At 30.9% G+C, this 57,671-nt stretch carries 60 protein-coding genes (2 of these 60 only partly in view); 47 read left to right on the top strand and 13 right to left on the bottom strand.

Translation table 11 applies throughout. The annotated features are described in order from the left end of the window. The 47 genes from B5E79_RS00680 to B5E79_RS00445 form a co-directional block, all read left to right on the top strand. Positions 1-427, top strand: the 3' end of a protein-coding gene (locus B5E79_RS00680; protein WP_087244066.1) for a 1-deoxy-D-xylulose-5-phosphate reductoisomerase. It extends 725 nt beyond the left edge of the window; the window shows 427 of its 1,152 coding nt (coding positions 726-1,152); its start codon lies beyond the left edge, outside the window; it ends in the stop codon at positions 425-427. Continuing rightward, entirely contained in the window at positions 428-1,510 is a 1,083-nt protein-coding gene (locus B5E79_RS00675) for a M50 family metallopeptidase (RefSeq protein WP_087244065.1), read from the top strand. 40 nt (positions 1,511-1,550) lie between these two features. Further along, positions 1,551-5,873, top strand: coding sequence for a PolC-type DNA polymerase III (locus B5E79_RS00670; RefSeq protein WP_087296603.1), 4,323 nt, complete (start codon positions 1,551-1,553; stop codon positions 5,871-5,873). A 112-nt stretch (positions 5,874-5,985) separates the two neighbouring features. Beyond that, the gene (locus tag B5E79_RS00665) at positions 5,986-6,447 is read left to right on the top strand and encodes a ribosome maturation factor RimP (RefSeq protein WP_087296602.1); all 462 of its coding nucleotides are present in this window, start codon (positions 5,986-5,988) and stop codon (positions 6,445-6,447) included. A 15-nt stretch (positions 6,448-6,462) separates the two neighbouring features. Then, the gene (nusA, locus tag B5E79_RS00660; RefSeq protein ID WP_087296601.1) at positions 6,463-7,824 is read left to right on the top strand and encodes a transcription termination factor NusA; all 1,362 of its coding nucleotides are present in this window, start codon (positions 6,463-6,465) and stop codon (positions 7,822-7,824) included. A 12-nt stretch (positions 7,825-7,836) separates the two neighbouring features. Beyond that, positions 7,837-8,091 (top strand): RNase P modulator RnpM, encoded by a 255-nt coding sequence (rnpM, locus tag B5E79_RS00655; RefSeq protein ID WP_087244061.1) that lies wholly within the window; start codon positions 7,837-7,839, stop codon positions 8,089-8,091. Next, the gene (locus tag B5E79_RS00650; RefSeq protein WP_087296600.1) at positions 8,081-8,383 is read left to right on the top strand and encodes a L7Ae/L30e/S12e/Gadd45 family ribosomal protein; all 303 of its coding nucleotides are present in this window, start codon (positions 8,081-8,083) and stop codon (positions 8,381-8,383) included. The genes rnpM and B5E79_RS00650 overlap by 11 nt, the downstream gene beginning before the upstream one ends. A 4-nt stretch (positions 8,384-8,387) precedes the next feature. Further along, entirely contained in the window at positions 8,388-10,238 is a 1,851-nt protein-coding gene (infB, locus tag B5E79_RS00645) for a translation initiation factor IF-2 (protein WP_087296599.1), read from the top strand. A 13-nt stretch (positions 10,239-10,251) separates the two neighbouring features. Beyond that, a complete protein-coding gene (gene rbfA / locus B5E79_RS00640; protein ID WP_087244058.1) occupies positions 10,252-10,605 on the top strand; it encodes a 30S ribosome-binding factor RbfA in 354 nt (117 codons plus the stop codon). 71 nt (positions 10,606-10,676) lie between these two features. Further along, positions 10,677-11,807 carry an N-acetylglucosamine-6-phosphate deacetylase gene (gene nagA, locus B5E79_RS00635; protein ID WP_087296598.1) on the top strand — a complete coding sequence of 377 codons (1,131 nt, stop codon included), beginning with the start codon at positions 10,677-10,679 and terminating at the stop codon, positions 11,805-11,807. A gap of 13 nt (positions 11,808-11,820) precedes the next feature. Further along, positions 11,821-12,699: an aldose 1-epimerase family protein gene (locus B5E79_RS00630; protein WP_087296597.1), complete on the top strand. Its 879-nt coding sequence runs from the start codon at positions 11,821-11,823 to the stop codon at positions 12,697-12,699. Between the two features lie 39 nt (positions 12,700-12,738). After that, positions 12,739-12,909 (top strand): sporulation protein Cse60, encoded by a 171-nt coding sequence (locus tag B5E79_RS00625; RefSeq protein WP_087244055.1) that lies wholly within the window; start codon positions 12,739-12,741, stop codon positions 12,907-12,909. A 35-nt stretch (positions 12,910-12,944) separates the two neighbouring features. Then, positions 12,945-13,100, top strand: a complete 156-nt coding sequence (locus B5E79_RS00620; RefSeq protein ID WP_087244054.1) for a DUF1540 domain-containing protein — start codon at positions 12,945-12,947, stop codon at positions 13,098-13,100. A gap of 129 nt (positions 13,101-13,229) precedes the next feature. Further along, entirely contained in the window at positions 13,230-13,697 is a 468-nt protein-coding gene (locus B5E79_RS00615; protein WP_087296596.1) for a hypothetical protein, read from the top strand. After that, complete coding sequence (locus B5E79_RS00610; protein ID WP_087296595.1) at positions 13,694-14,416, top strand: pseudouridine synthase; 723 nt, start codon at positions 13,694-13,696, stop codon at positions 14,414-14,416. Before B5E79_RS00615 ends, B5E79_RS00610 begins: the two co-directional genes overlap by 4 nt. Before the next feature lie 19 nt (positions 14,417-14,435). Further along, complete coding sequence (gene trmB, locus B5E79_RS00605) at positions 14,436-15,098, top strand: tRNA (guanosine(46)-N7)-methyltransferase TrmB (RefSeq protein WP_087244051.1); 663 nt, start codon at positions 14,436-14,438, stop codon at positions 15,096-15,098. Further along, on the top strand, positions 15,091-15,411 hold the full coding sequence (locus tag B5E79_RS00600) for a thioredoxin family protein (RefSeq protein WP_224762514.1): 321 nt from the start codon (positions 15,091-15,093) through the stop codon (positions 15,409-15,411). Before trmB ends, B5E79_RS00600 begins: the two co-directional genes overlap by 8 nt. A 41-nt stretch (positions 15,412-15,452) precedes the next feature. Continuing rightward, on the top strand, positions 15,453-16,052 hold the full coding sequence (locus B5E79_RS00595) for a hypothetical protein (protein ID WP_087296594.1): 600 nt from the start codon (positions 15,453-15,455) through the stop codon (positions 16,050-16,052). Continuing rightward, the gene (gene acpS, locus B5E79_RS00590) at positions 16,052-16,381 is read left to right on the top strand and encodes a holo-ACP synthase (protein WP_087296593.1); all 330 of its coding nucleotides are present in this window, start codon (positions 16,052-16,054) and stop codon (positions 16,379-16,381) included. Before B5E79_RS00595 ends, acpS begins: the two co-directional genes overlap by 1 nt. Before the next feature lie 208 nt (positions 16,382-16,589). Further along, positions 16,590-16,922 carry a single-stranded DNA-binding protein gene (locus B5E79_RS00585; protein WP_087244047.1) on the top strand — a complete coding sequence of 111 codons (333 nt, stop codon included), beginning with the start codon at positions 16,590-16,592 and terminating at the stop codon, positions 16,920-16,922. A gap of 75 nt (positions 16,923-16,997) precedes the next feature. Further along, complete coding sequence (gene lepA / locus B5E79_RS00580; RefSeq protein WP_087296592.1) at positions 16,998-18,806, top strand: translation elongation factor 4; 1,809 nt, start codon at positions 16,998-17,000, stop codon at positions 18,804-18,806. Positions 18,807-18,893: 87 nt separating this feature from the next. Next, positions 18,894-20,957 carry a peptidoglycan D,D-transpeptidase FtsI family protein gene (locus B5E79_RS00575; RefSeq protein WP_087296591.1) on the top strand — a complete coding sequence of 688 codons (2,064 nt, stop codon included), beginning with the start codon at positions 18,894-18,896 and terminating at the stop codon, positions 20,955-20,957. A gap of 75 nt (positions 20,958-21,032) precedes the next feature. Then, positions 21,033-21,182 carry a 50S ribosomal protein L33 gene (rpmG, locus tag B5E79_RS00570; protein WP_066443283.1) on the top strand — a complete coding sequence of 50 codons (150 nt, stop codon included), beginning with the start codon at positions 21,033-21,035 and terminating at the stop codon, positions 21,180-21,182. Positions 21,183-21,225: 43 nt separating this feature from the next. Beyond that, the gene (locus B5E79_RS00565) at positions 21,226-21,840 is read left to right on the top strand and encodes an MBL fold metallo-hydrolase (protein ID WP_087244044.1); all 615 of its coding nucleotides are present in this window, start codon (positions 21,226-21,228) and stop codon (positions 21,838-21,840) included. A gap of 75 nt (positions 21,841-21,915) precedes the next feature. After that, positions 21,916-22,902 (top strand): ATPase, T2SS/T4P/T4SS family, encoded by a 987-nt coding sequence (locus tag B5E79_RS00560; RefSeq protein ID WP_087296590.1) that lies wholly within the window; start codon positions 21,916-21,918, stop codon positions 22,900-22,902. After that, positions 22,895-23,893, top strand: coding sequence for a type II secretion system F family protein (locus B5E79_RS00555; protein WP_087296589.1), 999 nt, complete (start codon positions 22,895-22,897; stop codon positions 23,891-23,893). Before B5E79_RS00560 ends, B5E79_RS00555 begins: the two co-directional genes overlap by 8 nt. A gap of 17 nt (positions 23,894-23,910) precedes the next feature. Further along, a complete protein-coding gene (gene comGC / locus B5E79_RS00550; RefSeq protein ID WP_087244041.1) occupies positions 23,911-24,216 on the top strand; it encodes a competence type IV pilus major pilin ComGC in 306 nt (101 codons plus the stop codon). Continuing rightward, on the top strand, positions 24,170-24,601 hold the full coding sequence (gene comGD, locus B5E79_RS00545) for a competence type IV pilus minor pilin ComGD (protein WP_087244040.1): 432 nt from the start codon (positions 24,170-24,172) through the stop codon (positions 24,599-24,601). Before comGC ends, comGD begins: the two co-directional genes overlap by 47 nt. Before the next feature lie 153 nt (positions 24,602-24,754). Further along, positions 24,755-25,219, top strand: coding sequence for a competence type IV pilus minor pilin ComGF (locus tag B5E79_RS00535; RefSeq protein WP_255376332.1), 465 nt, complete (start codon positions 24,755-24,757; stop codon positions 25,217-25,219). Then, positions 25,197-25,574, top strand: a complete 378-nt coding sequence (locus B5E79_RS00530; RefSeq protein WP_087296586.1) for a hypothetical protein — start codon at positions 25,197-25,199, stop codon at positions 25,572-25,574. Before B5E79_RS00535 ends, B5E79_RS00530 begins: the two co-directional genes overlap by 23 nt. Before the next feature lie 258 nt (positions 25,575-25,832). Further along, positions 25,833-26,393, top strand: coding sequence for an elongation factor P (gene efp, locus B5E79_RS00525; RefSeq protein WP_087244036.1), 561 nt, complete (start codon positions 25,833-25,835; stop codon positions 26,391-26,393). A 62-nt stretch (positions 26,394-26,455) separates the two neighbouring features. Then, the gene (locus B5E79_RS00520) at positions 26,456-26,914 is read left to right on the top strand and encodes a SpoIIIAH-like family protein (protein ID WP_087244035.1); all 459 of its coding nucleotides are present in this window, start codon (positions 26,456-26,458) and stop codon (positions 26,912-26,914) included. A gap of 56 nt (positions 26,915-26,970) precedes the next feature. Then, positions 26,971-27,318 (top strand): Asp23/Gls24 family envelope stress response protein, encoded by a 348-nt coding sequence (locus B5E79_RS00515; RefSeq protein ID WP_087244034.1) that lies wholly within the window; start codon positions 26,971-26,973, stop codon positions 27,316-27,318. 97 nt (positions 27,319-27,415) lie between these two features. Next, entirely contained in the window at positions 27,416-27,820 is a 405-nt protein-coding gene (nusB, locus tag B5E79_RS00510) for a transcription antitermination factor NusB (RefSeq protein WP_087296585.1), read from the top strand. Continuing rightward, positions 27,820-29,073, top strand: a complete 1,254-nt coding sequence (gene xseA / locus B5E79_RS00505; protein WP_087296584.1) for an exodeoxyribonuclease VII large subunit — start codon at positions 27,820-27,822, stop codon at positions 29,071-29,073. Before nusB ends, xseA begins: the two co-directional genes overlap by 1 nt. Positions 29,074-29,081: 8 nt before the next feature. After that, complete coding sequence (gene xseB, locus B5E79_RS00500) at positions 29,082-29,297, top strand: exodeoxyribonuclease VII small subunit (protein WP_087244031.1); 216 nt, start codon at positions 29,082-29,084, stop codon at positions 29,295-29,297. A 4-nt stretch (positions 29,298-29,301) separates the two neighbouring features. Then, positions 29,302-30,153: a polyprenyl synthetase family protein gene (locus B5E79_RS00495; protein ID WP_087296583.1), complete on the top strand. Its 852-nt coding sequence runs from the start codon at positions 29,302-29,304 to the stop codon at positions 30,151-30,153. Next, positions 30,154-32,028 (top strand): 1-deoxy-D-xylulose-5-phosphate synthase, encoded by a 1,875-nt coding sequence (dxs, locus tag B5E79_RS00490; RefSeq protein ID WP_087244029.1) that lies wholly within the window; start codon positions 30,154-30,156, stop codon positions 32,026-32,028. After that, positions 32,009-32,812 (top strand): TlyA family RNA methyltransferase, encoded by an 804-nt coding sequence (locus B5E79_RS00485; protein ID WP_087244028.1) that lies wholly within the window; start codon positions 32,009-32,011, stop codon positions 32,810-32,812. The genes dxs and B5E79_RS00485 overlap by 20 nt, the downstream gene beginning before the upstream one ends. 9 nt (positions 32,813-32,821) lie before the next feature. Then, positions 32,822-34,474 (top strand): DNA repair protein RecN, encoded by a 1,653-nt coding sequence (gene recN / locus B5E79_RS00480; RefSeq protein WP_087296582.1) that lies wholly within the window; start codon positions 32,822-32,824, stop codon positions 34,472-34,474. Between the two features lie 61 nt (positions 34,475-34,535). Beyond that, positions 34,536-35,528 (top strand): SpoIVB peptidase S55 domain-containing protein, encoded by a 993-nt coding sequence (locus B5E79_RS00475; protein WP_087296581.1) that lies wholly within the window; start codon positions 34,536-34,538, stop codon positions 35,526-35,528. Between the two features lie 212 nt (positions 35,529-35,740). Continuing rightward, positions 35,741-36,562, top strand: a complete 822-nt coding sequence (gene spo0A / locus B5E79_RS00470) for a sporulation transcription factor Spo0A (protein ID WP_087296664.1) — start codon at positions 35,741-35,743, stop codon at positions 36,560-36,562. 14 nt (positions 36,563-36,576) lie between these two features. After that, a complete protein-coding gene (gene dinB / locus B5E79_RS00465) occupies positions 36,577-37,800 on the top strand; it encodes a DNA polymerase IV (protein ID WP_224762522.1) in 1,224 nt (407 codons plus the stop codon). Positions 37,801-37,838: 38 nt separating this feature from the next. Continuing rightward, a complete protein-coding gene (locus B5E79_RS00460) occupies positions 37,839-38,408 on the top strand; it encodes a hypothetical protein (protein WP_087296579.1) in 570 nt (189 codons plus the stop codon). Positions 38,409-38,466: 58 nt separating this feature from the next. Beyond that, a complete protein-coding gene (locus B5E79_RS00455) occupies positions 38,467-39,390 on the top strand; it encodes a tyrosine recombinase (RefSeq protein WP_087296578.1) in 924 nt (307 codons plus the stop codon). Beyond that, entirely contained in the window at positions 39,377-40,561 is a 1,185-nt protein-coding gene (locus B5E79_RS00450; protein WP_087244022.1) for a phosphopentomutase, read from the top strand. Before B5E79_RS00455 ends, B5E79_RS00450 begins: the two co-directional genes overlap by 14 nt. A gap of 12 nt (positions 40,562-40,573) precedes the next feature. Then, a complete protein-coding gene (locus B5E79_RS00445) occupies positions 40,574-40,843 on the top strand; it encodes a hypothetical protein (protein ID WP_087296577.1) in 270 nt (89 codons plus the stop codon). A 361-nt stretch (positions 40,844-41,204) separates the two neighbouring features. Here B5E79_RS00445 and B5E79_RS00440 read toward each other — a convergent pair whose 3' ends face one another. The 13 genes from B5E79_RS00440 to B5E79_RS00380 form a co-directional block, all read right to left on the bottom strand. After that, the gene (locus tag B5E79_RS00440) at positions 41,205-42,914 is read right to left on the bottom strand and encodes a GNAT family N-acetyltransferase (RefSeq protein WP_087296576.1); all 1,710 of its coding nucleotides are present in this window, start codon (positions 42,912-42,914) and stop codon (positions 41,205-41,207) included. Next, positions 42,911-44,140 (bottom strand): ATP-binding protein, encoded by a 1,230-nt coding sequence (locus B5E79_RS00435; RefSeq protein WP_087296575.1) that lies wholly within the window; start codon positions 44,138-44,140, stop codon positions 42,911-42,913. Before B5E79_RS00435 ends, B5E79_RS00440 begins: the two co-directional genes overlap by 4 nt. A 47-nt stretch (positions 44,141-44,187) precedes the next feature. After that, positions 44,188-45,552 (bottom strand): PFL family protein, encoded by a 1,365-nt coding sequence (locus B5E79_RS00430; protein WP_087296574.1) that lies wholly within the window; start codon positions 45,550-45,552, stop codon positions 44,188-44,190. An 11-nt stretch (positions 45,553-45,563) separates the two neighbouring features. Continuing rightward, positions 45,564-45,836, bottom strand: a complete 273-nt coding sequence (locus tag B5E79_RS00425) for an ACT domain-containing protein (RefSeq protein ID WP_087244017.1) — start codon at positions 45,834-45,836, stop codon at positions 45,564-45,566. A gap of 83 nt (positions 45,837-45,919) precedes the next feature. Further along, positions 45,920-46,234 (bottom strand): PTS sugar transporter subunit IIB, encoded by a 315-nt coding sequence (locus B5E79_RS00420; RefSeq protein WP_087244016.1) that lies wholly within the window; start codon positions 46,232-46,234, stop codon positions 45,920-45,922. Between the two features lie 295 nt (positions 46,235-46,529). Then, the gene (locus B5E79_RS00415; RefSeq protein WP_087296573.1) at positions 46,530-46,928 is read right to left on the bottom strand and encodes a hypothetical protein; all 399 of its coding nucleotides are present in this window, start codon (positions 46,926-46,928) and stop codon (positions 46,530-46,532) included. Between the two features lie 26 nt (positions 46,929-46,954). Next, positions 46,955-47,230, bottom strand: coding sequence for a phage holin family protein (locus tag B5E79_RS00410; protein ID WP_087296572.1), 276 nt, complete (start codon positions 47,228-47,230; stop codon positions 46,955-46,957). Between the two features lie 2 nt (positions 47,231-47,232). Then, a complete protein-coding gene (locus B5E79_RS00405) occupies positions 47,233-47,589 on the bottom strand; it encodes a hypothetical protein (protein WP_087296571.1) in 357 nt (118 codons plus the stop codon). Further along, positions 47,589-47,852, bottom strand: coding sequence for a hypothetical protein (locus B5E79_RS00400; protein WP_087296570.1), 264 nt, complete (start codon positions 47,850-47,852; stop codon positions 47,589-47,591). Before B5E79_RS00400 ends, B5E79_RS00405 begins: the two co-directional genes overlap by 1 nt. Before the next feature lie 84 nt (positions 47,853-47,936). Beyond that, positions 47,937-51,227, bottom strand: a complete 3,291-nt coding sequence (gene pilV / locus B5E79_RS13880) for a shufflon system plasmid conjugative transfer pilus tip adhesin PilV (protein ID WP_087296569.1) — start codon at positions 51,225-51,227, stop codon at positions 47,937-47,939. A gap of 6 nt (positions 51,228-51,233) precedes the next feature. Beyond that, positions 51,234-52,292 carry a hypothetical protein gene (locus tag B5E79_RS00390; protein ID WP_087296568.1) on the bottom strand — a complete coding sequence of 353 codons (1,059 nt, stop codon included), beginning with the start codon at positions 52,290-52,292 and terminating at the stop codon, positions 51,234-51,236. Position 52,293: 1 nt separating this feature from the next. Then, positions 52,294-54,846 (bottom strand): fibronectin type III domain-containing protein, encoded by a 2,553-nt coding sequence (locus B5E79_RS00385; RefSeq protein WP_087296567.1) that lies wholly within the window; start codon positions 54,844-54,846, stop codon positions 52,294-52,296. Between the two features lie 2 nt (positions 54,847-54,848). Next, on the bottom strand, positions 54,849-57,671 hold the final stretch of the coding sequence (locus B5E79_RS00380; RefSeq protein WP_241147425.1) for a tape measure protein. 3,594 nt of this gene lie beyond the right edge of the window; 2,823 of the gene's 6,417 nt are visible here — the last part of the coding sequence; its start codon lies off the right edge, out of view; the stop codon is at positions 54,849-54,851.

The following is a 57,671-nucleotide window of genomic DNA, read 5'->3' as shown; positions in this document are numbered from 1 at the left end:
ACATTCCATGGTTGAATATAAGGATACTGCTGTTATTGCACAGCTTGGAACACCGGACATGCGTTTACCTATTCAATATGCTTTAACTTATCCGCATCGTTTCCCATTAATGGGTGGCAAACGTTTATCATTAAGTGAAGTGGGAACTTTGCATTTTGAAAAACCTGATTTTCATCGTTTTCATGCATTAGCTTTGGCATATGAAGCAGGGCGTAGAGGAGGTTCAATGCCATGTGTTTTAAATGGTGCAAATGAACAGGCAAATACTTTATTTTTAAAGAAAAAAATTGAATTTTTAGATATTGAAAAATATGTTGAAGAAGCTATGCGTGCGCATCATTGGATTGATCATCCAACTTTAGAACAACTCATTGAAATTGATCAATGGGCAAGAAATTTTGTAAAAGAAAGAGTAGGAGAAATATAGATGCAGACAATCATTACTATCATAGTATTTTTATTGATATTAGGTTCAATCATTATTATTCATGAATTTGGACATTTCATTGCTGCTAAAATTTTTGGTGTCTATTGTTCACACTTTTCAATAGGATTTGGTCCTAAATTATGGTCTAAAAAAGGTAAGGAAACGGAATATGAAATTCGTGCTTTGCCTTTTGGGGGCTTTGTTTCTATGGCTGGTGAAGAACAGAGTGACGAAGAAGAACTCAAAGATATTCCTCTTGAAAGAACTTTAAAAGGAATTAAAACATATCAGAAAGTGATTATCTTTTTGGCTGGAGTCTTTATGAATTTTGTATTGGCAGTTGTTGTCACATTTGGTGTTAATGCATTGAGTGGTCAGTTACCTGTTCAAACAGCTCAAGTTGGTCAAATTATAGAAAATTCTCCTGCTCAACAGGCAGGATTAGAAACTGGAGATACTATTCAAGAATTAACGATTAATGAAACAGGACAAGTTATTTTAGTATCAAATTTTGGGGATATTCAACTGACTCAAAAAGATCTTCAAACAACCGCATCTACAATCCATGTTCAAATTAAAGTGGATCGTGATGGGCAGACAAAAAATTTACAGGCAACTTTAAAATATGATCAGTCATCACAAGCTTATAAATTAGGAATTTATCAGGCAACACGTTCTATGAATATAGCTGAAGCGATTCAATATACGTTTATTTCTATTGGTGAAATGAGTGTTGCGATTTTTGTGGCTCTTGGTCAATTGATTACTCGTTTTAGTGAAACAGTGACACAGCTTTCTGGGCCTGTAGGAATTTATCAGGTCACTTCACAGGTCACACAAACCGGACAGATTACTTACATTTTAAATTTATTAGCTTTGCTTTCAGTCAATGTAGGTATCTTTAACTTATTGCCAATTCCTGGTTTGGATGGATGTCAGGTTATTTTTGCATTAATTGAAAAGGTTATTGGAAGAGAATTGCCTGAAAAAATCAAGATTGCTTTGCAGCTTTGTGGATTAGGATTAGTTATGTTATTAATGATTTTTGTCACATATCAAGATGTTTTAAGAATATTTCAATAAAAGGGATTTTTATCCCTTTTTGCTATAGGAGGTTTATTGGATGGATAAAATGCTTATATTATTACAGCAGCTTCATCTTGAAAACGAAGTTTCTGCTTTGAAACATGCTTATATTGAGCGTGTGATTGTACATAAAGATAATTCTTATACATTTTATATTGGTGCATCACATATTGTGCCATTAACAGAAATCAGATTATTATTCGCAGCTAAAAAAGAATTTCCTTATCCATGTGAATTTCTTTTTGATTGGGCATCTTCATATACTCCTCAAGACGTTAAAGAATATGCTCTATTTATTTTTGATGGATTAAAACATCGTTTTCCACAAATTGATTTTATTAAAGAAGATTTATTATCTTTTGAAAATAATACTCTTGAAATTGAGGTTATTAATGATATTCAACTCAATCAGCTAGAGAAATTATATAAAATTTTTGATAAGTATTTTAATAAATTTGGAATGCAAATTGGTTTTCATGCTTTTATTGATCAAAATAATCAAACATATCAATCCATCCAAGAGGAAATGGATGCTTTAAATGAAGTTCAAGTTGATATGAAAACATTTGATCAGGTTAGTGAAGCTCCCAAAAAAGAAAATAAACCAAAGTATCAAGGATATAAAAAAGATTATTTTTCATTAACAATTGATGAAATTGATGACACGGTCAAAGAAGTGATGATTCAAGGCTATGTTTTTAAAGAAGAATCTAAGAAAGTCAAATCAGGAAAAACAATTCAATCATTATATGTGACTGATTATACCAACAGTATTGTTGTTAAACGTTTTGAAAATAAAGGTGGCAACAGTGTTGAAGAGATGAATAAAGTCAAAAAAGGTAATGTTTGGGTACGTGTAAAAGGAAATGTCGAATATGATACATATATGAAAGATACTGTTATTGTGGCTCGAGAAGTAGAAGTCATTCCTTCACCTAAAATACGTCAAGATCAGTCTGAAAAAAAACGTGTTGAATTACATGTGCATTCAAAGATGTCATCAATGGATGGAATTGGCAGTATTTCTGAGTATATCGAAAGAGCTGCTTATTGGGGACATCAGGCTATAGCTGTTACTGATCATGGAAATGTTCAATCATTTCCAGAGGCACAAACAGCAAGTCAGAAACATAAGATCAAAATGATTTATGGGGTCGAAATGTATATGATTGATCCAGAATTTACAGTTGTTTATAATGAAACAGACAAAACATTAAAAGATTTAACATTTGTATCTTTTGACCTTGAAACAACTGGATTATCTGTTATGGATGATGATATTACTGAATTTGGTGCGGTTAAAATAAAAAATGGACAGGAAATTGATCGTATTCAAAGCCTTATTAAACCTCATAAACGTATCTCACAGAAGATTACCAATTTAACACATATTACAAATGAAGATGTTAAAAATGCACCTTCAATTGAAGAATTTATACCGAAAATTTTAGACTTCTTTGGTGATGATGTTATTGTGGCTCATAATGCAACTTTTGATGTTGGATTTTTAAATGAAATCTTAACACGATATGGATATCAGAAATTAAAGAATCCAGCTATTGACTCATTAACTTTAGCGTGGAAGCTTTTACCAGATTTGAAAGGATATCGTTTAGGTAATGTTGCCAGACATTATCGTATTCCTTATGATGGTGATGATGCCCATCGTGCTGATTATGATGCTGAAGTTTTAGCTGGTGTTTTTAATATGATGTTACATGATTTGATGCAACAAGGTTATTATAATGTATTGGATATGAATAAAATGGAATGTCCACAGGCATATAAGATTGTTCGTCCTAAACACATGTGTGTTCTTGCTAAAGATAAAACAGGTTTAAAAAATATGTTTAAACTTGTTTCTGAAGCGAATACAACTTATTTTGAAAAAACATCACGTATTCCACGAGAACGTTTAGAGTTTTATCGTGAAGGTTTATTATTTGGTAGTGGGTGCTATAACTCAGAAATTTTTGATCTTGCAATGACAAGAAGTCTTGATGAATTAAAAAAAGCGATGTCTTTTTATGATTATATTGAAATTCTTCCATTAGATATATGCCAATATTTTGTTGAAAGAGGCCGTGTTGATACGATGGAAGATCTCACTCGTATTTTGCGTCGTATTGTAGATACTGCAAAAGAAATGGGAAAATTGATTGTTGCGACTGGTGATGTTCATTATTTAGATCAAAAAGATAAAATTTTCCGAGATGTTTTTACATGCAATCCTAAGATTGGATTAGGTGGAGCTTTGCATCCATTGACAGATCGTAATAATCCTACAGCTTGGACACCTGATGAGTATTTACGTACAACTCAGGAAATGATGGATAGTCTTTCTTATTTAAGTGAAGATGAAAAGTATGAATATGTTATTGAAAATACAAATAAAATTGCAGATATGATTGATGGTTCCTTCCATGTTGTTCATGATAAATTATTTACACCTCATATTGATAATGCTGATGAAAATTTACGTCAATTATGTTTTGATAATGCGCATAAACAATATGGCAAAGTTCTACCTGATATTGTTGAAAAGCGTTTAACAAAGGAATTAGATAATATCATTAAACATGGTTTTGGAGTTATCTATTATATTGCACATAAGCTTGTTAAAAAATCTAACGAGGCAGGCTATCTTGTAGGAAGTCGAGGATCAGTAGGGTCGTCATTTGTTGCGACAATGGCTAATATTTCAGAAGTTAATCCTTTACCTCCGCATTATTATTGCCCACATTGTCAATATAATGAGTTTTTACCCGAAGGGTATATTGCTAATGGTTATGATCTTCCTGATAAAAAATGTCCGAAATGTGGACATCCTTTAAAAGGTGATGGACATAACATTCCATTTGAAACATTCTTGGGATTTAATGCTGATAAAGTACCGGATATTGATTTAAACTTCTCAGGTGATTATCAGCCAACGGCTCATGCTTATACAAAAGAAATTTTTGGTGAAAGTCATGTCTATCGTGCCGGTACAATCTCAACTGTAGCTGAAAAAACAGCTTATGGTTATGCAAAAGGTTATGCAGAGTTAATGGGAAAAGAAAATACTATGCGTCAGGCTGAACTGGAAAGAATTGCTAAAGGATGTACGGGTGTAAAACGTACAACTGGTCAGCATCCAGGAGGAATCATTGTTATTCCTGAAAATATGGATGTCTTTGATTTTACACCATATCAATATCCTGCTGATGATTTATCTGCGGAATGGAAAACAACGCACTTTGACTTCCATGCTATTCATGATAATGTATTAAAATTTGATATTTTAGGACATGTTGATCCAACCGTTATTAGAATGCTGCAAGATTTAACTGGCGTTAATCCTAAGGATATTCCAACCAATGATCCAAAAGTCATGAGTTTATTTAATTCGACAGAAGCATTAGGCATTGATTTGAGTTATTTAAATTGTAAAACGGGAGCACTTGGATTGCCTGAGTTTGGTACTAAGTTTGTACGTGGGATGCTTGAACAGACGCATCCAACTTCATTTAGTGATTTGGTTATTTTATCAGGGCTATCTCATGGAACAGATGTTTACCTTGGAAACGCTGAAACACTGATTAGTTCAGGAACATGTACGCTAAAAGAAGTTATTGGGTGTCGTGATGATATTATGGTTTATTTGATTGAAAAAGGTCTACCTAATAAAGATGCTTTTGATATTATGGAATGCGTTCGTAAAGGAAAATCACCGGTTGTTTTTCCAGAGAAAAAATATGAAGAGCTAATGCGTCAGCATGATGTACCAACATGGTATATTGAATCATGTAAAAAAATCAAATACATGTTCCCTAAAGCTCATGCTGCAGCGTATGTTTTAAGTGCCGTACGTGTTGCTTGGTGGAAATTATATTATCCTAGAGAATATTATGCTGTCTATTTCACGACACGTTGTGATGCCTATGATATTGAAACGATGATTCAAGGAAAGGAAGCTGTCTATGCGAAATATCAGAGCATTTTAAATGATAAGCAAAACGGAGTCAAAATTTCAAATAAAGAAGAAGCTTTGATTTCTGTTTTTGAAATCGCCTTAGAAATGTTTGAAAGAGGAATGCATTTTAGTAATATTTCTTTGGAAAAATCTGATTCGCAGAACTTTATTATAGATCCAGATGATGACTCGGCATTATTACCACCATTTGTTTCTATTGATGGTTTAGGAACATCCGTTGGTGATAGTGTTGTTGAAGCACGACAGAAAAATAGATTCTTATCAAAAGAAGATGTCATGAAACGTACAAAATTAACAAATAATCAAATTGATTTTCTAACAAAACTGGGGGCATTTGAAAATATGTCTGAAGAGAATCAATTATCATTATTTGATTTCTCATAAAAATGGTGATGAAAGCATTGTTTTTTGTGATTGATTATGTTATATTATAAAAGTAATCAGTGATTTACGAGAGGGGAAACCCTCTCGTTTATATTTGTAAACGGAGGATTATATGCTAGAAAAAATCAAACAACTTATTCAACCTATATTAAATGATCATGATGTTTATTTAGATGACATTGAATATGTCAAAGAAAAAAATGAATGGTATTTAAGAATTTTTATTGAGAAAAATAATGGTCATCTTGATATGGATACATGTGTTGCAGTGAGTGAAGCTATTAGCGATATGTTAGATCAGGAAGATTTGATTGAAGATGAGTATTATTTAGAAGTATCTTCACCTGGTGCTGAAAAACCATTAAAAGCACTTGAAAAAGTTCAACAATCTATTGGAGAGTATGTATATATCCAGTTTAAGAATCCAACTCAAGGTATGAATGAGGTTTATGGGACAATACTGAATGTTGAAGGTACTCAAATTGAGTTACAGTATATGGTAAAAAACATTAAGAAAAAATGCAATATTGATTATAATGATATTGCTTTTATAAGGTTAGCTGTTAAATTTTAAGGAGGATAATGTAAAATGGCTAGTAAAAAATTTATTCAGGCACTTGATTTATTAGAAAGTGAAAAAGGTATCAAAAAAGAAATTGTGCTTGATGCTTTAAAAGAAGCATTAGAAAAATCATATAAAAAGAACTATGGTGGTCCTGAGTCAATTATTCGTGTTGAAATTAATGAAATCAATGGAAAGATTCGTTTATATGAGATTAAACATGTTGTTGATGATGTCAATGATGAAGATTATGAACTGTCTTTAGAAGAAGCTCAAATGATTAATCCTAAGTATCAAATAGGTGATGATGTTGTCACTGAAGTTGATCCAGAAGTTTTTGGACGTTTGGCAGCTATTCAGACAAAACAGTTGTTGAAACAAAAAATTCGTGAAGCTGAAAAAGAAACATTATATAACGAATATATTGATAAAAAAGATGATATTATTAATGGAACTGTTGATCGCGTAGAAGAACGTTTTGCGATTATTAATATTGGTAGAACAGGTGCTTTATTACCATTAAATCAACAAATTCCAGGTGAAAAGATATATGAAGGGCAACGTATTAAAGTTTATGTGAGTGATGTTGAACGTAATACAAAAGGAACACATATTGGTGTTTCAAGAACAGAACCTGGATTAGTAAAAAGATTATTTGAAATGGAAGTTCCTGAAATTTATGATGGAACTGTTGAAATCAAATCTGTATCTCGTGAAGCTGGAGATCGTAGCAAGATTGCAGTTTATACAAGTCATGAAAATATTGATCCTATTGGAGCATGTGTTGGTCCAAAAGGAAGCCGTGTACGCAATGTTGTGAATGAATTAAATGGAGAAATGATTGATATTGTTGAATGGAGTGAAGATCCAGTTGTGTATATTTCACACGCCTTATCACCATCAGATGTTGTACATGTCGATATTGATGAAGAAAAACACAGTGCTTTAGTTATAGTTCCTGATAATCAGTTATCACTTGCTATTGGAAAAAGAGGTCAAAATGCACGTTTAGCAGTACGATTAACTGGATGGAAAATAGATATCAAGTCAGTTAGTGAAGCTGCAAATGAAGGTATTATATATGGTGAAGATGCTGAATTTGAAAAATCATTTGAAGCAGAAATGATAAAAGAAGACGAACCTGTTATTGAAGAATCATTTGAAGATAAATTATCTGAAACAGATGAAGAATTACAAGAAAATTTCGAAGAAAATGATATAATGGAAGAAGATAGTGATATGTATCAAGAAGATCATGATGAATCAGAGGAATCAGAAGAATTCGATGATTATGATGACTATGATGAGTATGATGATTATGATTATGATCCAAAATATGATGAAGACATTGATTATGATGAATTTGACAAATATTATGATGAAAAATAGGGGTGATTTTGAGTGCGAAAGATACCTTTAAGAAAGTGTGTAGCAACACAAGAACAATTGCCTAAAAAAGAATTGATTCGTGTGGTGAGAAATAAAGAAGGTGAAGTATTTGTTGATCCAACAGGAAAGATGAATGGAAGAGGTGCTTATTTAAAAAGAAGCCTTGAAGCAATTGAAATAGCTCAAAAAAAAGGAGTTTTAAAAAAATCTCTTGAAGTAGATATACCTGATGAGATTTTTGAAGAATTAAAAAAATATGTTGGATAAAAGTACGATTTCATTGTTGGGATTAGCAATGCGTGCTAGAAAAATTGCTACAGGAGATGTGTTATTAAAGTCAATTCGACAAAAAAAGGTTGATTTTGTTATCATTGCAGAAGATGCAAGTGATAATACCAAAAAGAAATATATTGATAAATGTACCTATTATCATATTGATTATTGTGTTATGGGACAAAGTGAAGAACTTTCTCAAGCCATTGGGAAAAACAATCGTGTTGCGTTAGGTATATTGGATAAAGGTTTTGCAAATAAAATCAAATCAAAACGAGGAGGTTGATATTATGGCAAAAAAGAATACATCAACAAAGAAAAAGGGAAACCATCATAAAAAGAAGCTCATTTCTAATATTCCACAAAAAAAGGAAGAAAAGAAATTGGGAGATGGAATTATTGAATATGAAGATGGTATTACAGTTGGTGAATTAGCTGAGATGATTGGACAGACACCAGCTAATGTTATTAAAGTTTTATTCATGCTTGGAACAATGGTAACAATCAATTCATCATTAAATGATGAACAAGTTGAGTTAATTTGTCTTGAGTATGGTTATGAAGTAAAGAAAAAGGTTATTGTCAGTGAAATTAACTTTGAAGATATTGAAATCATTGATGATGAAGCTGATTTAGTTGGTCGTCCACCAGTTGTTACAATTATGGGACATGTTGATCATGGTAAGACAACTTTACTTGATTATATTAGAAAATCAAGAGTGGCAGAAGGCGAATTTGGTGGTATTACTCAACATATTGGTGCTTATCAGGTTGAAGTGAATGGAAAGAAAATCACGTTCTTGGATACGCCTGGACATGAAGCATTTACTGCAATGCGTGCCCGTGGAGCGCAATTAACAGACATTGTTATTATTGTTGTTGCTGCTGATGATGGCGTTATGCCACAAACAAAAGAAGCAGTTGACCATGCCTTAGCTGCTGGTGTACCTATTGTTGTCGCTATTAATAAAATTGATAAAGAAGGTGCTGATCCTGAACGTATCAAAGGTGAAATGAGTGAATTAGGTTTAATGCCTGAAGAATGGGGTGGAGATACAGTTTACTGTAATATTTCTGCAAAAAAAGGAATTGGAATTCAGGAATTATTAGAAACATTGACAGTTGTTGCTGAACTTGCTGATTTAAAAGCAAATCCAAAACGTTATGCTTATGGTAGTGTTGTTGAAGGTCGTTTGGATAAAGGAAGAGGACCTGTTGCAACTTTACTTGTACAAAATGGAACATTAAGAGCTGGAGATCCAATTGTTGTAGGAACTGCCTATGGACGTGTTCGTCAGATGCTTGGTGATCATGGAAAAGAATTAAAAGAAGCTGGTCCTTCAACTCCAGTAGAAATTACAGGATTGAATGATGTGCCTGTAGCTGGTGATAAGTTTATGGCATTTGAAACTGAAAAGATGGCTCGTCATGTTGGAGAAGAAAGACAAAAGGCTAAACAGGAACAAGATCGTGGTGTTAGCTCAGCAATGAGCTTAGATGATTTGTTCAACCAAATTAAAGAAGGACAGGTTGCTCATTTAAATATTATTGTCAAAGCTGATGTCAATGGTACAGCTGAGGCTGTTAAGGGTTCATTAGAAAAGATTGATATTGATGGTGTACGTGTCAATGTTATTCGTTCGACTGTTGGTGCAATCAGTGAATCTGATGTTTTATTGGCTAGTGCTTCTAAAGCTATTATTTATGGATTTAATGTTCGTCCTGATGCTAACGTAAGACGTAAAGCAGAGGAAGAAGGAGTAGAAATCAGACTTCATAATATTATTTATAAAATGGTTGAAGAAATTGAAGCGGCTATGCGTGGTATGCTTGCTCCTGAATTAGAAGAAGTTGTAACTGGTCAAGCTGAAATTAGACAAGTTATCAAGGTTTCTAAAATTGGAAATATTGCTGGTTCATATGTAACAGATGGATATATACGTAGAGATTGTGGTATTCGTTTAATCCGTGATGGTGTTGTTATTTATGAAGGAAAATTAGCATCTTTAAAACGATTTAAAGACGATGCAAAAGAAGTATCGGCTGGGTATGAATGTGGTATGACAATTGAAAACTATAATGATATTAAAGAAGGAGATATCATTGAAGGATTCATCATGGAAGAAGTCGAAAGAAAATAGGAGCTGATCTTTTATGGTATTAAAAAAAGAAAAATTAAATAATATTATTCAAAGAGAATTATCTGATATTATTCAAATGGAAGTTAAAGATCCAGCCATAGGTTTTTGTACGATTACTGGTGTAGAAGTAACAAATGATTTATCAATTGCTAAAGTTTATGTTTCTTTTTTAAATAAAAATCCTCAAAAAAGAATGGAAGCTTTACAACACTCTAAAGGATTTATTCGTACTCTTTTAGCAAAACGTTTAACAGTTCGTAAATGTCCTGAGCTACAGTTTGTTATAGATACATCAATTGAATATGGTAATAAAATTGAAAGTATTATTGAAGAATTAAATCAACAAAAAAAGATTTCTAATGATTAGAAATCTTTTTTTATATATTGTTTGAAGATTAAGGTTAATAAGCATATAATAATAGAAGGAGGACATAAAAAATGAAAAAATGTATTATAAACGGGAAAATCATTTTACATGATGAAATTGTAAACAAAAATGTATTTATTGAAGATGATAAGATTACAGAAATCAGTGATCGTCAACCAGAAGATGAAGATATTATTGATGCAAAAGGTGCTTATGTAAGCCCTGGTTTCATTGATGTACATACGCATGGTCGTGGTGGTAGTGATACGATGTATGCTACATTTGATGATTTAAACACAATCTCTAAAGCAACTTTAAAAACAGGAGTAACATCATTTTTACCAACAACAATGACTATGCCTGTTGATGATATTGCTAAAGCTATTGAAAATATTGCTGTCAATAAAGATAAAGTTGAAGGGGCTCAAGTTTTAGGTACACACTTAGAAGGACCTTTCTTTAATAAAAAATATAAAGGAGCACAACCAGAAGAATGTATGATTTTGCCAACAGTTGATAATTATTTATCTTTTGTTCAAAATCATCAGGATATCATCAGAAAAATTTCTATTGCTCCTGAATTAGAACACTCATTAGAACTCATATCTTATTTAAAAGATAAGAATACAGTTGTTTCTTTAGGACATACAAATGCAACTTATGAACAAGCTCAAGCGGCTATTGATGCGGGGGCAACTTCAGGAACACATACTTATAATGCTATGACACCATTAACACATAGAGCACCAGGTGTTGTTGGAGCTGTTATGATCAATGATAGTGTTTATGCAGAATTGATTTTAGATGGCGTACATGTCAATTATGCAGCTGCTAAAGCATTATTACGTACTAAAGGTAAAGATAAATTGATTTTAATTACAGATTCTCTTGAAGCAGCAGGTTTGGAAAACGGAAAATATCTTTTAGGAAATCAAGATGTTTATGTAAAAGACGGAGAAGCAAGATTGATTGATGGAACATTAGCAGGAAGTATTGTTTCAATGAATGTGGCTGTTAAAAATGCTTATGAACATCTTGGATTAACATTAAATGAAGCTGTCAATTTAGCAAGTTATAATCCTGCTCAGAGTTTAAATGAACCATTATTAGGAGAAATTAAAGTGGGAAATTATGCAGATATTATTTTCTTTGATGACAACATTCAAATTCAACAAACAATGATTAAGGGACAATTGAAATAGGTAGGTATAGAATATGGTGATTTTAAAAAATAGTGAATTAGAAGTTGAATTAAATGCAAAAGGTGCTGAAATTATTAAAATTATCGGACAGCATGATCAAATAAACTATATGTGGCGTAGAGATCCATCATTATGGGCAAGTAGTGCACCAATACTTTTCCCAATTGTAGGTGCTTTGCATAATGATGAATGTCGTATAAATGGACAAACATATCATATGACACAACATGGTTTTTCTAGACATAATGAATATATGACACATCAATTATCTGATACTTGCGTTGAGTTTGAATTAACTCCAAATGAAGATATTTTAAAACAATATCCATATTTATTTAATTTGAAAGTCATTTATACTTTAAAAGGGAATACATTGGAATGTCAATGTGTTGTCAAAAATACTGATCAAAAAACAATTTATTTCCAGATTGGTGGACATCCAGCATTTGCATGTCCGTTTATGGAAAATGAATCAAGCAATGATTACTATGTTGAATTTGAAAAAGAAGAAACTCTTGATCAGAAAGTCATTGATGTTGCTCATCGTGCTATGTCACGTACAACAAAACCATTTTTTGATCATGAAAAACGTTTCTTTGTAAGACAGGCATTATTGGATAATGATGCTATTGTATTTAAAGATTTTCAATCAAGCTATGTTGCATTAAAATCAATTAATCATCAAAAAGCTATTTATTTCCATATGAAAAATTATCCACATCTTGGAATTTGGGCAAGTAAACATGTCGGTGGATTATTAGCTTTAGAACCATGGAATGGACATGGAGATTATATCGACTTTGATGGCGAATTTAAAGATAAAGAAGGTATCATTTCATTAGAACCACAACAAGAATTCAGTTGCCAATTTGCTATTGAAATACGTCAATAGTTGACAAATTGAATATAGTCATGATGTTATAATAGACATATGAAAATTAAAATCATAGAAAAAACACATGAATTGGATTTAGAAGATGCACTTAATGAATTTATTCAAAAAGAAAATCCGCAAATTCAGGATATGCAATATCAGGTTGCTTTAACATCATGTCATGGAAATCTTGAATACAGTTTTAGTTGTTTGATTGTATATTCATAGTCCATCAAGCCATAATAATATATGGAGGTGAAACTATGGCTAAGGATGTTAAATGTAGCGTAGATAGTTGTAAATATTATTGTGATGGATGTTGTGAAGCAAACTGTATTCATGTCGGTAATTGTCACTGCGTTGAAGCAAAGAAAAATGCAGAAACTGCTTGTGATACATTTGAATGTCGTGGAAAATAAATTTTTCAATGTTGTATTGAAAATAAGGTATTGTTATGCTAGTCATAATGATACCTTTTTTCATTATGAGCATGATGATTTCATATAGCTATCTGATTATAAATTTGTTATAATAGAAGCGGTGATGATATGAAAAAAATATTATTATGTTTATTGATTTCTTTGTTCTGTGTGGCATGTCAATCATCATCTTCTGATGAACAATTTCAGGAATATTATCAAATTAAAGAACAGTTAATATCACATCAGGAATTTGATACAGATTATCCATTTCATGTTCAAGTTGTTTTTTTTGATTTAGAAGATAGTTATCGTTATGATGTTATTATCGACCAGCCACAGGTTGATATGTATTATATCGAGGCTATGGCATATGCTCATGAAGATGATCAAAAGATGTGTCCGGTTTTAGGAATTGTTGATGACTCTATCAGCCACATGAAAGTTGATTATATTGATAAAAGTCAACATTTTTATAAAGGAGTTCAGCTTTCTGGAGAAACTGAAAAGATACAAGATGTAAAAATATATGTTTGTTATTATTTGGATAAAGAAAAAACACAAAAAGCAGAAAAATATATTGAGGTACAATCATGAGATTAGATAAATTATTAGCCCATTGTGGTTTTGGGACACGTAAAGAAGTAAAACAATTAATCAAAAATGGTTATGTGAAAGTCAATGGTGAAGTTATTAAAAAAGATAAACATCATGTTGATCCTGTAGGAGATAAGGTCTATGTTGATGATGAACGTATTCATTATCAGGAATATGTTTATTATATGTTAAATAAACCTGCTGGCTATGTGAGTGCCACTGAAGATAATGTTTATCCAACTGTTATTGATTTAATTGAAGAAAATTATCGCCAAGATTTATTTCCTGTTGGGAGATTAGATGTTGATACTGAAGGCTTATTATTGATTACAAATGATGGTGTTCTTGCTCATCAGCTGTTATCACCTAAAAAACATTGCCCTAAAGTGTATTATGCAAAAATTCAAGGTGTTGTAACAGATGATGATGTTCAAACCTTTTTATCTGGTGTTGTTATTGATAATGAATATCAATGTCAAAGTGCACATTTAAAAATTTTATCAACAACACAAAATCATAGTGAGATTGAAGTAGAAATCTATGAAGGAAAATTCCATCAGGTTAAGAAAATGTTTCATGCTGTTGGTAAAGAAGTTCTTTATTTAAAAAGAATACGTATGAAAAATTTAAACTTAGATGAAAATCTTGAATTAGGAGCTTATCGTCCTTTAACTGATGAAGAATTAGATAGATTAAAGAGTGAAACTGTGTTACAATAAAAAAATATAGGAGGCTTATATGCGTTTAAGAAATAATCCTAAAGCTAATGATATTTTAGCTGCACATGATGATATTGTAATTTTAGATGGTAAACAATATCGTGGAAAATGGAATGAGTTATTTGGAAATTCAAATCCTATATATATTGAAATTGGAATGGGTAAGGGTGATTTTATTATTGAAAATGCTTTACGTTATCCAAATATCAACTATATTGGAATTGAAAAATTTCCAAGTGTTATGGTCGGAGCTATAAAAAAAATAGATCAATTAGAAAAAATACCATCAAATTTAAAATTATTAAAAGAAGATGCCATTCTTTTAACAGAAGTTTTTGGTAAACATGAAGTGAATCGTATACATTTAAATTTTAGTGATCCTTGGCCTAAGAAAAGACATACAAAAAGACGTTTAACATCACCTGCATTTTTAGATGTATATCAAAATATTCTTATTGATAATGGTGAATTGATTTTAAAAACAGATAACCGTTTATTGTTTGAATATTCTTTGGTGTCATTTCAAAACTATGGATTACATTTTGAAGATGTATGCTTAGACTTGCATCATAGTGAAGGATATGAGGATAATATTCAAACAGAATATGAGAGAAAGTTTTCTCCATTTGGTCCAATATATCAAGTCAAAACAACATTTAAAGGAGTTAATAAAAATGGATAATTTAATAAAGATTAGTGATTTACAAGCATTTGAAAATGCAATTAAAGGAAATGCTATGTTAGTATTTTCAACAACATGGTGTCCAGATTGTCATTTTTTAAAAACATTTATTGATGATTTAGTAGCACAAAATCCAGAGTGGACTTTCTATTATATAGATCGTGATGAAATGGTTGATTTGTGTATTGATTTAGAGATTATGGGTATTCCATCTTTCGTCGCTTATCGTGATGGTAAAGAAGTTGGAAGATATGTCAATAAATTAAGAAAAACACAACAGCAGATTCAGGAGTTTATTGATCAGATTGATTAGAAAATGAGAAATAGAAATAATGTTGTAAGGAGGAAAGCAAAATGTTTAAAAAGTTTTTTAAAAAAGAAGAGGAAGAAGAATTATTTGAAAAAGTTGATCCTGTTTTAGAACAAAGACGTAAAGAAAAATTTAGTACTCCTCTTATTTATAATGATGAGGTTGAAATAAAGAAAGATATCAAAAAAGAAGAGCCAAAGAAAAAAGAGGTTAAAAAAAGTGCGCCTGCAGAATCTACTTATCGTATGAGTGAGATTATATCTCCAATGACAGGTTTAAAAGAGACAAAAAAACCAGAAGTTAAAAAGGTGGCAAAACCTAAGGTTAAGAAAGTTAAAAAGGAATCAGATGAATTAATTCCCATTATAAGTCCGTTTTACGGTCCTTTTGAAAATGTGCAAGAAGAAAAGACAAAAAAACCAAAAAAGGTTGAAGTGGAAGAACCAAGTGTTGAACAGAATTTAAGAAATATAGCAAATATTGTTGAAGAAGAACAAGATCAATTAAAAATTATTGAAGAGAGAACTGGTGAATTTAAGCTAGATTTCCAAAACAAAGATGAGGATTCTTTCATTGATGAAATTGATGATTCTATGAGTTTAGATGAATTGATGAGTCTTTATGAAAAAAAGTTTAAAGATTAATGAAGGGAATAGGTGTTGATATTATTGATCTTGAACGTTTAGATATTCATAATCTCAATTTTGTTAAACATATTTTATCGCCAAAAGAGTATCAGATATTTACAAAAATGAATTCTCCTAAAAGACAATTAGAATTTTTAGGAGGACGTTTTGCTGGTAAAGAAGCTTATATGAAAGCTTGTCATGTTGGTATTGGAGCAATGGCTTTTCATGATATTGAAATTTTAAATGATGAAAGTGGTGCGCCTTATTTACATGATTCTCATGCTCATATTTCTATTTCACATGAAAATAAATATGCAATTGCATTTGTTTTGCTTGAAAAGTAAAGATTTTCTTTACTTTTTTCTTTTATAGGCATGACTCATTTTAATAAATTGGTTCATATTTTTGTATGATTTCTCCATTTTTTTATCATTTTTATGCTTTTTGATCTTCCAAAATATAAAGAAAAGTTATAAAAAGAATAAAAATAACCATTTTTGGTACTTTTTATATTTTCCTATATACTCATAGATGAGGAGGTAAAATATAAAAATGTTTAATGAAATTATTTTAATAGGGAGACTTGCTGAAAATCCAAAATTCAAAGAAACACCGACTGGTGTTAAATTAGCAACTTTAATCTTAGATGTAGAAAGACCTTATCGTAATAATTTAGGGATTAGAGATCATGATTATATTAGTTGTGTTCTTTGGAAAGGCATAGCTCAAGAAGTTATGGATTGTTGCGAAGCAGGAAGTTTTTTAGGAATTAAAGGAAGGCTTCAGTCTAAAACATTTGAATCTCCTGATCATTTATCTACAACGATCATGGAAGTCAAAGTTGAACATGTTGAATTTTTGGATAAGTATTTTATGAAAAAATAGTCATTTGACTATTTTTTTGTTTTCTTTTAAGATAGAATTGTGTAAAATAGATAAGAATAGAAAGGGGAGATAAAGATGAGTATTGATCAGTCACATATTAGAAATTTTTCTATTATTGCCCATATTGATCATGGAAAATCGACTCTTGCTGATAGAATTTTACAACTTACTGGGGCAGTGAGTGATCGTGATATGAAGGAACAGTTACTTGATAGTATGGACTTGGAAAGAGAAAGAGGTATTACTATTAAATTAAATGCTGTTCAATTGACTTATAAAGCCAAAAATGGCGAAACATATCTTTTACATTTAATAGATACACCCGGTCATGTAGACTTTACATATGAAGTTTCACGCTCTTTAGCTGCATGCGAGGGAGCTGTATTGGTTGTTGATGCTGCTCAAGGTGTTGAAGCGCAGACATTAGCCAATGTCTTTTTAGCATTAGATAATGATTTAGAAATTTTACCTGTTATTAATAAAATTGATTTACCAAGTGCAGACCCACAGCGTGTTATTCATGAAATTGAAGATATTATAGGTTTACCAGCTGATGAAGCACCTTTGATTTCAGCCAAAACTGGATTAAATATCGAAGATGTTTTGGAAGATATTGTTTTGAATGTTCCTGCACCACGTGGTGATATTTCTCATCCTACACAGGCTTTGATTTTTGATTCTTATTATGACAGTTATCGAGGTGTTATTGTTTTTGTTTGTGTCAAAGAAGGAAAAATAAAAGTTGGAGATCATATTCGTTTTATGGCTACTGGAGCTGTTTATGAAGTGTTGGAAGTAGGGGTCAGAACACCAAAAGAGGTTAAAAAAGAAGAACTTGTAACAGGGGAAGTTGGATGGATTGCTGCTTCGATTAAATCCATTAGTGACGTTCATGTCGGTGATACAATTACAACTTTAGAACAACCTTCAAATGTTCAGTTACCAGGGTATCGTCAATTAAATCCTATGGTTTACTGTGGTTTGTATCCTGTTGATAATGCAAAGTATAAAGATTTAAGAGAAGCATTAGAAAAAATGAAATTAAGTGATTCATCACTTGTTTTTGAACCGGAAACATCACAGGCTTTAGGATTTGGATTCCGTTGTGGATTTTTAGGCCTTTTACATATGGATGTTATTGAAGAACGTCTTGAAAGAGAATTTGATCTTGAATTAATAGCTACGGCGCCATCCGTTATTTATCATTGTTATTTAACAGATGGTTCTATGATTGAAATTGACAATCCTGCTGCATTGCCTGGACCACAAAGAATCGATCATATTGAAGAACCATTTATTAAGGCTTCAATTATGACACCTAATGAATATGTAGGTCCAATTATGGAACTATGCCAATCTAAACGTGGTGAATATCAGGATATTGAATATATTGATGACTTGAGAAGAAATGTTGTTTACCTGATTCCATTAAGTGAGATTGTCTATGACTTTTTTGATAAATTAAAATCATGTACAAAAGGATACGCTTCTTTTGATTATGAATTAGATGGTTATAAAGAAAGTCGATTAACACGTATGGATATTTTATTGAATGGTGATGTTGTAGATGCTTTATCAACAATTGTTCATAAAGATTTTGCTTATAATCGTGGTCGTATTATTTGTGAGAAATTAAAAGAGATTATCCCAAAACAGATGTTTGAAGTTCCTATTCAAGCTGCAATACAGGGTAAAGTTATTGCGAGAACAAATATCAAAGCTATGCGTAAAAATGTTTTAGCAAAATGTTATGGTGGGGATATTTCACGTAAGAAAAAACTTTTAGAAAAACAAAAAGAAGGTAAAAAACGAATGAAAGCAGTAGGAAGTGTAGAAATTCCTCAAGAAGCTTTTATGGCTATTCTTTCTGTTGATGATGATTAAGAGAATTTGTGAAATTCTCTTTTTCTTATGGGTTGATTTACTTTCTAGATTGTATATAATATAATAAGTCGAGGAGGTGCATTAAAATTGAATTTATTCAAAAAAAATCCCATTCGATTTGAAGGGCAAAAAGAAATTGAAACCCAAATTAAAAATCAAACCGATAATGTCATCTCAAGAAGATTTAAAATTTTAATGGGAGTTATTGGTGCTGTTGGTGTTGTCTTGTTGATACGTTTGTTTATTACTCAAATTTCTCAACAGGAATATTATTCAACAAAACTTAAACAATATAATACGAGTCTTTTTACTGCTGATACATTCCGTGGTAATATTTATGATCGAAATTATAAAAGACTTTCTTACAATAAAAATATCAATTGTGCGACTTATTATGCCGTACAAAATATTACGCAAGATGATATCAAAATCATTGCAAATTTTTTAGTCAAAAATGTAAATGTTGATATTAAAAGTGTAACTGAAAGAGATAAAAAAGATTATTTGATTTTAAAATGCAAGGATACTAAAGATGATTTAATTAATGATTTAATCACTAGCGAGGAAAGATCGACATATTCAAGTGATGAAATTTATCAATTACAATTAAGTCGTATTACAAGTCAGATGTTAAAAGACAATTTATCTGATGATGATATTAAGTATTATATGATTTATTCAAAAATTCAAAACTGTACAAGTGGATCAGTTGTTTTATTAGAAGGTTTAACAGTTAAAGAAGCAAGTCTCATTGGTGAAAATTCTGATATTTTACGTGGTGTTAAAGTAACAAATGACTGGTCAAGAGAAAATACATACGGTACAGAATTTAAATCTGTTTTAGGAAGAGTAACATCGAAAAAAGAAGGATTGCCTGCAAGTACAAAAGATATATTATTAGCTCAGGATTATAACAATGATTCACGTGTGGGAATAAGTGGTTTAGAAATGCAGTATGAAAATATTTTAGCTGGAACTCCAGCAACTTATTCCTTGGCTTATGATAGTGATGGGAATCCTGTTGTAGAAACTGTATCAAGCGGGACAAAAGGTGATAATATTCGTTTGACTATTGATTGGGATTTACAATCGGCGATTACTGATGAAATTGAAAAACAAATGAAGGCACATACGAGTTCAATATATAGATATGCTAATAACATTTATCTTGTTATGATTGATCCTAATACAGGAGCCATTTATGCAATGTGTGGTTATCAAAGAGATGAAAAGGGAGATATTTATGAATTGGCTGGTGGCGCTGTTCAAAACGCATTTGAAATAGGTTCGGCATTTAAAGGTGGAACAATATATGCAGGTATTAAACATGGTGTGATTAATCAATACACGGAATTTGATGATACAAGTAGTGGTTTTAAAATAGCTGGTACACCGACCAAGTTTTCATGGGATACAGGTGGATTAGGACGTTTAAATGCTGCAGAAGCATTGTCACAATCTTCGAATATTTATATGTTTTATGTTGCAACCTTATTAGGTGGAGGAACTTATGAATATGGAGAGCCTTTGTCTATTAGGGATTCAGCATTTGATCAGATGAGACTTGATGTAGGAGAATTAGGATTAGGTGTAAAGACAGGTATAGATTTACCTAGTGAAGCCTTAGGATATCGTGGTCGTGTTACACAACGACAAGCTGGTAACTTTCTTGACTTTGCAATTGGACAATATGATACTTATACACCAATTCAAATGGCACAATATGTTTCCTCGATTGCCAATGGTGGTAAAAGAGTCCAACCACATCTTTTTATGGAATCTTTTACAGAAGATGACGATGGTACAAAGATATCACTTTTACAACATCAGGTAAAAGTACTCGATGATGTCTCAAGTTATAAATTAGCTTTTGATACAATTCATACTGGATTTAGAATGGGTTGTGTGTCAGGACTAGCGAGTGGTGTCAATGGAGATTATGAAGCAGCAGGAAAAACTGGGACTGCACAGAAAGTTTATGAAGGAACAAGTGACGTATGGGCCAATCGAGCCTTTATTGGATATGCTCCTTATGATAATCCAGAAATAGCTGTTGCTTGTATTGCTGAAGCATTACCTGATGCTGGTGGAGGGACATGTACGACTCTATCAAAATATGCATTTGAAAAGTATTTTGAAAAATATGGATAAAAAGTGAAAAATTTATGGTAATTTTGAATTGTTTATGCTATTATAGTATGGCAAAGTCGTGATGGAGGTGTAAAAATGAGAGAAAACATCATTTTAAAATGTACTGAATGTGGTGAAGAAAACTACATTAATACAAAAAATAAAAGAAATCATCCAGAAAGAATGGAAGTCAAAAAATACTGTCCTAGATGTAATAAAAAAACAACTCATAAAGAAAAAAAATAAGCCTTTTTGGCTTTTTTTCTTTATTTTGAAAGGAACGAAGATAATGATAAAAAAATTAATATTAGGAACAATGCAAACAAATTGTTATGTTATATATAATGATAATCATGAATGTTTTATTATTGATCCAGGTGCTCAAGGACAAAAAGTTGCTAAATTTTTAGAAGAAAAAGAGTTAGAATTAAAAGCTATATTATTGACACATGGACATTTTGATCATATTGGCGCTGTTGATTATTTATATGAAAGATTTCAATGTCCAGTATATGCACAAAAAGAATCATTTGAAATCATAAGAAATCCTCAATATAATCTATCTGCAATGATGGGAGAATCGTTTACTTTAAAAGCTCCTCTTTTGGAAGCAACTTCTACAATGAATATTATAGGGATGACAGTTCAGTGGCTATTGTTAGAAGGACACTGTTATGGAAGCAGCATGATTTATGTTCCTCAAGAAAATGCTTTATTTAGTGGTGATGTTCTGTTTGCTGGTTCGATTGGTCGTTATGATTTCCCCACATCATCTCATCTTACTACTAAAGAAAGTTTAGAAAAAATTAAATCTTTACAGTTTGATGCACGTTTACTCCCTGGGCATGGAGAAGAAAGCTCATTAAATTATGAACAAAAGCATAATCCATTTTTAAGATCATAAAAATTTATGATCTTTTTTTGTTGAAAAAAAGAAAAATGAAAAAATAATGCGTATATATATAATAGGAGGGTTATTATGGATGAACTATTTGAAAAAATGATTTATCGTGCATTGAATCAAAAAGCTACGGATATTCATATGTTATTAAAAAAAGATTTGAGAATTCAATTTCGTATTTTTGGTGAGTTAAAACTGTATGATGTTTTAGAAAATGAAAAAGGGTATAAATTAATGAATTTTATTAAATATAAATCATTGATTCATACGAATTATCGTTTGATGCCACAAACTGGAAATATTTCTTTAAAAATGAATCAGAAAAAATATTTCTTAAGAGTTTCTTATTTACCGTCATTAGAATTTGAAAGTATTGTCATAAGAATTTTAAACAATCATGAATTACGTTCGATTCAAGAACTTACATATCAAAAAGAAATACAAGATTATCTTTATTGGTTATCGAAACAAAGTCATGGACTCTTTTTTATAAGTGGAGCTACAGGTTCAGGAAAATCAACAACTTTATATACTGTTTTAAAACAAATTCTTAATGACTCTCAAAAAAACATCATTACAATAGAAGATCCTATTGAAATTCATTTGGATGGTTGTTTACAGATTGAGTTGAATGAAAAGATTGGTATTACATATTATGATACGCTTAGACAAATCCTTAGACATGATCCAGATGTTATTATGATTGGTGAAATTAGAGATGAAGAAACAGCAAGAATTGCTTTGACTTGTGCTTTAACTGGACATCTTGTTTTAACAACTATCCATGCTAGTAATGCACCACTTTCTATTAAACGCTTTATGAATTTGGGTATTCACAAAACCGATATACTTGATGTTGTTGTAGGCATTATTTCACAGCGTATGAAATATGACGTGGCAAATAAAAAGGCATTTGTCATATCTGAACTCATGAAAAAAGAGGATATAGACAAATATCTAAATCATCAGGAGTTTTCTTATCTTTCTTTTCATAAAGCAGCTCATCAATTCATTGAAATGGGATTCCCATCTGAATTATTTGAAGAGGAACTTGTCTATGAGTAAAGATTATTTGTTATTAAAAAATCTGTATGGTTTATTGGAAGCAGGTTATAGTATTGAAGAAGCTTTACGTTTATGTCAGCAAATGATTCATTATCATGTTATTGATGAAATGTTGGAGCAGTTAAATCACGGTGAATCAATAGAAAACATTTTATTGAATTCTTCTTTACCACATTTGTTCTGCGAATATTTTCGTTTTTTTCAAAATAAAAATTGTTTATCAGAAGCAATTAAGAAAAGCCTAGATATTTGCATAATGAAAGAAGAATATCAAAATAAACTGAAATCAAAGTTAACATACCCTTCTATATTGGTGACTTTTTTATTTCTTTTTTCACTATTTGTTGTGTTTATGCTGTTACCGAATGTCAATCAGCTTTTTAGTTCTTTCCAAATCGAAAAATCATTTCTTATAGAGATTTTATTTGGCTTTTTTTATTTTATACCAAGTTTTATTATTGGTGCTGTTTTTATAGCGTTATATCTTGTTTTAAGGCTGATTTATGCGTTAAAGCATAAATTATATAGAATTATTGAAATGTATCTCAAATGGCCGATATTTAAGCTGATTTTACAAAAATATTTTTCACTCAAATTTGCATTATACTTTCATGAATTATTAAGTGAAGATATTGACAGTACCAGTGTTATAAGCATTTTAAATGAACAGATGACGGATAGTGATTTAAAAATTATTTTGTATGAGATAAATAATCGATTGTATGGAGGTGAGAACTTAGAAGAAATATTGGAAGACTTTGAATATTTTGATGATTTATTTATATCTTTTTTTCAGATGTATATGAAAAATCCACAACAAAGACATTCATTATCTTATTATATTCAGGTTACATATGAATATTTAGATTATTGTATAGAACGTTTTTTAAAATATCTGATTCCTATGATTTATGGCTTTGTGGCTTTGTTTGTCATTACAATTTATATAGCCATTATTATTCCTATGATGAATTCCATATCAAATATATAATAGAAAGGAAAGTAAATATGTTTAATAAAAAAGGGTTTACTTTAATTGAAATGATCTTCTGTATTAGTGTTATTTTAGTTATTCTACTTCTTGTTATTCCTAATGTAACATCTAAAAATACTGTTGTTAAAAATAAAGGGTGTGAAGCTCAAATTGAGGTTGTCAATTCACAAATTTTGTTATATGAAATTGAAAATGGTAAATTACCAACCAAGATTTCTGATTTAACAAGTGGCTCTGATCCATATTTAACAGAAAAGCAAGGTGTCTGTCCAAATGGAAAGAAAATATCTATCAAAAATGGGCAAGCCTATGTACGATAAATCAGGATTCACTATGATTGAAACATTATTTGTTCTCATGATTATGTGTATGTTATTTTGTTTGTCGTGGCGCATACATTTACCAGTCAAAAACGATCATACAAAGATTGAAGAAATAACACGTTTTTTATATCAGGCGAAATTGACAGCTATGAATCTAAAAACGCAAGTGACAGTGACTTTTGCATCTGATTTTATTCAATACGAATGGGAAGAATCCTCACAAACTTTTACTCTTGATTCAAATGATTCATTTGAATCACATCAGCTGACATTTAATGAAAATGGAAACATTCAAGGAGCAAAGACACTCACATATTATTGTGGGAGTCAAGTTTATACACTTGTTTATCAGATTGGAAGTGGTAGTTTTTATGTTCAATAGAAAAGGAACTACATTAATTGAAAGCTTGTTTGCTTTTGAAATTTTTATTTCAGTTTTTATTCTCTTTATAAGTTTATTTTCAATATTATACAAAAAGGAAATAAAGATACATCAAGATTATCAATTATTGTTAAAAGAAGAAGGTGATTTCACATATTCACAAGATTACGTCAGTATCATCGAGATGGTTTTACTTTAATTGAAGTATTATTATCTCTTTCAATAACACTGATGATTATTTTCACTTTAACTGGGTTATTTAATCTTATACAATACGCTTATACTCATCATACCGCAAATAATGAAGATATTTATATTGCAGCCAAACAATGCAGTCAATATACCATTGGAACATCGTACATAGAAGTTGGAGAGGTATTTCGCTATTTAGATTTTGATGGAGAAGAGAACTCGCTTATTCTTGATAACAATAGATTAGTAAAAACGCCAGGATTTGAAATATTATTATTTCATGTTGATGATGTTTCTTTTTCTATTGAAAATGATTTGATATATATCCATTTAACAAGAGATCGTCAACGTTACTCTTTTCTATTGACATATGCGTTTACTCCTGAAAAAGAGGAAGGACAAGATGAAATCGTTACTAATGAATAGAAGGGGATCTATTCTTCAAATCGTATTAATTGTTTTTATGCTTTTAACATTAGCATTATCTATAACGAGTTTTTATATTCTTCAATCTGCCAGCCAGCTCCATTCTATTTCTTTGTTATTGAAACAAAAAAATTTAGAAATTTTCTTGGTAAAGTATTATAGCGATACTGTTCAAAATGATATTTTACTAAGTGATAATTACAGTTTTAATGATAATGAAGTGATATCAACCGTAGATGATTTAGGGAATTATTATGAAGTCACAACATTTGTTCAAACAAAACAGATGCAGTATTCTTTTTTAGTATGGGTAGAAGTGGATACAGGAGCCATTTTAAAATTTGAATATGTATAGGAGGTTCTATTTTATGATTTATTATATTGTTTTTGGTATTTTAATTATTTGTTTTTTATTAACATGTTATTGTAATAAGGCAATGATAGATGAAAAAAAGAAACGCAATCTAAAAGTTATGACCTATATTTTACTTGCAATAGATTTTATCTTTATTCTTTTTTTCTAAAGCAATAGTACAATGCACTTTTTTATTTTACAATATCATTGAAATTTGCTATAATCTAGAAGACATATAGCAAAGGAGAGATATTTTTTATGGCAGTCAACATTAAAGAATTAAAACCAGGAAATGCATATACAGAAAATAATGATCTTTTTTTATGTATTTCTAATGATCAAAATAAACAAGGTAGATTATCAGGAAAATATATGGTAAAAAGAAAAAATATGAGAACAAGTGCTATTACTGAAGTTTCTTATAATCCTACTGCAAAAGTTGATTTAGCAATGATTGAAAAAAGAAAAATGCAATATTTATATGATTCAGGAGATAGCTTTGTTTTCATGGATAATGAAACTTATGAACAAATTGAAATTCCTGCTAGTCGTCTTGAATGGGAAAAGAATTTCTTAAAACCTTCAGACGAAGTAGAAATAACAAGTTATGAAAGTGAAGTTTTAGGAATTCAATTACCAATTAATGTTGCTTTTAAAATTACTGAAACTGAACCAGCTGTAAAAGGTGATACAGCAACTGGAGCAACAAAAAATGCAACTATCGAAACTGGATATCAAATTAAAGTTCCTTTATTTATTAATGAAGGTGAAGTTGTTATTGTTAATACAGTTGATGGTAAATATCAAGGAAGAGCGTAAGCTCTTTTTTTCATAATTAAGTCTGTTTTATCATATAGTATATAGAAAAAAGGAGAATGAATATGAATAAACAGGCTTTTACATTTTTAACTTTATTTAGTCTTATTCTTGTGTTATCAATTTATTACATCATGTTACCACCAACCTCACAAAATGAAGTTGTTCAAAATGATATTTCTACTATTGAACAATTACAGAATCAGCTTGATAAAAAAAGAGAAGATATTATTACTAAAAACAATGAAATTATTGCAAAAGAATCAAGCACTTCTGAATCTATTAATGAAGCACTAGAAACTATAAGTGAAACAAAAAATGTGACTGAAAAAGAAAAATCAATTGTCACACAATTAGGGGAACTTGGTTATCAGGAAAGTTATGTAGAAATTGATAATCAGACTGTCAAAATAACAATTTTGAAAAAGGATGCAACACAAAGTGATGCTTCAAATGTCATTAAAGAAGTTCTTAATTTAGTAGGTGATTCATATCAGGTGGAAGTTAAATTTATTGATGAATAAAACTTGTATTTTTGTAACTTTTTATATACAATAGTAGTAAGAAGAGAGGTAATGTTATGGCACATAATGAATACTATACTTATACACAAGGACGTGTTAATGGAAAGATTTTGATGAATGTTCAAGTGTTTGATGAAATTACAAAGAGAACTGTCAATGAAATGAAAAATGTTTCTTTAGATACATCTAAGGGAATGCAGATTCCCGGTACAAAAAAAGTAGTAAACTGCTCAATAAAAGATAATGAAGTTTATATATGTATCCATGTTCGTATTAAATATGGTGTTAATATTTCATCAATAACAAAAGAAATTCAGGAGAAAATAGCAGTTGCTGTTAAACAAATGACTGATGTTGACGTACAACACATCAATATTGAAGTTGATAATATTGAGTTTGATTAAAGTAAGAAAATGATTTCTTACTTTTCTTTTGTTTATTTTTATATATAATTGTGGTAAAATGTAATATATTTGAAAATTGTGGAGGCAACTTAATTATATGGAAAAAACACATAGAAAAATAGCGAGAGAACAAGCTACGATTTGTATTTATCAAAATTTATTAGTAGGAACTTCTCTTGATGAAATGCGTACTTATATATCAGAAAATGAAAAGTTATCAACAAGCGAAGATTCGTTAAAATTTGCGTTGTGGTTAGTAGAAACAACATTACAGAATAAAGAATCTTATCAAAAATTATTAGAAAAACATTTAAAGAAAGGTTGGACTTTTGAACGTTTAAGCGTTATGGAAAGAGCCATCTTATTAATTGCGGCTTGTGAATTGTTGGAATCCGATCTTCCTAAAACAATTGTGATTAATGAAGCTGTTGTTAATGCTAAGAAATTCTGTGATGACGAATCTTATAAATTCATTAATGGTATTTTAGGACATATTGTTTAATGGATGCAAAAAAATATATTAGTGTACATACATTAAATAAATATATAAAAGCAAGATTTGATCAGGATGCTTCTTTGCATAATGTCTATATTACTGGTGAAATTTCAAATTATAGACCACATCCTAGTGGTCATCTTTATTTCACTTTAAAAGATGATCATTCAAGAATTTCAGCAGTTATGTTTTCTTCGGCAGCAAAAAAACTTCAATTTCAATTGGAAAATGGAATGAAAGTGTATATACGAGCCCGTGTTTCGGTTTATGAAGTCACTGGTGAATATCAGTTATATGTACAATCAATTGAACAGGATGGCCTAGGAAAGTTATATCTAGCATTTGAAGATTTGAAAAAGAAATTAGCAAAAGAAGGCTTGTTTGATGAAAAGTTTAAAAAGCCTATACCTCGTTTTCCTAAATCTATCGCTATTTTAGCAGCTAAAAGTGGAGATGCTGTTCATGATTTTATTGAAATTGCACATTCACGTTTCCCTTTTGTAAGATTGATTTTTTTCCCAATTCCAGTCCAAGGGAAAAATGCATATTTAAAAATTATCGAAACTTTACAAAATGTAGATCGCATTGGTTTTGATTTAATTGTGATAACACGTGGTGGTGGTACAATTGAGAATTTGTGGAACTTTAATGAAGAAGCTTTAGCCCGTGTTATTTTTCAATGCCAGACGCCTATTATTAGTGCCGTTGGACATGAATTAGATTTTACAATATGCGATTTTGTCAGTGATTTGCGTTGTCCAACTCCAACAGCAGCAGCTGTAAGCGCTACGCCTGATCAGGAAGAATTAAAAAAACATTTGAATGGATTAACCCAACAATTGGTGCATGATATGAACCACTATCTTCAAAATTGTCAACAAACATTAAATAGATTAAAAAATTCTTATTTTTTAACAACACCAGAAGCTCTTTATTCACAAGAGATATTACGTCTAACACATTTACAAGATCAGTTCTCTTATCAGTTTAAGTTATTAAATATGAAAGTTGAACAACAGCTTTTACATCATCAAAAACAGTTAAAGCAAAAAATGGATCAAAATATACAAAAACAAAACTATAAAATCCAACAATTGATTATCCAACTTGATGCTTTAAGCCCTTTAAAAGTTATGCAGAGAGGTTATACTTTAATAAAGAAGGATAATCAACTTATAAAATCTCAAAATGATGTAAAAACAGACGATCTTATTGATATACAATTTTATGATGGTATGAGAAAGGCACAAATAAAGTAGGTGAGAAAATGGAAGCAATGACATACGAAGAAGCTATAAAGCGCTTAGAAGAAATTGTAAGCTTACTTGAAAATAATGAAATTGCATTAGAAGATAGCATAGCTTTATTTCAAGAAGGTATTACTCTTTCTAAATATTGTGATGAAAAACTAAAAAATATTCAAGAAAAAGTCGCACAAATATATGAAGATGGAAAGCTCAAAGAATTTAAGAATGGGGAATAATACAATGGATACAATGAAAGAAGAAATTAACCAACGTTTAGTGAAATTATGTGAACCATTGAAAGATGGAAGAGTCAAGGATGCAATGTTATATTCCTTATTGGCACCTGGTAAACGTTTGCGTCCAATTTTATTTTTAACAGTGTTAAGAGCTTATCAATTTGATTACCATCAATATTTAGATGTTGCATGTGCAATTGAGATGATTCATACTTATTCACTTATTCATGATGATTTACCTGGTATGGATAATGATGATTTAAGAAGAGGAAGAAAAACGTGTCATAAAGAATTTGATGAAGCTACAGCTATTTTAGCTGGAGATGCTTTATTAAATTTAGGAGTTAATATCATATTACAAACAACTTCACTTGATGATTCTTTAAAAGTTCAACTAACTAATCTTTTGTATCAGGCAAGTGGAATTAATGGGATGATTTATGGGCAACAACAAGATCTTTATTTTGAAAATCGAAAAGCTGATTTATCTCAATTAGAAGATATCCATAAACATAAAACAGGAGAGTTAATTTCAGTTAGCATGCAAATGGCTGCCTGTATCGCCAAAAAAAGTGATCTTGATGCATGGAAACAACTAGGTTTTGACTTAGGTTTAGCATTTCAAATTCAGGATGATATTTTAGATGTTACAGGGACGACTGAAGAGTTAGGAAAAAAGGTTGGAAGTGATTTGGAAAATCATAAATCTACTTATGTAAGCTTGATAGGAGTCGAAGCTTCACAGAAAAAAATCGAAGAATTATTCCAAAAATGTTATGAAAGAATTTATGCAATGCAAATTAATCATGGATTGATTTTAGAATTGTTTATAAAAATTTTGAAAAGGGTGAGTTAAATGAAACTTGAGCAAATCAAGAATCCTCAGTTTTTAAAACAATTAAATATTGAAGAACTAGAAGAACTGGCTGATCAAATCAGGTCGTTTATTATTCATCATGTATCTGAAACAGGTGGACATTTTTCTAGTAATTTGGGGGTTGTTGAATTAACAATTGCATTACACTATATTTTTGATTCACCATTAGATAAAATCATTTTTGATGTTGGACATCAATCTTATGTTCATAAAATATTGACAGGACGAGCTGCACAATTTTCAACACTTAGACAATATAATGGTTTGAGTGGTTTTCAAAAGAAAAAAGAAAGTATTCATGATGTATGGGAAGCTGGTCATTCATCAACAGCATTATCAGCAGCTATTGGAATGGCTATTGCTAGAGATTTAAATCACGAACAAGGTGAAATGATATGTGTTGTAGGTGATGCTGCACTTATGAGTGGGGAATCATTTGAGGCGCTTAATTATATTGGATCTGTTGATTCTAAAGTGATTATTATTCTTAATGATAATAATATGTCTATTTCTAGAAATGTTGGTGGCTTAAGTAATTTCTTTTCTGATATTCGTATGTCTACGCAATATAAAAACGCTCGTAATAATTATATTTCTTTTTTGAGCAAATCAAATTTAGGAAAAAAAGTTTATAAAATAACAAAAAAAGTGAAAGATCAAATAAAAAACAATGTTATTAATGATAATATTTTTGGTGAATTTGGTTTAGATTATATAGGACCTATTAATGGTCATGATTTTCATGATCTTTTTAATGCTTTGAGTTTGGCATCTGAAATGGATCATAGTGTTGTTGTTCATGTCCATACTGTAAAAGGAAAAGGATACCCTCTTGCTGAAAATGATTACTATGGAGTTTATCATGGTGTTGCTCCATTTGATTATCGTGAAGGTATTCGTTCAAAAGAAAGTTCTATGATTAGCTGGAGTGAAGTTGTTGCAAGACATATTGAAAAATGGATGTATGAAGACCAGGACATTGTAACAATTACACCAGCAATGATATCAGGAAGCTGTCTGCGTCATATTTTTGATACTTTTCCTGATCGTGCTTTTGATGTAGGTATTGCTGAAGAACATGCTATGACTTTTGCTGCTGGACTTTCAAATGCTCAAAAGAAACCATTTATTACTATTTATTCTTCTTTTTTACAGCGTGCATATGATCAGATCAACCATGATATTGCAAGAATGCAATTACCATGTCTCATAGGCGTGGATCGTAGTGGACTTGTTGGTGCAGATGGTGAAACACATCATGGCGTTTTTGATATGAGTATTCTTTCATCTATTCCAAATCTTGTTATTATGACACCTAAAGATGCTATTGAAATGAAAATGATGATAAATACTGTTTTTCGTCACTTTCAACATCCATATATTCTCAGATTTCCAAAGGGGAATATTGAAGATAAAGATGTTTCTTTAGATAAGGAGATAAGTATAGGATCATGGGAAAAGATTATCTTTGATTCACAGAATGCTTTAACTATTATGACTTATGATGTAAAAGTTGATCGTGTTGCTCATTGGCTTATGACAGAACAATTACCAGTTAATTTAATTAATGCACGTTTTATTAAACCTATGGATGAAAATATTCTTGATGAACTGTCTCAAACACATCAACATATACTTGTTTATGAAACTGATTTGATGATTGGGTCGTTAGGTGCATCTATTGCTCATTATTATTCAAGAAAGAAAATGCCTATGACTATTGATTATATAGGAATTGATGACCATTACACACCTCAGGGAGATTTAGACACATTATTCAAAATAGAACATATACATTTAGATGATTTAAAACAAAAAGTAAAGGAGATACTTGATGAAGAAGGAAAGAGTTGATATTCTTTGTGTAGAACAGGGATTATTTGATTCTCGCGAAAAGGCAAAGCGAGCTATAATGGCGGGAATCGTTCGTGATGATTATGACTATATTGATAAACCTGGTACTAAAATACCAGTTGATTCACATTTGTATATCAAAGGAGAAAAATTGCCTTATGTATCACGTGGCGGACTAAAGCTTGAAAAAGCTATTCAAATTTTTAATTTAGATTTAAATCATCTATTAATGCTTGATATTGGTTCTTCTACAGGAGGATTTACAGATTGTGCTTTACAACATGGTGCTAGAGAGGTTTATGCATTAGATGTTGGAACAAATCAGTTAGTCTGGAAATTAAGAAATGATCCTCGTGTTCACGTTTTAGAACAAACAAACTTTCGATATGCTACAATGGATTTATTTCAATATGGTCAACCGGATTTTGCGAGTATTGATGTTTCGTTTATTTCGTTAAAACATATCTTTCCTGCTTTATCTCAGATTTTAAAAAAGGATTCATATTGTGTAGCTTTAATTAAACCACAATTTGAGGCTGGCAGAGAAGATGTAGGAAAACATGGAATTGTTTCTCAACCTGAAATTCATCAAAGAGTCATTCAAGAAGTTATTACATATGCCCATGAACAAGGATTTTCTTTACAGGGACTGACTTACTCGCCAATTACTGGAGGAGAAGGGAATATTGAGTTTTTAGGATGCTTTATTCATCGTCAGAATGTAGATAAAGATATAGATATTTATAAAGTTGTCGAAGAAGCACACAGCCATTTTAAAGGGTAGGTGAAATACATGTTAAAAAGTTTATATGTTTCATCATTTGTTATTATTGATAAAATGAAAATTGATTTTCAAGAAGGAATGAGCGTTATTACTGGAGAAACAGGAGCTGGAAAATCTATTGTGATTGATGCTATTGGACAATTATGTGGTAACCGCTCTTCCGCTTCATTTGTCAAAAAAGGATGTTCAGAAGCTGTCATTGAAGGTGTTTTTGATGTGACTGTAACACCTCAACTAGAAGCCATATGTCAGCAATTACATATAGAAGCTGATGACGAATTTATTATTACAAAAAATATTCAAAGTAATGGTAAGAGTCAAGTTAAAATCAATTATCAATCATCTACTCATAATGCTTTAAAATTATTAATGCCTTATTTGATTGATATTCATTCTCAATTTGAAACACAAAAACTTTTTGCTCAAAAAAATCATATCCTTTTATTGGATGAATATGCAAAAGATGAGCTACAAGATCTTTTCTTAGATTATCAAACTCAATTTCAACAATATAAAGATATACAACAACATTTGAATCAAACTATTCAAGAAGATATGTCAGATGAACAGCTTGATTTTTTAAAAAGTCAATTAAAAGAAATTGAAGAAGTCAGTTATACAGATGATGAAATAGATCGTTTTGAAGAAGAATTAAAAATATTACAAAATTATGAGAAAATGAATGCATGTATTCAAAATTTTGAACAACTTATGAATAATGGTCAAGGTGTTTTACCAAAATTAAAAGAGGCTACTTATGAAATCCAATCATTATCTTCTTATCAAGAGTTTGAGGAACCTGTAGAAAGTATACAAAATCTTTATTATAACTTATTAGATATTACAGAAAATATACTGGATACATATCGTTCTTTTCATTTTGATGAATATCGTTTTAATGAACTTCAAGACATTTTATTTAAAGTCAATAGATTAAAAAGAAAATATGGTTTTACAATGCAAAATATTCAGGAATATCATGATGAATTAATACAAAAAATTCAAACTATTGAAAATAGAGAAGAATATATTTTACAGCTTCAAAATAAGCTTCAGCAACAAGAAAAGAAAACAAAAGATATCGCAATGCAAATGCATCATATACGTAAAAAATATGCTAAAAAATTTGAAGCTGATATTCATCAAGAACTCCAAGACTTATATTTAGATAAAGCTATTTTTAAAGTTCAAATAAAAGAATCTCTAATGCTTCAGCCACTAGGATGTACTGATGTACAATTTATGGTTTCTATCAATCAGGGACAAGATTTAAGCCTTTTAAACGAAACAGCAAGTGGGGGAGAAATTTCACGTATAATGTTAGCAATAAAAACAACAATTTTAGAATATAACAGTATTGATACTATTATTTTTGATGAAATTGACACTGGTGTCAGTGGAAAAGTAGCAACGAAAATTGGTGAGAAAATGAAAAAAACAGCTTTAAAAAAACAGGTTATTTGTATTACTCATTTACCTCAAGTTGCAGCTTTAGCAGATTATCATTATTGTATTGAAAAAAAATCAACTGATGATGAAACTATCACTTCTATTCATCTTCTAGATTCTAACCAAAAAATTATAGAAATTGCAAAAATGTTATCTGGTGAAACTATGACTCAAGAAGCTATAGCAAATGCTAAAAAATTATTAGATGCATAAAATAAAGCATATATGCCAAAATAAAATGTAATCAATTTGATTACAAGGAGGTGTATATGCTTTGCTTTTTAAAAAGTTGAGTATATCACTCATCACTGTCGTTTCATTAGTATTCCCATCCTTTCAAGTCTTTGCAGCAGATGTTATTCTAGGTGGTCAATCAATAGGGATCGAGCTTGATTATGAAGGTGTTATGATTACTGGAACTTATGATATTTCTATTGACAATCGTCCTTATAATCCAGCAAGTGATGGCTATCAGTCTGGTGATTTAATTACGCAAGTGAATCAGCAGAATGTAGAATCTATTTCAGAGTTAATGGAATCTGTTAAAAACAGTGTAGAAAAGAATCAAAAAATTATGTTAACCTTAAAACGTCAGAATAAGACCATAAAAAAAGAATTGAAATTTCAAAAAAAAGATGATCAATTTACGACTGGACTTTATGTTCAGGATGGTTTAACTGGCATAGGGACGATGACGTATTATAACCCTGAAACACATCACTTTGGAGCATTAGGACATATGATGTATGATACTTCATTATCAAGTGATACAACGATTAAAAATGGAACAGTTTATAATTCGTATGTTAAAAAAATAAACCCTTCTCAAAATGGAAATCCAGGAGAAAAAATTGCTGAAATCGGTTCTATTGAAATAGGAAGATTGTATGAAAATAATAATTATGGTATTTATGGCCAATATACAAATCTTTCTGATCAACTTCAAACAATTTCAACAGCTTCTATGGATGAGATTGAATTGGGAGAAGCTTATTTTTTAACTGTTCTCAATGGTCACGAAGTCAGTCGTTGTTCAATTCGCATCACTGATTTAAAGAAACAAAACGAACCTGATGTAAAGGGTATAACTTTCGAAATAACAGATGAAGAAGTTCTGTCATTAACAAATGGTATTGTTCAAGGAATGAGTGGTTCACCTATCATTCAAAACAATAAACTCATTGGATGTGTAACACATGTTGACATAAACAATGTTCATCAAGGTTATGGATTATATATTGATTGGATGCTTAAAAACGACAAATAGAAAGAGAATCCTGCTAGATTCTCTTTTTCTTATTTCAACACGATTAGACTTTTTAACAAACTTTATGTCGAAAAAAGCAGTGAAAATTTTGACGAATAGATATAAATTCATTTTTTCACATTTATTTTTTGTATAAAGACTAGGAATATGAATTTGACACATATATAATAAATTTGCTGATGAGAAGAAATCGAAAGGGAAAATTGGAAATTATGAAAACATTTATTGCTATCGAACAACCAGAGTTATTGGAAAATATAAAATATAATTTAGAAAAAACAAATAAAATGACTGTTGTTGGAACGGCACAAAATGGTATTGATTGTTTAAATTTCTTTAATCAAAGAACTTGTGATTTATTAATTATTGATCTGATGTTATCTGAAATTGATGGCATTGGCGTTTTAAAAAAACTAAAAGAAATGAATAAACAATCTTTTCAAAAAGTTATCTGTATTACCCAATTTACAAATCAGACAATTTGCAATATGTTAGAAGAACTTGGTGTCACTTATTGCTTTAAATATCCTTTTGATATTCAACACTTTATTCAATCAACACTATATATTACTGCTACTGAATTCCAAAAAACAGATTTAATGGATCAGGATGAATCTGAAAAATATAAAAAAGTGAAGATTGAAAATGAAATCACAGAAATTTTACATGAAGTTGGCATACCTGCGCATATTAAAGGTTATATGTACTTAAGAACAGCTATTTTAACAACATATTATAATATTGAAATTCTTGGTCAGGTTACAAAAGTTTTATATCCAGATATAGCAAGAATGTATAATACAACTTCATCTCGTGTAGAAAGAGCTATTAGACATGCTATTGAAGTCGCATGGAATAGGGGAAATACAGATGCTATTGATGATATATTTGGTTACACTGTTTCGGCTGTTAAAGCGAAACCAACAAATTCAGAATTTATTGCAATGATTGCTGATAAATTAAGATTAGCACATAAAACTGATCATGTAAAAAAAGAAAGTCTTTATAATTATAAAAACTATATGTTAAAATAGTTATGAAAGTTGAGGTGATTTCTTTGCAAATTATTTTTCATATTGATTTGAATGCATTTTTTGCAAGTGCCGAAATCTCTCAAAATCCTGATTTAGAAGGAAAACCTATTGTTGTCTGTCGTGAGTCACGTCGCAGCATTATTACAACTGCCTCTTACGAAGCAAGAAAATATGGAATTCATTCAGCAATGCCTTTATTTCAAGCAAAAGAACTATGTCCTCAATTGATTACTGTTCCACCTCATTTTCAACTATATAAAACTCTATCTCAACAATTTTTTGAGCTTATCTCATCTTTTTCAAAAAAACTTGAAGTCGCAAGTATTGATGAGTGCTATGTTGATATGACAGAATATATTCAACATCAGCATATCCATCCATATCAGGCCGCTAAAGACATTCAAAATCATGTTTTTAAAACTTTAAAATTACAATGTTCTATTGGTGTTGCGCCTAATAAATTTCTTGCTAAAATGGCCAGTGATATGAAAAAACCAATGGGGATAACCATGATTACAAATCGTAATTTTAAAGAAAAACTTTGGCATTTACCTGTAGGGGATATGCATGGAATTGGGAAAAAGACTGTTCCAAAATTACAGCAAATGGGAATTTATACTATTGGTGATTTGGCAAAATATGAAAACTATGAAAAAATAAGAACTATTTTTCAAAAGAATACATTTATTGTTTATCAAAGAGCTAATGGCAAAGATTTCTCTAAAATCAATTATGAGAAGAATGAGTTAAAATCAGTTGGAAATTCAACGACTTTTGAAAATGATAGTCATGATGAAGAATTCATTAAATCTGTTTTTCATTCTTTATCACAGGAAGTTTCAAATCGTGCCAAAAAAAGAGATCTTGTATCTAATTCTATTTCTATTACACTTAAATATACACGAGAAAAATCAAAAACAAAACAAACTATTATTGATCAATATACAAATGATTTTGATATCATTTATGCGACAGCTTTATTATTGTTTGAAAGTATTTATAATGGTGAAAATTTACGTCTTGTTGGTGTCAGTTTAAATAATGTTGTTCATGTTCAAGATTTAAATATACAGTTATCTTTATTTGGTAAACAAGGGAATCATCTATCTCATCATTCTCAAACTGATCAGTTTATTCATCAATTTAATGAACACTTTCCTGATATGAAAGTTATGAAAGCATCCTCACTTATTGAAGATGATGAAATTCAAAAAAAGTATCTCAAAAATAATGAATAATTTAAAAGAACGCTCATATGCTTTACAGAGGTGATAACATGAGTGTTTTTTTACAGCGTTTTATTCAAAATAAAAAATATATACTTATTGCAATTGGGGTTACTGGATTAATAGGTTTTTTATTTGGATTTTATCAGTATACGCATACACAGGAACCTATACAAAAGTTTTTCCATTATTTATTTTATTTAAATATTGAAAGTTATACAAATCATTACCAATTATATATTATTCAAAGTGGATTATTGATTTTTATTTGTACATATTTAAGTACGAGTTATGTAGGACAATTAGGTTTGTTATTTATAACTTTTTTAAAAGGATTACAAATATCATTTTCTCTACAATATGTTTTATCTGTTGTTCAAATGAATGTAATTATGGTTATTTTAATGTTATGTGAAATTCTTTTTGAAATCATCATAGTTTCAATTATTGTTTATATTGGCCTATATATATCTAGTTATGTGACATTAGTTAATTTTTATATCGAACAGAATTTTAATATCAAAAGTATTTTAAATTATCGACTTAATTTTATTATTGCCTCATTGATTGTACTCACATGTTCATTAGCTTTTCGATTATATATTGTTCCTTTATTTTAGAAGTGACTTTAGTAGTTTTTTTTGATAAAAATTGTTATAATAGCAATGGTGATGTATTTTGAAATGTAAAGATGCTATGTTGGAATATCGAGAGTATATGATTGTTGAAAAAAATTATAGTCAGCATACTGTTCATGCATACCAAAGAGATATTAAACATTTTTTGGATTATGTTTTTAAGATATATGAAATTCAATATATCGAGGATGTAAACAAGGATCATGTATATTCATACTTAAAAACAATGCGTCAAAAATTAAGTGATGCAACTATTGATCGTCATATGATATCTTTAAGACAGTTTTATCAATTTCTCATTAAAGAAAAAATTGTTTCTCAAAATATAATGAGTTCTTTTGAAATGCCAAAGCGTAAAAAATATCTGCCACAGGTTTTAAGTGAAGAAGAAATGTTTCAATTATTAAATTCTATTGTTGTAAAAGATGCCATTTCATCACGAAATCGTTGTATGGTAGAAGTTTTATATGGATGTGGTTTGCGTGTGAGTGAAATGTGTTCATTAACTTTGCAAAGTGTGAATATTCAAAAAGGATTTGTTAGATGTGTTGGAAAAGGAAATAAAGAAAGAATTATTCCAATGAATAAAAGTTGTGGACTTCTACTCAAAGAATATATTGAAAAGTACCGTGATGAACTTTGCAAAAAAGGAACAACACCTTATCTTTTTTTAACTCAAAATGGAAAAGTAATGACGAGAGATGATTTTTATCATATTCTTGAACATTTAGTGAAAAATAGTGGTTTAATGAAACATATAAGTCCTCATACTTTACGCCATACTTTTGCGACACATTTATTAGAACATGATGCTGATTTACGTTCAATTCAGGAAATGCTAGGGCATAGTGATATTTCAACAACAACTATCTATACACATGTATCACAAAATAAAGCAATTGAGGATTATCGTCAATTACATCCTAGAATGCAAGAAAGGAACAAGAAAAATGGAAAAATATAAACGTGTATTTTTAATAGTGTTAGATTCATTAGGTATAGGAGATGCACATGATGCTGCACAATTTGATGATGTTGGTGCAAATACTTTAGGTCATATCTGCGAAAAAGTAGGGGGGCTAGATGTTCCTTGTTTAGAAGGAATGGGTTTAGGAAATATTGGTCAATTTCAAGGTATTCATGCTCTAAAAAATCAATTAGCTTATACTGCGAGACTTGAAGAAGTTTCCAATGGTAAAGATACAATGACTGGACATTGGGAAATGATGGGATTACATATTACCAAACCTTTTAAAACATTCACTGAAACAGGATTTCCAAAAGAATTCATTGATCTATTTGAAGAAAAAACAGGTCGTAAATGTGTTGGAAATTATGCTGAAAGTGGCACAAAAATACTTGATGACTGGGGTGAACATCAGATAAAAACTGGTGATTGGATTGTTTATACATCAGCAGATTCAGTATTTCAAATTGCTGCTAATGAAGAAATTATACCTCTTGAAGAATTATATAAAGCGTGTGAAATTGCTAGAGAAATTGCAATGGATGACAGATGGAAAGTCGGACGCATCATTGCCAGACCATTTGTTGGTAAAAAGAAAGGTGAATTCGTAAGAACAGCTAATCGTCATGATTTAGCGTTAAAACCATTTGGTAAAACTGTTTTAGATAGTCTTAAAGAAAATCAAATTGAAGTCATTGGAATTGGTAAAATACCAGATATATTTGTTGATCAAGGTATTACACGTAAAGTTAAAACTGTTTCTAATCATGATGGTATGGAAAAAACAATAGAAATTGCGAAAGAAGATTTTCGTGGATTAGCTTTCTTAAATTTAGTAGATTTTGATGCTGTTTATGGACATCGAAGAAATCCTGAAGGATATGGACAAGCCATTGTTGAATTTGATCATCAGTTAGAAGAATTATTATATTGTTTAAATAGTGATGATTTGTTAATGATTACTGCTGATCATGGAAATGATCCAACATACAAAGGAACAGATCATACACGCGAAAATGTTCCACTTATCATTTATAGCAAGTCTTTACAAATGCCTAAACATTTAGGACTGTTAAAAAGCTATGCAGTCATTGGAGCAACCATTGCAGATAATTTTGATGTTGAAAATCCTGGTATAGGATCATCTATATTAAATCAAATCATCTAGGAGAAATCTATTATGAATTCACAGGACACTAGACATGGCATTATGATAACTTTAGGAGGTACTCTTATTGGTGCTTTGTTATATATTTTTGCTTTGTCTTTAGATAATCATTTTGTCATTATAACAAATTATATCATCGCAATGATATTGTATACTTGTTCTTTTTTAGCTGCATTTCAACAGTATAAAAAAATGTCTTCTCATCTCATGATATATATTCTTATATTGATTACCATAGTTTTGGCTATAAGTACATATTCTTTTGTTTCAATATTCTTATAAAATTCACATAATATATATTATACGAAGTTGTATATACTTTTAAAAAGTCTTATTACTGATTTATAAGACTTTTTATTATGTTTTTAAATATGACTCCCCTGCATCCCTGCATATTTATGAGCAAATTCCCATTTATCTTTATTTATATTGATATAGATATTCTATATCTAAATAATACATTGATTTTTTGGATTTTTCTTCATAAAATTTTTACAAAATCAATCATAATAAATGGAATTATTAAATCCGTTTACAATTTATCTTATATCTATTATAACACGATATATTTATTTTCCTTTGTATTATTGATAATTGAAAATCAGTATTTTTTTATAAAAAAAGAAGCATTTTAGCTTCTTCATTAGTACACTTCATTAATATATTTATTAGATTCTATTCTATCTTTTTGAAGCGTATTGCTCATCATTGTAATGATATATTTACTTTCACAGTTTAAATTTACAGTCATATCACATTCAAGAATTAACTTTTTAGAAGATTTCTTAAAATATGACAACATTTGTAAAAGATTATTTTGATTGAAATAGATGGCTTCACTTATATAAATACTTTCATCATCTTCATGATATATAAAATAGCCTAAATCTTCAAATATAAGGATTTGATCATTGAAACTTTCACATCTTTTTCTTAAAAGTTGCCAGTATTCATGACTACGAATACGATATTCATCAAAATGACTAACAAATTGATGATAATATTTTTCTAACAAATCATATTGCTGACTTATTTTCAAATCAGAATAATTTTCCAACATATTTTTATCAATCTCAATAACCTGATGATAATGTGATGCATGAAATCCAAAAGGTCGATAAATTTCAGGATGATAAGCTTGCAGATAAATCGTTTTATTTGTGTATTTACTCAAAACAAAATATAGAAGTTGCTTCATTAAGCCTTGTTTTTGAAAATATGGATGTGTACACACACCTAATATAAAATAACATTCTTCTGGCTTCTTATTTTTCATAATAGACATTGGAACGATTTGTAAAGCAGATAAAATACGATTATCATTTTTAAGTACAAAAGTATTTTCTTTATGATAAAGCTCTTGAAAATAATAGTTTGTTGATTCTTCTGTTTCATCTTCGAAACATTGTAGCCATAGTTTTTTAATATCTTCTAAATCATGATCATTTGCTTTTTCAATTATTGTCTGATTTTCATAAATACGATATTTATGAATCATCTTAACAGGATGTAATGATTGCTTTGATCGTCTTAAATTTTCTAGACCCATATCTTCTTCCCTATTTACCCATTTTTCATTTTGAAAATGATGTTCTAATAGTTCTTTTAATATAGCAGGATATAATCCTCTAATATCTTTATTTGCTTTTTCAACGTGTATTTGAATAGTAGAATGATTGAGTTTTGAAGCAATAATAAAAGCTTCTAATTGGTTATGGATAAAAATTCCTCCAATATGAAATGGTAAAAGATGCTTTGAGGAAAGCAATGACATGATTCCTCTAACTTCACTTGTCATTGATTCACTTAAATTATCCTTTCCCCCTTCCCATCTATTTAGACATGTAAAAATGATATCGAAATCTTTGACTATATCCAAATCACGATATTCATAATCAGGATAAGCTTTAAGAAAAGCATTGTAATGATTACGTCTTTTTTGCATTTTCTTACCAGCTAAAGTTTGAAGCATATCTTTATCATAGATATAATCATCATTAAATGGTGTCCTTTCAAAAAGGAATTGATGCGAATAATCATTTTTTTGAAGTGTTGAAACAAAACTTTCAATAGCACAATCAATCATAAAAGGAAAACCATGTTGATGGCTATATTTAATCATGTAATCTAAAGCTTCCTGATAAAATTCGGGTGTCGTAAAAGGCATAGCCCAAAAATAAATGTTTTTATAATGATGCAGCATAATAAGAAAGTTATCATGTATTTCATATTGTATATGATACTCATGATTCCACATCATCATTGTGACAAAATTGGAGTTATATCCTTCATAATTGGCTTTTTCTAAATACGGTTGAATAATTGCATAATCTTCTAATTTTAATTGTTTCATGATTGTTGAGAAAGCAGCATATGAATAAACTGTTTTGCTGTTCTTCCTGAAAAACCTCCATTTCTTATTTCCCACTGTAATGCTAATTCATGTAGTTGTTCAGTTGGCATTGTTAAATGATAAGTCTTAGCTAATGCATCAATAATATCTAAATAATGTTGTTTATCTGGATGAATATACATGATTTGAACACCAAATCGAGATACTAAAGATAATTTTTCCTGCATAGCATCGTTATTATTAATTTCCTGATCATGATTACGATCATTCCATGTTTCTTTGATTAAATGTCTACGATTACTTGTTGCATAAATTAAAATATTATCAGGTTTCTTTTCAAGACCACCTTCAATAACGGCTTTTAAATATTTATATTCAACTTCAAATTCTTCAAAAGACAAATCATCCATAAAAATGATAAAACGATAATTTCTATTTTGTAATTCATTAATAATTTGAGGCAATGATATAAATTGATGTTTATAGACTTCAACCATTCTTAAACCTTGTTTATAATAACGATTCAATAAAGCTTTAATACTACTTGACTTTCCTGTCCCACTATCGCCATAAAGTAAAACATTGTTGGCTTTTTGACCTTTTAAAAATGCTTCAGTATTTGCTATTAAGCGTTCTTTTTGACTTTCATAACCAATTAATTGTTCAAGTGTATTATTGCCAATATGATCAATTGGTATAATTTGATTATTCAAATATCGAAAGGCTTTATTTAATCCATATTTTCCAACACCATACTGATAATAATGATTATATAATATTTGATAAAACTCTTCCACTGATGTGCTTTGAGAAAGCTGAGTTTGTAAATTTGTTAATACATCAAAAATTTCTTGATTGATAATCGTAGAACTGTTTTGAAAGTCAAAAAATAAATCTTTATATAAAGAATTAAGATAAGAAAAATCATAATGATAAAGATTGTAAATGATTTCAAAATCATGACAAACTACTTTTTTTAAAGAAACAGAGATGTCTTTTTTTCTTTCTAATGCCAATGTGAATGTATTTTCATGATAAGCTAATAAATGCGTTAATAGACTTTGAAATAATTGTCCATTTAATTCATATTTTTCAGCTAAAACAAGAAGACTAGCAATAAATTCTGATTCATCAATAGATGCATCATCATCAATAAAAGATAAACATTTTAAAACAACATCATCCTGAGATATATTATTATAGACTATAAGCTGATCGTTAATCATAAATTGAACTCCTTTCTGTAAAAAAAGACGATAAAATCGTCTTTTTGTTAATTTTTAAAACTGTGGATAGGAGCAGGAATACGTCCACCTCTATCAATAAATTCATCACATGAGAATGGATTGACAGGCATGATAGGTGCATATCCCAATAAACCACCAAATTCTACTTTTTCACCAACATCTTTACCTATAACAGGAATAATACGTACTGCAGTTGTTTTTTGATTAATCATACCAATAGCCATTTCATCTGCAATAATTCCAGAAATTGTTTTTGCTGATGTTTTCCCTGGAATCGCAATCATATCTAAACCAACTGAACATACGCATGTCATAGCCTCTAATTTTTCCAATGTTAAGGCACCAGCTTCAACAGCATCAATCATACCTTGATCTTCACTGACAGGGATAAACGCTCCAGAAAGTCCACCAACATATGAAGATGCCATAACACCACCTTTTTTAACCTGATCATTTAAAATAGCTAGAGCAGCTGTTGTTCCAGGAGCCCCTACTCTTTCTAAGCCCATTTCTGTTAAACAGTCGGCAATACTATCACCAACTGCCGGTGTTGGGGCTAATGATAAATCAATAATTCCAAAAGGAATATTTAAAGCTGCAGAAGCTTCTCTAGCGACTAATTGTCCAACACGTGTAATTTTAAAAGCAGTTTTTTTAACAATTTCGCATAATTCTCCAAAATCTTTTCCTTTAGCTGTTTGAATTGCTTTTCTTACAACACCAGGACCACTGACACCCACATTAATAATAGCATCAGCTTCACTGACTCCATGAAAAGCTCCAGCCATAAAAGGATTATCATCAGGTGCATTACAAAAAACAACAAATTTTGCACACCCAATAGAATCTTGTTTTTTTGTTAATTCAGCAGTTTCTTTGATGATTTCCCCTATTAATTTAACTGCATCCATATTAATTCCCGTTTTTGTAGATCCTACGTTTACTGAACTACATACCAATTCAGTTTCTTTCATAGCTTGAGGAATAGATTGAATTAATAATTTTTCAGCAGGTGTCATTCCCTTAGAAACAATCGCACTGTAACCACCGATAAAATTCACACCAACTTTTTTAGCACAACGATCTAAAGTTTTAGCGATTTTGACAAAATCATCTGTTGATTGACATACAGATGCACCAATAAGACCAATTGGAGTTACAGAAATTCTTTTATTAACAATAGGAATCCCATATTTTTTTTCAATATTTTCTCCAGTTTCAACTAAATGTTCAGCAACACTTGTAATTTTATGATAAATATTTTGACATAAAGTATCTATATTAGCATCAATACAATCAAGTAAACTAATCCCAATTGTAATAGTGCGGACATCTAAGTTTTCCTGTTCAATCATCTTATTTGTTTCATTAACTTCAAATAAATTTATCATGATTTTCCTCCTTAGATTCTATGCATTTTATTAAAAATGTCTTCATGCTGTAATTTAATATAAACGCCTATATGATTTCCTAAATCTTCTAATTGATCACAAACGTCTGAAAATGATTCTTTTGCTAAAGACATATCAACAATCATCATCATATTAAAGTACCCATCTAATATTGTTTGAGAAATATCTAAAATATTAATATTTGCTTTAGATAAAAATTGACATACATGAGCAATAATGCCAACCTGATCTCTACCTACAACTGTTATAATTGCTTTTTCCATTTTTCTTCCTCCTGATTTTTAAACATTATAACAAACAATATGTAAAAAGAAAAGAAAAAAAGGAGCATAGCTCCTTTAAGAAATTATTTTAATAAAGATAAAGCTTTTTCGAATACGGCTTTACCGTTCATTGTTCCATAATCTCTCATATCAATGACATCTACAGGGATAGGTCCAGCTTTTCTACCAGCAGCTAATTTTTCAATAGCAGCTTTTTGGAATCTAACTTGTGGGCCAAGTAAGATGCAATCAACTTCTTCTAATACTCTAGGTGCATCAGAGAATGGTAATGCAAAGATTTTGCATTCAACACCAGCATCTTTAGCAGCAGCTTCCATTTTAGTAACTAATAAACTTGTAGACATTCCTGCAGAACATACTAATAAAATAGTTTTCATATTTCTTACTCCCTTTCTTATTATTACAATATATATTGTAACAATTTTTACCTGAATTGTAAACACTTACGGATAAAAATTTTCTATTTGAGAAAATTTTTGGGCCGAAATATGGCGTAATATCAACGTTTTTTATTTGCTGTTACTTATTTGTTACTTTTAAATTATTTCGTATTTATCAACTATTTTTAAATAGTATTAATCCTTGAAATTTATTTGATTAAATAATTCTAATCTAGATTAAACGAAAAAATAAAAGAGGATGTGTTTTACATCCTCTTAAATATAAAATGAGTTATTTATCAATACGAGCATTAATAGCCGCTATATCTCCTCTCGCTTTTAGGACTTCATCTCGACATTGATTAACTACTGTTTGAATATGTTCCATTCTTTCAGCACTCATGACTTCATGACTATCAATATGTTCCAGTACAATTTCTCGATCAGCTTTCGTCATCTCAAGAACGGCTGTACATGCTTCGATAGTTGCGGAACAATTTCTAATAATTTCATTTCGTTCTCCATCTTTTTGTGCTTGTATAAGTTTGGCATCACTTTGAGCTTTTAAATATGAAGCAATGTGAGGTCTTATATAACATAGAAACCATATAAGAAGAACGACTAATATCCAGGGTATCACTGATGCCCCAGCTCCGTGTAAAAACTTAAGAAGATCTGTAAAATCACTCATTTTATTTCACCTCTTAAAAAACCAAATTACTCGCTAGTTTCTTTCGTACCTTCAACAAAACGTGTAAAGGCTTGATGTAAACCAGTTGAAGTAAGTCCCATAAATGCGCCATAAATTACGTTTTCCATTGTGAAGCCTCCAACAAACCCATTCGTCAATGCCCCTACAATAGCCAAGATAACTGGAATGTCATTATTAGGAATTCGTTTCAAAAAAGATGCATGTTTAATAATATAACCAATTACTAAACAACCAAGTACAACAATTAATACAAAATGTTGAGTTAACTCTTCAAAATTCATAACTATTCAGCCTCCTTTATCATGAAGATAATTGTACTTAAGTCCGTAGCTGAGATTTTAGAACCATCCAATTCTTCTAAAGTAAAGGTTTTAATATCTACTTCTTCTTCAATTTCTAGAATTTCATTGAAATCGTTTATAAAACTCTGCATAGCTTCTTGATCATCTTGTGTGATTCTATCATCATGACCATATTTACGAATGAGTTCATTTCTACGTTCGTTGATAAATTTAAGTTTATCATTCAAGATTTCTATATTTTTCTTCAAGTTATATACTACTTTGATAGGCAAATCTGAAGAGGCTAATTTATTCAAAGCATCTACAGAATGTAGAATAGTTCCGTTTTTAAGTTTCATTATTTAACCTCCCCTATTGTAGCTAGGCTTTCCTGAACTAAATAAGCTTTATCTTCAAAAGCCGCTTCTGCTTCTCTAATAGCTGTACGATTAGTTTTATAAATCGTTTTAGCTTCATCACTTGCGAAAAAGGAAGAGAAGTTTGTAGTATTTGGATCTTCGCTATTGATAGTAATTTCTTGATATTTAATAGGCACATCATCAACTTTGATGCAATTTCTCATTACAATAGATTTCTTTTCTTCATTAGTTACAATATTCATAGTGATTTACCTCCTGTATTTTTGTTATTTCTTGCATTTTCCCTCTATATACTGTTCTTAAATTATATTTCATACATATATTCCTCATTTTTCATAAAATAAAGAATTTAACTTTGATTTTAATTCATTTAATTCTTTTTTAATCATCATTAGATCGGTTTCATGGGATTGTAATACAGACACCATTGGTGGTATAAATTCAATATAATTTAATCCCCAAGATAGTTTTTTATCATCAATATCTTCACCATGATAAGGAAATTCGTTATCTCCTTCTATTATTGATGCTTGAACTATAGTAAGATCATCATATCCTATTTTTTTTATTGTTTCCGCTACATGTTGCGCTCCAAAGCCCATATGAACACGAATACCGGTGTCACCATTTCCAGTACGACGATATGAAATAGGATTTAATGACATAATAAACTGTTTAGCTTTCATGTCGCGTTTAACAATAGATTTTTGTTTTAAATCAGAGGCGGATATGGTATTGGTGAAAAACCCAGTATTCCATTTGTTTCCAGAACGTCCGATATAAGCACCACTATCTACTCCAGGTTGCCATATTGTTCTTTTAGCACCAGTAGTTTCGTATAAATAATTCAAAGTATTACCTCGTGCTTTAAATATGATCTTAGGCGATGCTTCCCACTGTATATACATATCATCAGAATTGAAGTCACCTATAATACCTCTACGATTAGCATTATTTTGTGCATCGGCACCCCCGTTATAGAAACCAATCCAACCAGAAGCGAACCTATATTCGTTTACTGAAGATACACCACGTGCAGTAATGCCACCAGTTGTATATATAGATCTGTTATTTAGACTACGAACATAAGTATTATCACTACAGTACCATCCACCACCATAGTCATTACTACGCCATCCGTTAGAACCATGTGTATAAATCCAACCGTCAGAATGAATAGTTCCTGTAATATCTAAATTAGTACCATTTATATCTTTTAAATTAGATGTCCCAGTTATAGATAAATTAGTACTATTAACAGTTGTTGCTTTAATAGTTCCTGTAGCAGTGACGTTGTTTGTATTAATAGTTGTAGAATTAAGAGTAGTAATAGTAGCATTCCCTATAGTGCCGTTAATAGTGATATTGTCATCAGAACTAATGGTTAAAGCTTTACTTGAGATAGTCATATTTTCATCACTTAAGATATACATAGCTCCAGCACTTTTAATAGTCATCTTTGTTAGTCCAATTGTAATTTCAGAACTTTCAAAATATCCATTACCAGTCGATGGGTTATAATCATTACTAATCCGTATAAAAAGCGCAATTTCTTCACGGCCAACATTTATAGCATTACTAACTGCATAAGATATATTATCAGTATATATAGTATGCATTGCACTAAAAGTATCACTATAAAGACGTGAATAAGAACTATTTAATTCAACCCATGTTAGTTTATTATCAGAATCAGTGATATATTGGATTTTTCCTTTACCACCGCATACTTCAATGACAGAATTCGTACTATTTTTACCGAGTTCTATTTTATTTACACCATAAGTAGCTACAGAATTTCCGGTCTGATCTAGAATATTAAACGCATTAGAAACAATTTGTGTTCTAAATCCAGACCAGGCTCCACTTGTTTTATTACCTACAAGTAAACCATTAGTAGAATCAAATCCTAAGAAATTTGTAGCTGTTTTAGCAGCGTCATTAGCAGCCTCCCATGAACTATCACATTTAGGTGTTGTATATTCAGTAGAGGCCGGATTTTTATATACAATCTTAGTACGTGTCCATAGATATTTACCTTTAGACCATGTAGGCATTGTAGTAACCCATGAACCTCCAGTTTGAGTGGTTTTAGAAGTGGATAAATAGAATTCAGTAGTAGTGGATGCTATACCTGTTCCGGTTGCTCCTGTAGGTCCAGTATCGCCTTTCGGTCCAGTAGGACCTGTAGCACCTGTGTCACCTTTAGCGCCTTGTGGTCCAGTAGGACCTGTAGCACCTGTGTCACCTTTAGCGCCTGTATTACCAGTTATACAAACACCAGTTGCGGATGGTGTATATTCTACACTACTATCACCATAAGTTACTTTAGTTCTTCTCCAAATATACTTTCCATTAGTCCAAACAGGTTGTGTAGTTGACCAGGAACCTCCAGCTAAAGAAGTTGATGAAGTTGATTGATAGAATTCTTCAATAGTATCGCTAACAGTGTTTCCAAAAGCAATTTCTACATTAGTATTATTAGAACCAAATGTTATACTTTTAGCAGATATATCAAGCCTATATAAACCATCTGTATCTCTGTAATACTTTAAATAATTAGATGCATCACCTATAGATATCTGACCAGTATTGTCTAAATATAGACCTCTAGTGTTGTTAGTTACTGTTTCTTTAACACCTGAATATATAGAATCTGATGTTATTTTGAATCCACCAATTGTAGCGTCAAATGCAACTAAATCGCTTACATTAATCTTTGTAGCTGTAATTGATTTTGCTAAAATAACACTACCATTCAAACTGTTTTGTTCATTCTGTTCTGCTTCTATGGTAATACCATCAGTGTTAAGTTTGTAATATAAACCGTTTTCACCTTTAATAACCAACTTATCAGCAACTAATGTATTGGCCCTGATTAAATCACCACTAATAGTAACACCAACTAATTCACCTGTTACGGTTCCATCCCCAATAATAACATCCTTAATCATACCGGACTTAGCAAAGAAATTTTCAAAAGCAGCTTTACCGATATTAGCAAAGTCTATATTCGCATAATTAGCATCTAAATCTTCCGTTTTTACATAGTCTGATTCGATAGTTCCTATCCTAGCTTTTAAAGCTGTTAAATCACCAGTAATAGTTACATTACCAGCTTTAAGTTTTTCTATTTCAGCTTTCGCAGCTGTTAAATTACCAGTAATAGTTACATTACCAGCTTTAAGTTCAGCAATGTCTGCTTTATTAGCTGTTAAACCACCTTCGATGATGACATTTTTAGCTATCAACTCATTTATTCGTGCTCTTTCTACGTCTAATTCTTTAGAAGTTATTGTATCGGCTAATATTTCATCATATTCTCCGACTTTACCTTCTATTTCTTCTACTTTGTCGTTTGGAGCTGAAGGAGTAGTTAAGTTGCCAGTAACTATAGCTGTGTGATTTTTAATTGTTAAAGTAACTCGTTCGTTTGTTTTAACGACTGAAGTTGTAACTACAGGGGTTATAAGATCTGAACCATCTATTTGTACAAATACTCCTTTATCTATACTTTTGACAGTACCATACAAAATAGTTTCAGATTTAGTTTGAGAATCCACAACTGGAGTTATAGCTTTAACTAAATCGACCGCTAAATCAGTAGATAAATCCATTTCTTATCACCCCCATAATCTTCTTGTAAATATAGCTCTTTCGCTTACTGTAACACCGGACTCACATTTGATATTTTGACTTATAACTTTAGCTTTAATATTAGTAAAACCAGCTCTTTTATAATTTAATCGAACACAATCCCCTACTCGTACTGGACAATATCCATGAGAATATGAAATAGTGTATTCTACCGAAGAAAACTCTTTTAACGATTGCTCAGCATATTCTTCTAGTTGCTTGTCTGTCGGTATTCCCGTAAAACTTGGATTAGTTATTCTTTGTGTAATCACCCTTCCACGATTTATAGTGGACAAAGGACTATTCGGATCATCGTTAACCGCTTTAGCATAACGACTTCCATAGCCATCGGAATATATAACCTCAACGACATTAGGCATTCCATATAAGTCATGATTCATAGATATCTCAGGAAGTAATATAGAACTGTTATCATCGTTATAAGTCCATACTGGTTGTAAAGAGTCTAGTTCTTGTATAGGAGAAAATAAAACTCGCCCCATTTCATCTAATGCTAAGCTATATTTTGCATTTGCTATAAGATCCGATATAAAAGTTATCCAAGTGTCATCAGTGTTAGATACGAAATCGCTATTTAAAGTTAGAGAAGAGGGCGTTTTAACTACTGGGGCCCTCATATTCTCTACACATAATCTATATCCCATATCCATAATATTTGAATTTTTAGCTATGAAATATCCAAGACTTGGACGATTTTCTTTTAATTCAATCAAAGGGGTAAATGCATCTAGACTTGTTGTTGATAGCTTACCATCAAAAGATTTAGAAGGCGTTTGCACTATATGAGTACCAAGTGGAATCTTAGCCGTTTCTTTATCTTGAGTTGCTATCAAATATGTTCGAATATAACATTCACCTAATGATTCAACTACATCGAAAGTTGCAGAACCTAATGTATCACTATCTGTTTCTCTACTAATAGAACATGATCTAACATTTTTGACACGGTTTTTATCCTTCCAAGTAGATGGATCAACAATGTAATATTCAAATGTTTGGTTCATTGAAGAAGTCCAATCAATCATTTTAAATTCCTCCTTCAACCCTTGTAACATCTAAAGTTATAGGGATCGTTAAGTCTTTATGTTTTTGGCTAAAGGAAACTGATATATTAGCCCAATATCCACTTCCTGACGGTTCCCTTACATATACATCACCGGTCCAAATAGAAAGTCGTCTAATGTTATATAAAGTGTCTACATCAGTTTTAGGAATTTCCATATTCCAAGTTGATGTTTCGCCTAACTGTGTACCATAATATGATACCGGATGTTTACGACCGATATATTTAACTAAAGACACATCAACCGCTCTATTATCTGAAATATCAATGTTATAAGGTAGCTTTAGTAAAGAAGTCGTAAATGGTGGATTTTCTATAACATCTTCATTTGTTGTATCGAAGGTACTCCATTCTTCATCCCACTGTATAATTACAGATGACTCATTTACAGGATATGCAGGACAATCATAAGGAGTAATTACACCTGTAGTGTTGTCAATTCCAATTATCCTATATCTTGCATAATCTAAGGATGGGTGGGGATCAATCACTATGCTTCCATCAGTATTATTTAAATCGCTAGCAATTTCTAAATATGTTCCATCAAATTCTCTTCTATAGACTGATAAGGACATATTTTCAATTAAAGAACCATTAATATCTAGACAGTATGGTTTTATATATGTTGTTAATGTTTCTCTATCAAACGATATTTCAGCATCTGGTTCATAAGACATTCCGTATATTTGGACTTTAAAATCCGAAGATGCCTCGGCTGTTAATCCGGAGTCCATAGAAACTTTACAAACTACTTTATAACTAATCTCTGCTACTAAATCTATATCACTTGGTGTTAAAGTAGCACTCATAGTTTCTGTTGTAATATCGAAGTATTTTGAATATATTTCGTCACCTTCATTAATATATTTAGATTTTCCAAATGCATCTGTAAAACTATAAGCTTCGTTAGATATAACTGATAAATAATAACCAATAGGATTCTGGTTCTTAGGAAATGATTCACAGTCAACATATATAGGGTAAGATGCAAGTTCGTATTCAGCATTACCAGCTGTATCTGTAACATGAATAGACAAAGTTGGTGGTGCGTAAACATCAATATTTCTCATGATTGACCATTCACTGTATTCATTTGTAATACCTGATGTTCTAACACGCCATTCTATTTTAGTACCTTCAGTAAATTTTGAAGTATTGCTGATAGTATAAGAATATGTCGTTTCCTCTTCGTCATCTCCAATAGTTCCCTCTTTAGTATGTGTTTCTTTAACGCTATCTACATACATTTCTATTTCTGCATTTTTCATATGTGATTCATCTTTAGAATTATGAATCCAATATAATATTACAGTTTCGCCAACTACCAACGTTGTAGAAGAAGACCAGGTAGTTGGAGGATTTGGGTTTTCACCTATAATAACTGAACTAATAGGTGACCAGCCAGAACTTCCTTTATCATTTACAGCTCGAATTCTAAAGAAATATTCATAACCAGGTTCTAGTCCTGTTTTAATATAGTAATTTTTATCAACACTAGAAATAATGGTAGTCCCATCAGAACTACCGAAAAATCTCTTTTCTGTTGTATATTCTATATCATATGTTGTTGCATTATTTACTACTTCCCATTTCAAATATATAGAAGTTTTAGAATCAGCTCTTAGTATAGTAAAACCTTTTGGCATCCTAGGCCTTGTAGTTAAGCTTTCTGAATAATCAGTCCAATCACTATAAGATTCAAATTTTCCATATATATTGATAGCTCTTATTCGAACCCTATATTCTCCACCAGCAGCAACATTAGTCGAATATATGGATCTTGCTGTATTAACATTTCCTTTAGCGGTTTTGATTCTTCTTATTCCGTCATAAACTGTGAACTCTATTTTATCAGTTCTAGGGTCAGTTATATTTTCAACTTTTACAGTAAGCTTTAATCCATTTAATTCTATTGTTGGTACTGGAGGAACTTTTGGTGGATCTGTTAGTAATAAATGAGTGGCATATCGTTGCGTTCCTGTCCAATAATAAGTGTCTTTCCCGTTTACTTTATGTTTTTTAGCAACTGGTACTACGCTAATCTTTATACTTAAAGCATTTTCAGGAGGAGTATAAGTTGACTGTCTAACACTAGCAGGTGTGGTTGTTTCAGTTCCAACAAACCATATACCATCGCCTGTACTATAAGACCATTTAATTGAATAATGATCCAAAGTTGAACTTGCAACTACACTATCTCCGTAACCAGCTTTAACTATATTTCCAATGCTGATTGCTACGTTTAGAGTATTAGTTCCAGTTGAGTTTTTGCCTAATGTTACTTTTCGTCCTTCTATGTTAGTAACATACCATCTATGACTTCTTACCCAAGACTCTATTAATGTTCCGTTATACCATTGTGTAGCAGTTCCTTTAATCATTACTAAATCGCCTTTTTTAATTACACCAGTCGGTATAGTAACATTCTTTGAATCTTCGTCGAAATCCCAACTAGAGAAATACGTATTGCTAGTTTCACTTTGTTTTTCTATCGAAAGATTTGTTACATAAGCCATTCTTATTTCCTCCTTTCTATATTAGCTACTTTAATTATAGTCTTAACCGCATCTGCAACATTACTTCTGTCATCATAAGTAATACCGTCAACTATATATGTGTCTCCTACTGAATTTCTAATTGATTTCTTAAGATCTTTAATAGCATGCACTATATCATTATTATCTCCATTTTGATTTAGGTTAATAGATCCACTCAGTGCTCTGATACGACCAACAGCACTAATAGTCTGTTCAGACCCAAATAAACCATTGATAGATCTAACTCCGGATCTTACATTAGATAAATCTAAAACTGGACTGATAGTTGGTTGAATATCAGTATCAATATCAAATGCTTTACCGATAGTTGCAATAGCAGCATTTAATCCATCAGAAGCACTACTAGCCATATCTCTACCTGAGCGGTAAGAAATATCTACATAATCAGATAACGCATTAACGAAACCTTGACCTGCGTAATCACCTATACTGTAAAATACTTTTGATGGTGAACGTTCATCTAATTGTTTTCTAGCAGCCTCATCAGCGGCTCTAGCCATAGCTCTAGCCATAGCAGAAGCTAAATATGTATTTGCACTAATACCAGCAGCGAAACCTTGAACCACATACTTACCAGCAGTTTTAAAGTTATCATACGCAGCTTTGGCTCCTTCAGCAGCATCCTTGGCTATTTTCTCAGCAGCTTTCATTGAATCTCTCTTGCTAGAATCCATTCCCTTATTAAGTTCTTTAATAAGTTTCTCGCCAGCGCTATTGAAATTACTCTTGTTCTTAGTCAGAGCATCAACAGCACCTTTAGCAATAGTTGACATTGTAGAATTAACATCTTTTTGACCTGATTTTAGACCTTTAATAAATCCATTGATTGCACCAATACCCGAATCTATAAATTTCTTTGAACTTTGTCCGAATGCTTCTAAGAAACCTTGAACATTTGTCTTAGCTAGAGCATCAATAGCAGCTTTGAAACTGAAGGCAGCTTCTGTATTAATACCATCCATATTTCTAACCATTTTAGATAAAGCATTTGCAACAGTCACAGAGTTGTTAACATTTTCAACACTAATTCCAGCCACTTTTTCAGAATATTTTTTCAGACCTTCACCAAATGGAATAAGTTTAAGTCCAAAGTCTGAAATGTCGTCCCCTCCGCCGAATAGCCAATCCCAAAATCCACCACTACTAGCTTCGTCAATCTTTTTAGAAAGAGAAACTAATGCGTCAGCAGCTTTTACGGAATTATTAATAGCATCAGGGTTAATAGTTGAAGCCATCATAGAATATAACATTAATCCTGTACCAAATTGAACTAAGTTAGTACCAAATTCACCCATATCGTTATCGCCCATAATAAAAGCCATGAGTCCTCCTGTATTAGGAAGCTTTTGAGCTAATTGTACTAGTCCATCGGCGGCAGTCGCTGATGCAGTAATTGCTTCGGCATTGACTCCAGCCACTTTTTCTGAATACTTAGCAAGTGATTCGCCAAATACTACTAATTGAGGCCCCCATACATCTAGAGTATTATCACCTGTAAAGAATGATACGAGTCCACCAGTATTAGGAACACTTTCGGCCAATTTTGTTAAAGCCTGACCCGCAGCAGCTGATTTTTCAACAACTTCTGTATCAATTCCGGCTACAACATTAGAATATTCAACCATAGCTCTACCAAATGGAACTAATTTTTCACCAAATTCGGCTAATGAATCACTACCTGTTAAGAATTCGGTAATCTTGTCTAATAAATTTGCTCCAGTAATATAAAGAATAGCTTGAGCTAAAGCTTTTGTTCCTTCAGCCATCTTAGGATCTATCGTATTAGCACCTTCAATAAACGGTTTTAAGTTTTCCATAAAACCTGAAAGTTTAGTACCAACATCAGGAAGTCCTTCTGTAGCAGCTGTTAAAACTCCATTAACAATACCACCTACGAATGAACCTAAACCTTCGCCGATAGCTTGGAGAATTCCAATGCCTTTATTTAAGAATTCTTCAAGTTGAGGAAAATATGTTGTTAATGCTCCAATAGCACCCATAACAACACCTAAGGATGTAATTAGAGTTAACAGTGATCCAATGCCAATAAATGATGATGGACCCATTAAACCGATTACTGTCAATACTGCTAACGCTCCAGTCATAGCTAACAATAAAGTTGATAATGATGTAGCTAATGGAATAGCGGCATCTACATTCATATCTTGAAGTAAATATAAAACGCCACCAATTAATCCAACAATCAATGTTAGAGCACCCATAGCAACTATAGCCATTGGTGATACTGCTCCAATTTTACTAATAAGCGTCATTGAAACGGATAGAGCCAACAGTAAAGTTGATAGTGCCGCAGCATTTGCTAGTGTTGATTCAACAGGTAATCCTTGCAATACAGCTAAGATTCCACCCAGCATACCGACAACAACAGTCATGAGAATTAATGGTCCTGTTGTTCCTTTAACTCCATTTAGTGATCCAAGAACTTTTGTCATGAGTGTAAACATACCCATAACGGCACTTAAAGCACCTGTAGCAACTATAACTTTCTTAGTATCCAAGAAACTTAATAGCGTGATAATACCAGCAATAGCGATTAACGGAACAGTCATTTTCATTAGCATAGTTCCTGCTTTATCAGCATTTGCTCCAGCTGATTTAGATATTCTAATCATGAGTGTCATAACACCCATCAACGAAGATATAGCAAGAGTTCCTTTAACAATATCACCTACAGAAACACCTGCTAAGACTTTGATTGCAACTGCTAAAACGCCAATACCTACTGACATTTTCATAAGCATATTACCAGCAGCGGAAGCATT

It is taken from the genome of Massilimicrobiota sp. An134, from assembly GCF_002160815.1.
Taxonomy (GTDB): domain Bacteria; phylum Bacillota_I; class Bacilli_A; order Erysipelotrichales; family Coprobacillaceae; genus Allocoprobacillus; species Allocoprobacillus merdigallinarum.
The sequence above is the reverse complement of the archived record's forward strand: the minus strand, read 5'-3'. Positions and strand labels throughout refer to the sequence as shown.

Excerpts from the sequence above, each read along its gene's own strand:
- B5E79_RS00675 (WP_087244065.1), top strand. The coding sequence starts at position 428 with ATGCAGACAATCATTACTATCATAGTATTTTTATTGATATTAGGTTCA.
- B5E79_RS00670 (WP_087296603.1), top strand. The coding sequence starts at position 1,551 with ATGGATAAAATGCTTATATTATTACAGCAGCTTCATCTTGAAAACGAA.
- B5E79_RS00665 (WP_087296602.1), top strand. The coding sequence starts at position 5,986 with ATGCTAGAAAAAATCAAACAACTTATTCAACCTATATTAAATGATCAT.
- nusA (WP_087296601.1), top strand. The coding sequence starts at position 6,463 with ATGGCTAGTAAAAAATTTATTCAGGCACTTGATTTATTAGAAAGTGAA.
- B5E79_RS00650 (WP_087296600.1), top strand. The coding sequence starts at position 8,081 with ATGTTGGATAAAAGTACGATTTCATTGTTGGGATTAGCAATGCGTGCT.
- infB (WP_087296599.1), top strand. The coding sequence starts at position 8,388 with ATGGCAAAAAAGAATACATCAACAAAGAAAAAGGGAAACCATCATAAA.
- rbfA (WP_087244058.1), top strand. The coding sequence starts at position 10,252 with ATGGTATTAAAAAAAGAAAAATTAAATAATATTATTCAAAGAGAATTA.
- nagA (WP_087296598.1), top strand. The coding sequence starts at position 10,677 with ATGAAAAAATGTATTATAAACGGGAAAATCATTTTACATGATGAAATT.
- B5E79_RS00630 (WP_087296597.1), top strand. The coding sequence starts at position 11,821 with ATGGTGATTTTAAAAAATAGTGAATTAGAAGTTGAATTAAATGCAAAA.
- B5E79_RS00625 (WP_087244055.1), top strand. The coding sequence starts at position 12,739 with ATGAAAATTAAAATCATAGAAAAAACACATGAATTGGATTTAGAAGAT.
- B5E79_RS00620 (WP_087244054.1), top strand. The coding sequence starts at position 12,945 with ATGGCTAAGGATGTTAAATGTAGCGTAGATAGTTGTAAATATTATTGT.
- B5E79_RS00615 (WP_087296596.1), top strand. The coding sequence starts at position 13,230 with ATGAAAAAAATATTATTATGTTTATTGATTTCTTTGTTCTGTGTGGCA.
- B5E79_RS00610 (WP_087296595.1), top strand. The coding sequence starts at position 13,694 with ATGAGATTAGATAAATTATTAGCCCATTGTGGTTTTGGGACACGTAAA.
- trmB (WP_087244051.1), top strand. The coding sequence starts at position 14,436 with ATGCGTTTAAGAAATAATCCTAAAGCTAATGATATTTTAGCTGCACAT.
- B5E79_RS00600 (WP_224762514.1), top strand. The coding sequence starts at position 15,091 with ATGGATAATTTAATAAAGATTAGTGATTTACAAGCATTTGAAAATGCA.
- B5E79_RS00595 (WP_087296594.1), top strand. The coding sequence starts at position 15,453 with ATGTTTAAAAAGTTTTTTAAAAAAGAAGAGGAAGAAGAATTATTTGAA.
- acpS (WP_087296593.1), top strand. The coding sequence starts at position 16,052 with ATGAAGGGAATAGGTGTTGATATTATTGATCTTGAACGTTTAGATATT.
- B5E79_RS00585 (WP_087244047.1), top strand. The coding sequence starts at position 16,590 with ATGTTTAATGAAATTATTTTAATAGGGAGACTTGCTGAAAATCCAAAA.
- lepA (WP_087296592.1), top strand. The coding sequence starts at position 16,998 with ATGAGTATTGATCAGTCACATATTAGAAATTTTTCTATTATTGCCCAT.
- rpmG (WP_066443283.1), top strand. The coding sequence starts at position 21,033 with ATGAGAGAAAACATCATTTTAAAATGTACTGAATGTGGTGAAGAAAAC.
- B5E79_RS00565 (WP_087244044.1), top strand. The coding sequence starts at position 21,226 with ATGATAAAAAAATTAATATTAGGAACAATGCAAACAAATTGTTATGTT.
- B5E79_RS00560 (WP_087296590.1), top strand. The coding sequence starts at position 21,916 with ATGGATGAACTATTTGAAAAAATGATTTATCGTGCATTGAATCAAAAA.
- B5E79_RS00555 (WP_087296589.1), top strand. The coding sequence starts at position 22,895 with ATGAGTAAAGATTATTTGTTATTAAAAAATCTGTATGGTTTATTGGAA.
- comGC (WP_087244041.1), top strand. The coding sequence starts at position 23,911 with ATGTTTAATAAAAAAGGGTTTACTTTAATTGAAATGATCTTCTGTATT.
- comGD (WP_087244040.1), top strand. The coding sequence starts at position 24,170 with ATGGAAAGAAAATATCTATCAAAAATGGGCAAGCCTATGTACGATAAA.
- B5E79_RS00530 (WP_087296586.1), top strand. The coding sequence starts at position 25,197 with ATGAAATCGTTACTAATGAATAGAAGGGGATCTATTCTTCAAATCGTA.
- efp (WP_087244036.1), top strand. The coding sequence starts at position 25,833 with ATGGCAGTCAACATTAAAGAATTAAAACCAGGAAATGCATATACAGAA.
- B5E79_RS00520 (WP_087244035.1), top strand. The coding sequence starts at position 26,456 with ATGAATAAACAGGCTTTTACATTTTTAACTTTATTTAGTCTTATTCTT.
- B5E79_RS00515 (WP_087244034.1), top strand. The coding sequence starts at position 26,971 with ATGGCACATAATGAATACTATACTTATACACAAGGACGTGTTAATGGA.
- nusB (WP_087296585.1), top strand. The coding sequence starts at position 27,416 with ATGGAAAAAACACATAGAAAAATAGCGAGAGAACAAGCTACGATTTGT.
- xseA (WP_087296584.1), top strand. The coding sequence starts at position 27,820 with ATGGATGCAAAAAAATATATTAGTGTACATACATTAAATAAATATATA.
- xseB (WP_087244031.1), top strand. The coding sequence starts at position 29,082 with ATGGAAGCAATGACATACGAAGAAGCTATAAAGCGCTTAGAAGAAATT.
- B5E79_RS00495 (WP_087296583.1), top strand. The coding sequence starts at position 29,302 with ATGGATACAATGAAAGAAGAAATTAACCAACGTTTAGTGAAATTATGT.
- dxs (WP_087244029.1), top strand. The coding sequence starts at position 30,154 with ATGAAACTTGAGCAAATCAAGAATCCTCAGTTTTTAAAACAATTAAAT.
- B5E79_RS00485 (WP_087244028.1), top strand. The coding sequence starts at position 32,009 with ATGAAGAAGGAAAGAGTTGATATTCTTTGTGTAGAACAGGGATTATTT.
- recN (WP_087296582.1), top strand. The coding sequence starts at position 32,822 with ATGTTAAAAAGTTTATATGTTTCATCATTTGTTATTATTGATAAAATG.
- spo0A (WP_087296664.1), top strand. The coding sequence starts at position 35,741 with ATGAAAACATTTATTGCTATCGAACAACCAGAGTTATTGGAAAATATA.
- B5E79_RS00460 (WP_087296579.1), top strand. The coding sequence starts at position 37,839 with ATGAGTGTTTTTTTACAGCGTTTTATTCAAAATAAAAAATATATACTT.
- B5E79_RS00450 (WP_087244022.1), top strand. The coding sequence starts at position 39,377 with ATGGAAAAATATAAACGTGTATTTTTAATAGTGTTAGATTCATTAGGT.
- B5E79_RS00445 (WP_087296577.1), top strand. The coding sequence starts at position 40,574 with ATGAATTCACAGGACACTAGACATGGCATTATGATAACTTTAGGAGGT.
- B5E79_RS00440 (WP_087296576.1), bottom strand. The coding sequence starts at position 42,914 with ATGAAACAATTAAAATTAGAAGATTATGCAATTATTCAACCGTATTTA.
- B5E79_RS00435 (WP_087296575.1), bottom strand. The coding sequence starts at position 44,140 with ATGATTAACGATCAGCTTATAGTCTATAATAATATATCTCAGGATGAT.
- B5E79_RS00430 (WP_087296574.1), bottom strand. The coding sequence starts at position 45,552 with ATGATAAATTTATTTGAAGTTAATGAAACAAATAAGATGATTGAACAG.
- B5E79_RS00425 (WP_087244017.1), bottom strand. The coding sequence starts at position 45,836 with ATGGAAAAAGCAATTATAACAGTTGTAGGTAGAGATCAGGTTGGCATT.
- B5E79_RS00420 (WP_087244016.1), bottom strand. The coding sequence starts at position 46,234 with ATGAAAACTATTTTATTAGTATGTTCTGCAGGAATGTCTACAAGTTTA.
- B5E79_RS00415 (WP_087296573.1), bottom strand. The coding sequence starts at position 46,928 with ATGAGTGATTTTACAGATCTTCTTAAGTTTTTACACGGAGCTGGGGCA.
- B5E79_RS00410 (WP_087296572.1), bottom strand. The coding sequence starts at position 47,230 with ATGAATTTTGAAGAGTTAACTCAACATTTTGTATTAATTGTTGTACTT.
- B5E79_RS00405 (WP_087296571.1), bottom strand. The coding sequence starts at position 47,589 with ATGAAACTTAAAAACGGAACTATTCTACATTCTGTAGATGCTTTGAAT.
- B5E79_RS00400 (WP_087296570.1), bottom strand. The coding sequence starts at position 47,852 with ATGAATATTGTAACTAATGAAGAAAAGAAATCTATTGTAATGAGAAAT.
- pilV (WP_087296569.1), bottom strand. The coding sequence starts at position 51,227 with ATGGATTTATCTACTGATTTAGCGGTCGATTTAGTTAAAGCTATAACT.
- B5E79_RS00390 (WP_087296568.1), bottom strand. The coding sequence starts at position 52,292 with ATGATTGATTGGACTTCTTCAATGAACCAAACATTTGAATATTACATT.
- B5E79_RS00385 (WP_087296567.1), bottom strand. The coding sequence starts at position 54,846 with ATGGCTTATGTAACAAATCTTTCGATAGAAAAACAAAGTGAAACTAGC.